This is a genomic window from Paraburkholderia sp. GW821-FHT02A12 (assembly GCF_059422005.1).
The window spans coordinates 858047-913641 of record NZ_JBWKWA010000002.1 but is presented as its reverse complement, the minus strand read 5'-3'; the positions used below and the strand labels follow the sequence as shown (position 1 = coordinate 913641).

Sequence of the window (55595 nt, the reverse complement as noted above, 5' to 3'; positions counted from 1 at the left end):
ATCACACCAACGTGATGATGAGCGTCGCGACCGAATTTGCACTGATCGGTCTCGACCTGATCCAGGATGAACGCCGCCGCGCTCAGGTGAAGGAACGCCTGCTGGAGAGCGGCCGCGCCGTCATCGCGCTGGACCGTTCGCAGATCGATAACTTCGCGGGCAATGCACTTGAACTGTCGGGCAAGGACGGCCGCGTTCTTGCGCTGTCCGAACGGGCGCTTGCATGCCTGACGGGACAGCAGCGCGCCCTTATCGAACGCTCCGCGCGGCTGCTGCCGTTGCGCGTCGGCACGATCGAACAGGCTGGCGGGTCCGTGCGTTGCATGCTCGCGGGAATTCATCTGTCGCGGCGCTAGCAGGTTTGCCGGGATGAATGCGATGAGGCCTCGCTCACGGCCCTGGATGGCACTGTATATTGCGGCGCGTTCGCCGCGTTTCGGCCTCGCCGGCTCTACCGGCTCATCCTTAAGGAACCCTTACACATCCCCCCGAGGGAGTACCTCTTCGCGCCCCTTGCTCCGCCGATATTGGCCGGTGAATGTCGCCTGAGTGACGACACACCCTTGGGGAGACGAACATGAGTTCGGTAAACGATGCAGGTCAGGAGCTTCAGCTTGCCGCACCAGTAGACGCGACAGGACTTCAGAGAAAGATCGGCTGGGCAGGCGCTTTCTGGGTAGCCAGCGGCGTACCGGCGCTGGTGCTGTTCTCGATCGGCTCGATTGCGGCGACGGTCGGCAAGCCGTCGTGGATCATCTGGGCGATTTCGATCTGTTTCGGCTTCATCCAGTCCTTTTCCTACGCCGAGATCGCCGGGCTGTTTCCGCACAAGTCCGGCGGCGCATCGGTGTATGGCGCGGTCGCCTGGGTGCGTTACAGCAAGCTGCTCGCGCCGCTCTCCGTGTGGTGCAACTGGTTCGCGTGGTCGCCGGTGCTGGCCATCGGTTCGGGCCTCGGTGCGGGCTACGTGCTGAACATGCTGTTCCCCGCAACCTCCGCGATCAACTCGTGGCAAATCACGCTGGTCGATCTGGGCTGGCTGTCGAGCGGGCTGAGTCTGCGGGTCAATGCGACCTTCGTGATCGGCGCCGCGATCCTGCTGACGACCTTCGCGATCCAGCATCGCGGCATTCTGCAAGCCGCGCGGCTCCAGATGATTCTCGCGATCTCCGCGCTGCTGCCGCTTCTGCTGGTCGGCGTCTATCCGTTGCTGACGGGCGATCTGCCGATGCAGCATCTGTTCCCGCTGTACCCGCTGGCAAAAGACGCGGGCGGCCGCGTGATCGACGGCACGTGGAATCTGAGCAGCATCGAACTGATGGCCGGTGGACTCTTTATCGCCGCATGGTCCACCTACGGATTCGAAACGGCGGTCTGCTACACGCGCGAATTCAAGGATCCACGCCGCGATACGGTCAAGGCGATCGTCTATTCCGGACTCCTGTGCCTCGTGTTCTTCACGCTCGTCCCGCTCGCGTTTCAGGGCGCCCTCGGACTCGGCCAACTCGTCTCACCCGAGGTCAAGGATGCCGCCGGCAATGTCACGCAGCCCGCTGTCTATGACGGCATTCTGTCGCCGGGCATCTACAGCGGCATGGGCGTTTCCGAAGCGATGGCGCAAATCGTGCACGCCGGCAACCTGGGCGCATTCATTCTGAAACCGATGCTGGTGTTCGCGCTCGTGCTCGCCATCATGACGTCGATGGCGGGCTCGTCGCGCACGCTCTATCAGGCTTCCGTCGACGGCTGGCTGCCCACATATCTGTCGCACGTCAACCACAACGGCGCACCGACCCGCGCGATGTGGACCGACCTCGTATTCAATCTCGTGCTGCTGCTGATGTCCGACTATGTCGTCGTCCTCGCGATGTCGAATGTGGGCTACATCATCTTCAACTTTCTGAATCTCAATGCCGCGTGGATCCACCGGCTCGACCGGTCGAGCTGGGAGCGCCCTTTCAAGGCGCCGAAATGGGTGCTCGGCGCCGGCGCCGTGTTGTCGTTCGTCAATCTCGCACTGATGGGACTGGGCGCGGATGTATGGGGCAAAGGCACCCTGATTTCGGGCATCGTCTTCTCGGCGCTGATCGTGCCGGTGTTCATCTGGCGTCACTACGTGACGGACAAAGGCCGTTTCCCTGATGCGATGCTGGACGACATGGACCTGTCGAACTCCAGCACCGAGCGGCGCGCGGGTTTTCTGCCGTATGCGGCGTTAGCGCTCGGCGTGGTGGTCGTCTTCGTGAGCCATTGGATCACGACCTGACTACGCACGCTTGCTGGAAACCGCACGCCCGTGTTGCGCGACCCTCCGCGCAACACGGGCGTTGTTCATCGCACGGCGAAGATCGCGCCTTCGATACCCAGCACCTCGCTGCTGGCCGAATAAATACCGACGCCGCGTTCCCAGACGTTTCTCAGCACGCCATTCGCCCCGCGAATGCGGTAGCGCAGTTCGAACGGCCTGCGATCCGCCAGTGCTTCCTGCACGCCGCGCCAGACGTAATCGACGTCTTCCGGCACGATCAACTGGCTGTAGCTATGTTCGTGACTATCGACAAACCAGGCGGCCGGATAGCCGGTCAACTCTTCGCAACCGTCGCTGACGAATTCCATCGACCACGATGGATTGTTGCGGCCGCGATAGATCAGGCCCGGCACGCCGTTCAGGAGACCCATCGCGCTGCGCAGCCTGGCTTCGATTGACGTCTCCTGACGTTTTTGCGCCGTGGTGTCGAATGCGGAGATAAAGAACGCGTCTTCGTGCCGACGGCATGCCACCTCCAGCCAGCGAAGCTGGCCGTGCGGATGAACGAAGCGGATTCGCTCGCGCATGCAGACTCCGCTGTCGTTGCGCAGCCGCTCCAGCATCGCTCGCCAGATCAGCCGATCTTCCGGATGCACGTACGCGGCTATCTCGACGCCCGCCGCGCTCGCTTCCATCAGTTCGCTCCATGCAGCGTTCGCGTGGCGAATGCAGCCTTCGGTATCCACTTGCAACAGCGCGACCGGATAGGCATCGAGGCCCAACGCACCGGTGGCCAATTCGCTTACAACAGCATTGTCTTGCATTCGTTTACGCCTTCATCATTGACGCGCCAGGGCATCGCGGTGAACCCACGCGGCCAGTTCAAGCCGGGAACGCAAATTCAGCTTGCGTAGCAGATTCTTGACGTAGACCTTGACGGTGCCGTCGCTGATGCCCAACTGCCGGGCGATCTGCTTGTTGCTCATGCCCTCCGAAATGAGCGCCAAAGTCTGCGCTTCACGCTCGGTCAGTTCGACCTGGCGAGTGCTTCTTTCGCCGTCGGGTGCGTCGTCGTCCTGCGCCAGGAGCGTGACCAGACAATCGTCGAGCACGATCACGCCCTGCACGCAGTTGCGAATGTATAAGCGCAGATCTTCGGGCTCGGTTTCCTTCAGCATATAGCCGTCGGCGCCCAGGCGCAGCGCGCTCAACAACTCGTTGCGATCGAGCGAAGCGGTCAGCACGACCTTGCGGCTCTCGATTTCGAGCTGGCCCAGTTCATCGAGCACATGCAAACCACCCAGTCCCGGCATGTGAAGATCGATCAGGATCAGGCCAGGCCTTAACTGCTCCGCGAGCGCAATACCCTGCCGGCCGCTGGACGCTTCGCCGACCACCTGAAACTCCCCGGTCGAGTTGAAGTACTCGGCGAGGCCACGCCGGAACAATGGATGGTCGTCAATCAGAAGCAACGTCGTCGGACCCATCAAAGGACTCCCTCCTGGAAGCGTCATTCGGGACAAGCAGGCGGACCCGCGTGCCGTTCGGCTGCACATTCTCGATGGCAACGCGGGCACCTATCGCACGCGCCCGCTCGCGCATGATCTCCAGCCCGTAGTGATTTTCGTCGACCGAAGCAGGCCGCAAACCTACGCCATCGTCGGTCACGGTCACACATAGGGCGTCCACGGGATCGTCCATCACTTCGATCCGCGCATGTCGCGCGTGGGCGTGGCGGACCACGTTCGACAACGCTTCGCGCACGATCTGCAATGCGTGCAGCGCGACATCCGGCGCGAGTTCGATTTCGGGCATGCGGTTATCCAGTTCGAAAACCACGTTGCAGCGGCGCGAAAATTCATCGACGGAATCCGCCAGCGCCTGGCGCCACGAACGCCCTTCGAGCGTCAGGCGCGCGCCGGTGATCAACTGGCGAACGTCGCGCTGCAACCGCGTCATCGTGGTACGCAACTCCGCGATCAGCGGTTCCGCGACCTCGGGCTTGCGCGACTGCTGCTGCACCCGGCTGACGAGAAACGACATGAAGCCAAGCTGCTGCGCAACCGAATCGTGAAGCTCGCGGATCAGCACCTGCGCGCCGCCGTCCGCGGTGTTCGCTTCCTCCTGCTGTTCCTGCTGTTCCTGCTGTTCCTGCTGTTCCTGGTGGATCAAGCCGATCGCGGCGCCGAGCGCCTGCACCGCATTGCTGACTTCGGCCGCCAACAGCTGACTCGCGGGTGACGCCAGTTCGAGCAGCAGCGCAGCGCCGTCGAACCTGGAAACCAACCGTATGCGGCCGTCGCGCGAACATGCCGGACACAGCTGGGTCGACGGTTCGGCATGGGATCTCTTCAACGCGCAATCGCGAGGCTCATCGCATGAGAGGACAACGCCGGACGCTCCCGCTAGCAATGTTTCGCCCGCGATCGCCAGCGTCGCGCGGCTGCCGGGACGGTCCGCCTCGAGCCAGCTGAGAAACCGCTGCAACGGCTGTGTGGACCTTTGGCCGCCCGCGATGTCAACAAAGACCCGCAACAGCGCATCCCGGAAACGCAGCGAAAGATCGACGCCATCGACCTCACCAGCCGCTTGCGAGGATGCGTGTCGCCGCATTGGGGTCCGGCTCAACGGCATGCAGGGCATCCCATGAGAAAAGCCTTTTTAAAGGCAAGAACCGTGCCGTTGTCCACACCATCCCGGCACTACTCCTTTGGATATACCTCGTTGTCAGGATTGAACGGCGTTTCCCTTTGAGAAACTATTTTGCTTGTGGGGAACGCATCCTTTTCGAGTGATGTATCCGTCGGACGGCATTGACCCGCACTGACCCGCACTGACTTGCACTTCGCAACGCACTCGAATGGAGCAGACGCCCTGTTTTAGTTCAGAGGCAAATGCACACGTTTGAAGCGAATCGTGGTCCACGTGCCTGGCCCGCATCGACAGAACCAGCGACTCAACATGACATCGGACATGACATCGACGCACGACAGAACACCTGGCTCTCCTCCGAGCCTTCCGCGCTATCAGCCGCTGCGGCTATGTGAGGATGCGCGGCGGCATATTGTGGTCGTTCAGGCCGGCGCACTCGCGAAGATCGCCGCTTTCATCGCGACGCTGCCGGCCGAGCCCGACCAGAGCACATTGCTCGTGCAAGGCGATCTGTCCGCAACGGCTCGCAGTGCCTCGTTCTTCCCGGCGCGCGACGCGCTCGAGCGCCACCTTCTCGCGACCCTGGATCGCGCGGCCATCGGCTTGCGGCTTTATGTATGCGGCGACGAAGCATTCATCTGGCGCATCCAGCGCCTCGCCTGCGAAGCGGGCCTGCTGTCGGAAGAAATCAGCGCCCAGCTCGATGCCGCACCGCGCGCCGTGTATTGCGTGCATTGCAGCGCATCGCACGTGTACGACGCACTGCCCGAAGTCGAATGCATCGGCTGTGGCATTAACCTCGGCGTGCGCCAGCATTTCTCGCAGCGCGTCGGCGCGTACCTCGGCGTGTGCGCCGATCCGGATCGTCCTTACCTGGAGCACCGCGCATGAACACGATCGAAGTTCGAGTCGAAGCGACACGGCTGCTGACGCCCGCGGTGCGCGAGTTCACGCTGACCGCCGTGCACGGCCGGTTGCCGAAGTTCTCTTCCGGCAGCCATATCCAGGTGCGGTTGCCGCTGGACGAGCGTCCATTGCGCAACGCCTATTCGCTGCTCGGCGATCCGGCGAACGCGTCCAGCTATCGCATCGCCGTGCGCAAGCAGGATGATTCGCGCGGCGGCTCGGTGTTCATGCATGAGCGGGTCCGTGAAGGGTCGGCGTTGAAAATCACGCCGCCGGCCAATCTGTTTGCACTGCATTCCGGCGCGCGCGCCCACATCCTGATTGCGGGTGGCATCGGCATCACGCCGTTTGTCGCGCATATCGCCGCGCTGGAGCGCGACGCCGCCGATTTCGAATTGCACTACGCCTACCGGCAAGGGCTCACCGACGCGTATCGCGCCGAGTTGAGCGAGCGCCTGGGCAGCCGTTTTCATGGTTACGACGGCGAGCGCGCGCGCCTCGATATCGAACGGGTGCTGCGTGGCCGCCCGTTGGGGACGCATGTCTATGTATGCGGTCCGCAAGCGCTTCTGAATGCCGTGCGCGAGACAGCCCGCGCGCTCGGCTGGCCTGGCGGCCGCGTGCACTGGGAAGCGTTCGCTGCGCCGCAGCCGGGCGCGCCGTTCGTCGTGACACTCATGCGCAGCGGCTCGAGGCTCGACGTGGCGGCAGACCAGAGCCTGCTGGAAGCGCTCGAAGCGAGCGGACTCGAGATTCCGAACCTGTGCCGCGGCGGGGTCTGCGGTCAGTGCGCGACCCGTCACGTTGCCGGTGAAGTCGACCACCGCGATCTGTTCCTGCACGAATCCGAGCGCGCCACGCATCTGATGCCGTGCGTCTCGCGTGCCCACAGCACCTCTCTTTTCCTTGACCTCTGAGGACCGCGCCATGAGCGTCATTCTGAAACCCGCCGAAAGCTACCGTGAGGCGTTTTCGTTTCGCAACAGCGAAGCCGCCATTGCGCGCTTCCCTTTTCCGTTTCCCGAAGACGCCTATATGTATTCGGTGAATATCGAGCCGGCCACGCCGCGCGATCCGGGCTCGGTCTTCGAGCACTGGTTCGATATCGACGAGCACTATCGCTCCGAAGTCGCCGAGCGCGCGATCGTGCTGCAAAACGATCCGCGCCGCTGCATGGTGATGCCGCACATGCAGAAAGCGTCGTGGGACGCGCTGGAAATGATCATGGAGCATCTCGCCCAGGATTATCCCGATCTGTTTTCGCTCAAGCGCAAGGGCGATCAGTGGTTATGGAGCAATCGCGCACTCGGTATCGAGCAGGCGTTCCGTTTCGGCGACGCGCAGACGTTGCCGTGCGAGCCGCTCGAATACGTCATGCGGCAGACGCAAGGCGATATCGCGCTGCTCGATCAACGCGATGGCGACCTCTTCATGGATGCCGGCATCATCACCGGACCTGCGGACTGGTCGCTAGCGTTCGACGCGGGAATGAGTTTCAGGCAATGGCATTCGCCGGTGCCGATGGCGCACGAGATGGGCATCTTCGATCGCGCGCTGAAGTATCTGCTGAACATTCAGGTGGACCGTCCGGTACGGCGTCTGAACTGGACGCTCACGATCAATCCGCGCCTCGACACCGCGCCCGAGAACTACCACCTGTGGGGTGCGGAGCGCGGCCAGGTGACGCCGGAAAACGTCGCGCAATGCGTGCATCTGCGCGTCGAATTGCAATTCATGGCGCGGCTGCCGCAGAGCAACGCGCTGATGTTCAGCATCCGCACGTATCTCGTCAGCATGGCCGAGCTCGTCACTCATCCTGCGTGGACGCGCCGTCTTCATCGGGTGCTGCGCGACCTGCCCGAACCGATTTCCGACTACAAGGGCATGACGCGCTATCGGAAGACTCTCGTCGACTGGTTGAGCCAATTCGACGACGGCGTCTAACACGTCGCGCAATTCACGCGCACACACACAGCCCCCTCACCTCTGGAGTAACAGACATGGCTAATTCATGGCGTATTTCCGCGCTCGCCGATCGACATCGCGCATTGGGATCGAACCTGGAAGACTGGAATGGCATGGGCACCGCATGGACCTATTCCGGCGACCTCGCTGACCAGCACGAGGCGATTCGCACCAAGGCCGGCTTGATGGACGTCTCGGGTCTAAAGAAAGTCCACTACGTGGGGCCCCACGCGGAAAGCCTGCTCAACTGGGCGACCACGCGCGACGTCAGCAAGCTCTACCCGGGCAAGTCTGTGTACACCACCATGCTCAACGAAGACGGCAAGTTTATCGACGACTGCATCGTCTACCGGACCGGGCCGAACGCATTCATGGTCGTGCACGGCTCGGGAACCGGCTATGAACGCCTCGTGCGCTCGGCGCAAGGCCGCCAGGTGGCTGTGCTGTTCGACGACGATCTGCATGATCTGTCTTTGCAGGGTCCCGCCGCCGTGGATTTTCTCGCGGAACACGTGCCGGGCATTCGCGACCTGCCGTATTTCCATCATCTGCAAACGCGGCTCTTCGGCAAGCCGGTGATGATCTCGCGCACCGGCTACACCGGCGAGCGCGGCTACGAAATCTTCTGCAAGGCCGCGGACGCCCCCGTTATCTGGGACATCGCCCTCGATAAGGGCGCGACGTTCGGCATCATCCCGTGCGCGTTCACCGCGCTCGACTGGCTACGCGTCGAAAGCTATCTGCTGTTTTTCCCCTACGACAATTCCGAGATGTATCCGTTTGCGAACGAAAAGGCGGGCGACACGCTGTGGGAACTCGGGCTCGATTTCACCGTATCGCCGGGGAAAACCGAATTCTGCGGCGCGGGCGAACACTTTCGTCTGCAAGGCAAGGAGCGCTTCAAGATCTTCGGCGTGCTGGTGGACTCCACCGAAGCGGCCAACGGCGGCGACGCCTTGTGGAACGACGGCAAGCAGGTCGGCGTCGTCACCTGCGGCATGGTCTCGCGGCTGACCGGCCGCTCGATGGCGATCGCCCGCCTCGACGTGGACTACGCACGCGCCGGCGCACCGCTCGAAGTGCGCGGCCGCATCAAGGCCCGCGCAAGCGCCGCCGAGCTGCCGTTCGACGATCCGGAAAAGAAGAAGCGTACCGCGATCGGCTAATCCCCGGACGGCCCCCTACGTCTCTTACGTCTCTCACGTAATTTCAGGAGTGTCGCAGTGACCCAGAACTACATACTGACGATCAGTTGCCCGGCCACCTCCGGCATCGTCGCGGCCGTCTCGTCCTACCTCGCGCAATCGGGTTGCTACATCGGCGAGCTGGCGCAATTCGACGACCAATCCAACGGCACGTTCTTCATGCGCGCGGTGTTCCGCTTCAACGAAGCGAAGACCGGCAGCATCGACAAGTTGCGCCACGACTTCAGCAGCATCGCGAACGACTTCGCGATGCAATGGAAGCTTTACAGCGCCGCGCAGCCGATGAAGGTGCTGCTGATGGTCAGCAAGTTCGATCATTGCCTCGCCGACCTGCTGTACCGGCATCACAAAGGCCAGTTGCACATGCAGATCACCGCCATCGTCTCCAACCATCTGGACCTTCGGCCGATGGCGGAGCGCGAGGGCATCCGTTTCGTCTATCTGCCGGTGACGCAGGAGACCCGCGACCAGCAGGAAGCCGAGTTGCTGAAAATCGTCGCCGAGACGGAGACGGAACTCGTGGTGCTCGCGCGCTACATGCAGATCCTCTCCAACAACCTCTGCAAGCAGCTCGCCGGCCGGGCCATCAACATCCATCACTCGTTTCTGCCGGGCTTCAAAGGCGCGAAGCCGTATCACCAGGCATTCGAACGCGGCGTCAAGCTGATCGGCGCCACCGCGCACTACGTGACGTCGGATCTCGACGAAGGACCGATCATCGAACAGGAAGTGCAGCGTGTCGATCACGTCCTGCAACCCGATGGTCTCGTGGCCATCGGGCGCGATACGGAAACGGTGGCGCTGTCGCGCGCGGTGAAATTCCATACCGAACATCGCGTCTTCCTCAACCGCGACCGCACCGTGATCTTCCGATGAACCAGGCCCAACTCATTGACGGCCAAGCCGCCGCTGCCGCATACCGGCGAATCCGCTTTCCTGACTGGCGTAACAGCATCGCTTTCCAGCGGGAAATCCTGTGTTGTCGTACCAGATATCGAGTGAGTTAAAGACCATGAAAAAGCGCGTCGCAATCATCGGTGCAGGCCCTTCCGGAATGGCGCAATTGCGCGCTTTCCAGTCCGCGAGAGAAAAAGGCGCGGAGATTCCCGAGATCGTCTGCTTCGAGAAGCAGCAAGACTGGGGCGGTATGTGGAACTACACGTGGCGCACCGGCACCGACGAAAATGGCGAGCCGGTGCACGGCAGCATGTATCGCTACCTGTGGTCCAACGGGCCGAAGGAATGTCTGGAGTTCGCGGACTACACCTTCGAGGAGCATTTCGGCAAACCGATCGCTTCGTATCCGCCGCGCGAGGTGCTGTGGGACTACATTCGCGGACGCGTCGAGAAAGCCGGCGTGCGGCCTTATATCCGCTTCAATACGGTTGTCCGTCAGGTGAGCTTCGAGCCGGCAACCCAAAAATTCACCGTCGCCGCGCAAGACTTTTCCGCCGGCACGACCGCGTCGGAGGAGTTCGACTACGTCGTCAACGCGTGCGGCCACTTCTCGACGCCGAATGCGCCGACCTTCCCCGGCTTCGAGAGCTTTGGCGGCCGCATCCTGCATGCGCACGATTTCCGCGACGCGCTGGAGTTCAAGGACAAGGATGTGCTGCTGATCGGCAGCAGCTATTCGGCGGAAGACATCGGCTCCCAGTGCTACAAGTACGGCGCGAAGAGCATCACGAGTTGCTATCGCACCGCGCCGATGGGCTATCACTGGCCCGGCAACTGGGAAGAGAAACCGCTCTTGCAGCGCGTGCGCGGCAACATCGCCTATTTCGCCGACGACACGCACAAGCGCATCGACGCGATCATCCTGTGCACCGGGTATCAGCATCACTTTCCGTTCCTGCCGGACGAACTGCGCCTGAAGACCGGCAATCGGCTGTGGCCTTTGAACCTCTACCAAGGCATTTTCTGGGAAGACAATCCCGGCCTGATCTACCTCGGCATGCAGGACCTCTGGTACTCGTTCAACATGTTCGACGCTCAGGCCTGGTATGCGCGCGATGTGATTCTCGGCCGCATCGCGCTGCCGCCCAAGGCGGACATGACCGCGCACAGCCTCGCATGGCGCGTGAAGGAAGAGAAGCTCGCCACCAACCAGCAGATGTTCGAGTTTCAGGGCAGCTATATCCAGGAGCTGCTCGGCGCCACCGACTACCCGAGCTTCGACATCGAAGGCGTGAACCGCACGTTCCTCGAATGGAAACACGACAAGCATCACGACATCATGGGCTATCGCAACAAGTCCTATCGCTCGCTGATGACCGGCACACAATCTCCGCCCCATCACACGCCGTGGCTGTCGGCGCTCGACGACTCGATGGAGGCGTATCTGGGCGAACCCGTCCCGGCGCTGAAAACCGCCAGCTAAGCGGCGCGTACCAGGGAAGAACATGCTGATACGTACCCCCATAAGCTCGCGCCCCGCGGAGCCTGCGTTGTTTGCGCGCGAGGCCGGGCGCGAACGATATCGTGTGGCGGGCGGCGGCCTCACGGTCGTCGCGCTCACGCCCGGCGATACCTTGCAGATCGGCGATATCGAAGGCCGGCAGCCCTGCGAACTAATGGCGTTCGACGCGCAAGGCAAAGCCGCGCTGGGCGCGCTCGAACTGCGAGCGTCGGCAGACGCATCGTTCATTGCGAGTCTTTTGCATAACGGCCCGTCCTCGCCTGTGCTGACCGGTCTGCTCAAGCGTGGCGTCGATGCGGGCGCACGGCAGCCCGCGGCGGCCATCTGGAGCGGCGATACGCCGGCGGGCTTTACCCGCAAACTCGTGGCCACCGAAGCGCTGCTCGTCATCGTCGCCGCGCCAGGCATCGCAAGCGCAATCGATTCGCAGAATCCGTCCACCGATTTGCGTCTCACGATCGATCGCGCCAATCCCGCGCTGCTCGCCGCGCCGCCGCTTCCCGCTCCGCTGGCCGACGCACTGAACGACTTCACGATCCGGCCCGGCACGGCCACCGCGTACACGGTGCGCGCGGGAGAATACATTCAGGTGCTGGACGTCGCGGGCCGGCAATGTTCGGATTTCGTCGCCTTCGATCTCGCCGTGCTGGATCGAAACGAAGAACTCGACCTCGACCAGACCGTGACGAGAACGCTGAACGGCAATGCGTATCCCGCACCCGGCCTGTTCTCGAAGTTCTTCAATCGACGCATGCAGCCCATGCTCGAAGTGGTGCGCGACACGGTGGGCCGTCACGATTCATTCGCGCTGGCGTGCGCGGCGCGCTATTACGAAAGCCAGGGCTACTTCGGCCATAGCAACTGCAGCGACAACATGAGCCGCGCCCTCGCCGCCTTCGACGTGGCGCCGCGCCCCGGCTGGCCCGCGATCAATTTCTTCTTCAACACCGGCATCAATGCCCATCAGCAGATGACGCTCGATGAACCGTGGTCGCGCCCCGGCGACTACGTGCTGATGCGGGTGCTGACCGATCTCGTCTGCGTGAGCTCGTCCTGCCCCGACGACATCGATCCCGCGAACGGCTGGAATCCGACCGATATCCAGATCCGCGTCTATCCGAACAAGGAACGTTTCTCCATTGCCATGGCTACCCGAACCACGCCCGATGCCGAACCGGTCCTGACCCGCGAGTCAGGCTTTCACGCGAAGACCTCTGCGCTCACCCGCCATTTCACCGACTACCGCGGCTGGTGGCTGCCCACGCACTACGAAGGTTTCGGCACGGTTGAAGAATATTTCGGCTGCCGGGAGCGCGTCGCCATGATGGATCTGTCGGCGCTTCGCAAGTTCGAGATCATCGGTCCCGACGCGGAAGCCCTGTTGCAATACTGCCTGACGCGCGACGTCCGGCGTCTCGCGGTCGGCCAGGTCGTGTATTCGGCGATGTGCTATCCGCACGGAGGCATGCTCGACGACGGCACGCTGTTGCGTCTCGGCCCGGACAATTTCCGCTGGATTTGCGGCGAAGACTACGCCGGAGTCTGGCTGCGCGAGCAGGCGGCGGCGCTCGGCATGAAAGTGTGGATCAAATCGGCCTCGGATCAGATTCACAATCTGTCGATTCAGGGACCGCTGAGCCGCGAGTTGTTGAAGCAGATCGTGTGGACGCCGCCCACCCAGCCGCCGCTCGAAAACCTCGGCTGGTTCCGCTTTCTGGTCGGCCGGCTCGACAATTACGAAGGCTGTCCGATCATGGTCTCGCGCACCGGCTATACCGGCGAACTCGGTTATGAAGTCTGGTGTCATCCGCAGGACGCCGAACGCGTGTGGGACCGCCTGTGGTCGGCTGGGCAACCGCTAGGCATGGTCCCGCTCGGACTGAACGCGCTCGATATGCTGCGCGTCGAAGCGGGCCTGATCTTCGCCGGCTACGAGTTCACCGACGAAACCGATCCGTTCGAAGCCGGCATCGGCTTCTCGGTGCCGCTGAAGAGCAAAGCCGACGACTTCATAGGCCGCGAAGCACTACTTGCCCGCAGTGTGCATCCGCGGCACAAGCTGGTCGGGCTGGAGCTCGACGGCAATGAGCCGGCGCATCACGGAGACTGCGTGCATGGGCAGCACAACGCGCGCGCGCAGATCGGGGCGGTCACGAGCGGCGTGCGCTCGCCGATACTCGGCAAGAACATTGCGTTGTGCCGGATCGACATCACCCATGCCGAACCGGGAACGCATGTGCAGATCGGCAAGATCGACGGACATCAGAAACGCATCGACGCTCGGGTCGTGGCTCCGATCTTCTACGATCCGGCAAAGACCCGCGTCCGCGCTTGAACGGCAGCAGCACGGGCCTCGGCGTGGGCAATGGCGCGCGGCTTGCGCCGAGTGGCGCGGCGGAGCCGCGTCACCCACCCCGCTCAATGCCGCATCAAGGACCACAACAGCAGCGCCAGTAACAGCACCGCGACCCACTGCCAGAACAGCACCGGATCGCTCTCGAGCAAGGGCTTGCGCCGAACCGGCGCCATCGCGTCTCGGCTGCTCGAAAAACGTTCGAGATCAGCGCAGACTTCGAGCACGTCCTGATACCTGCGCGCCGGATCGGGCTGCAGGGCTTTTTCCAGCACCAGGTCGAGCCATTGCGGCGCGTCGGGCCGGTACTGATAGAGCGGCACGCGGCCATTAAAGCCATAGGGCAGCTTGCCGCCGCTGAACAGCCGGTACAGGGTCACGCCATACGCGAACACCTCGGAGCGCGCATCGCCCTGTGCGCCCTTCATCAACTCAGGCGCCATATAAGCGGGCGAGCCCGGTGCGGTGTCGGGGCCCGGCACCTGCATGCCCGGCATATAGCCGAAACCGAGATCGAGCAGGCGCGTGCTATCGCCCTGCATCACCAGCACGTTCTCGGGTTTGATATCGCGATGGAAGATATTGCGGCGATTCAGCGCGTCGATCGAACGGCCCAGCTGCCGCGCGATCTCGAACGCACGCGGCAGCGCCATGGGCTGAGGCGCCGCCAGCAGTTTTTCGAGCGTGACGCCTGCGCCGAGCGGCATCACCACGTAGAGCCGGGTTTGCCGGTCGGCATCGACCGGCATCGGCGCGAGCACGCCATCGTCGCCGATCTTGCCTGCCAGCCAGCGCTCGCGCACGATCGACTGGCGCACGTTCTCGTCCTGATCGACACGCGGCTTGGGAAACTTGAGCGCCAGCGGCGTGTTCGGATCAGCCAGATCGTAGCCGGCGAAAATCCGCGAATAAAAGCCGTCGCTCAACACGCTCTTGAGCAGATATCCATCGACCACATGGCCGGCGTCCGGCACGGCCGGAATCGGCAAGGCGCCGACCACCCGCTCCAGGTAACCGACATCGAGCAAAGGCAGGCTGCCCACATCGAGCACCGCGCTCGTCACGTCGTCCTGCGAGCCGCGCGTCACCGCCAGTGCGCCGAGCCGGCGCGCCGTGTCGAGCGCACCGTTGCGCGCCGCCAGCACCGTCTGCAGCTCGCGCATCGGCACGCGGCGATAGAGCCCGTCGGAGCACATCAGCAGGCGGTCGCCCTCACGCAGCTCAAGGGTTTCGATCCGCGTCACCAGCGCCGGGTGCATGCCGACCGCATGCGCCACATAAGAACCGAAGGCGACCGGCACCACGTCGTCGTCGCCGAGCTGGGTCAGTTGGCCAGCGCGCAGCAGATAGAGCCGCACATCGCCGGCCGCCACCAGATACGCGGTAGCGCGGCGCACGATCAGCGCCGCAAAGGACGCGGCCATCTGCTTCAGTGCGGGATCGACGCGGCCGATCTGATGCAGCCAGCCGTGTATTGCCTCGAGCGCGCGCGCAGCGGCCACGCCGGGCTGCAAGGTGTCGGGAAGCCCGTAATAGGCGTCGATAAAGGTCCGCACCGAGAGTTCGGCCGCGACCCGCCCGCCCTTGCTGCCGCTCATGCCATCGGCGAGAGCGATCACGCTGCCACGCGCGGCGCGCGCCGCCAGATCGCCGAGCATCACGCCGACGTAGTCTTCGTTGATGTGATCCTGCCCGCGGGCTGGGCTGGAGACACAACCGATCTCGAGGGCGGCGCACTCGCCGCGCTCCGGCCGCAACTGCAGGTCGATTTCCTGGCCGCCCATTGCGCGACGGCTGGCGGGCCTTCTCTCTGGATCGTCTGGCATCCGGCCCGTGTTCGGTGCGGGCAAGCTATCCGGGGAGAAGGGTTCACTCATTTACTTTTTGCCGTGGGTCATCACGTCGCTTGTTTCCAGATCGTGCTCGATCTTCTCGAGCACCTGCGGCGCGCGCTTCTTGAGCATCATCAACCAGATTGCGCCGACCAGCATATACGCAACGAACAGATAGGGCAGGATGTTATACGGATAATCGGGCACCGGATACACGCTGCCGATCACCGCGCCGACCATCGCCAGTGCGCCGAGCACGCCCCACACGACGTTGCTCGTCTTGAGCTCGCCCTGCTTCTTCAGATAAACCGGCGCCGCGATTGCGACCAGGAAATACACGACCAGGAAGCCAAAGGTCGCAAACGTACTGGTATAGCCGAAGGTGTTGAGCGGACCCGTGCCGAGCATCGCAATGCACACCACGAAGGTCACGATCGAGGAAAACGCAACGGCCAGGTACGGTGTCTGGTGCGTGCGGTGCACCATCCCCATCGAGCGGTGCACGAACTGGTAGCGGCCCATCGAATACAGCAGGCGACTGGACGAGTTGATGCACGCAAGCACGCACGAGAACGCGCTGACCGAGGCGATCAGATAAAACACCGGGCCGAGCGGCGAGGCGCCGACGCTCGTGAGCAAGGTGCTGAGCACGGCCGAATCGCCGCCGAGCTTGGCGGTGTCGCCGTGGTAGGCGATCGTCATCGAATAGGCCACAAACATAAAGAACAGGCCCGACAGGATCACGCTCCAGATCACCGCGCGCGGAATCACGCGCAGCGGGTTCCTGGTTTCCTGGCCGAGCGAGGCCGCGCTTTCGAAACCCACGTACGAGAAGATGCCGAGCACCATGCCCTGCGCCATGCCCTTGCCGCTCACGCCCTGCAGCCCCAGCTGCGTATGGTCGATGATATGGTCCGGATGCAGTGCGAGCACATAGATCAGCACACCACCCACGATCACCACCGAAGCGGCTTCGATCGCCAGCGACAGGCGCGAGGAGAGCTTCACGTCACGTGCCGAGAAGAACCAGGCCAGGCCGACAAAGATCGTGTAGACCGCCCACGACGGGATATTGATGCCCCAGGCCGAAAAAGCGTTCTGCACGAACACCACGCCTGCGGCGCCAACCCCCATCGCCGTGCCCACGTAAGCCGCGATCAGGCCCCAGCCGGCAATGCCGCCCGCCATTGGCCCAAGCGCGCGCGAGATATAGATGAAGAACGAACCCGCCGTTGCGATCCGGCTCGAGAGCGCGATGATGCTCATGCTCACCAGCAGCAGCCCGAGCGTCGAAAGACCATAAATCAACCAGGTCCCCGCGCCGGCCAGCGCCGCGATCGCGGTCACGTTGATCGACGGCGTAAAGGTCGGCGAAAGGTTCGCGATGGATTGGCCGATCACCTCGGCAAAACCTAAAGTCCCGGCACGCAGGCCGCCGGATGATGTCGGCGCTGCCGGCGCTGCTTGCGTGCTGCTTTGCGGAGTGCTCATGTTGGGCTCCTGATAGATTGGTGAATCAAAGCTGAATGCACTCAACTTTTCCACAGCCAAAAATCTCGAAACAACTTAATTCATCTGGTCCATCCGGGAATCCACGAAGTACCCGCGAGCGGAATGCGCGCCATCGCCGCGGCTTCCACGGTCAGGGCGACGAGATCCTCGGGCTCCAGGTGATGCACGTTCTGCTTGCCGCACGCACGCGCGATCGTCGTCAGTTCCATGTTCAGCGTCTTCAGGTAGTTGCGCACGCGGCGCGAGCCTTCGTCCGGCTGCACACGTTGTTCGAGCACCGTGTCCTGCGTGGTCACGCCGACCGGGCACTTGCCCGTGTGGCAGTGATGGCAGAATCCCGGCGACGTGTTCAGCGCCGCGTAGTCCGCCGCCGCCGAATGCAGCGCGCCGTTCTGGAAGTACGTATCGCTGTTGCAGCCGAGCGCCATCAGCATGCCCTGCCCGATCGCCACCGCGTCCGCGCCGAGCGCCAATGCCTTCGCCACGTCGGCGCCGGTGCGGATGCCGCCCGAGACGATCAGCTGCACCTGGCCTTTCATATTCAGGTCTTCGAGCGCGTCCACCGCCTGGCGAACCGCGGCCAGCGTCGGAATGCCGACGTTCTCGATGAAGCAGGTCTGCGTCGCCGCCGTGCCGCCCTGCATCCCGTCGATCACTACCACGTCCGCGCCCGCATGCACCGCGAGCTTGACGTCGTTGAACGTGCGGGTTGCGCCGACCTTCACATAGATCGGTTTTTCCCAATCGGTGATTTCGCGCAGTTCCTGAATCTTGATCGCCAGATCGTCCGGGCCGGTCCAGTCCGGATGACGGCTCGCCGAACGCTGATCGACGCCGGCCGGCAACGTGCGCATCGAGGCGACGCGCGGATTGACCTTCTGCCCGAGCAGCATGCCGCCGCCGCCCGGTTTCGCGCCCTGGCCGATCACGATTTCGATCGCGTCGGCGCGGCGCACGTCGTCCGGGTTGAAGCCATAGCGCGACGGCAGGCACTGATAGACCAGCGTCTTCGACGAGCGGCGTTCTTCCTGCGTCATGCCGCCGTCGCCGGTGGTGGTCGAGGTGCCCATCGCGGTCGCGGCCTGGCCGAGCGCTTCTTTCACGTTCGCGGACAGCGCGCCGAAGCTCATGCCGGCAATCGTGATCGGAATGTCGAGCACCACCGGCTGTTTGGCGAAGCGCGTGCCGAGCACGGTCTGCGTCGCGCATTTCTCGCGATACCCTTCGAGCGGATAGCGCGACAGCGACGCGCCGAGAAACAGCAGATCGTCGAAATGCGGCACGCGGCGTTTCGCGCCCAGACCGCGGATTTCATAGAGGCCGCGCTGCGCGGCGGAGTGGATATAGTCGATCGTCTTGCGGTCGTAGCCTTGCGACTCTTCCTGCTGCAAGCGGGCGAAGTGAACGGGTTTGGCTTCCATGGGGACCTTCTTCGAGAGCGTGTGTTCAATATTCCTGGTTCGCGTCGGCGTTCCAGTGATAGAGCGTGCGAGCGGAGGCGATCCGTTTGAACGACGCCGGGTCGTGGTCCATGCCGGCGGCGGCGAGCAGTGCGCGTACGGCGTCGAGATCGGCTTGTGTCATCGGTTCGTATTGCGCGTCCGCGCCGAGCGATTTCACTTCGCCGCGCACATACAGCACCGCTTCGTAAAGCGAGTCACCGAGCGCGTCGCCCGCATCGCCGCAGATCACCATGCGCCCGGCCTGAGCCATGAACGCCGAGAAGCTGCCGACCGAACCGCCCACCACGATATCGCCGCCCTTCAGCGAAATACCGCAGCGCAGGCCCGCATCGCCGTCGATCACCAGCAGGCCGCCATGCGCCGAAGCGCCCGCGCCGTTCGACGCGAAACCCTTCACGTGCACCTTGCCGCTCATCATGTTTTCCGCGACGCCGGTGCCCGCGCTGCCGTCGATCTCGATCGTCGCGTGTTGGTTCATGCCGCCCGCGTAGTAGCCGGCGTGACCGGCAATCGTCACCCGCACCGGCGCATCCACACCGACTGCGAGGTTATGCGCTCCGTTCGGCGCGACGACCGTCACCGCCTGGCCTTCCAGTTCGCTCGCTGGTTTGTGCAAGAACTGGTTCAGCTCACGGACCGTCGTGCGCTCCAGATCGAAAGTCAGGCTTTCCATACATACATCTCCTCAGGTGCGGGTTCGAAGACCCTGGCGTTCTTGATATCGGGCAGATGCGCGAGCGAACGGAACTCGGAAGCGATCGCGACGTAGTCGTCGTTTTCCGCGACCACCGCCGGCTTGCACGCGAACGGGTCGCGAATCAGTGCGAGTTCGGTCGAGGTGCCCATCAGGAACGTGTAGAAGCCGTCGAGTTCTTCGAAACCCTTCTGCAATGCGACCGGCAGCGTGTCGCCTTCACGCAGCCGCCATTCGAGAAAGCGGCAGGCGGCTTCGGTGTCGTTGTCGGTATCGAAGTGAATGCCTTGCGGTTCGAGCTTGCGGCGCACGCCATGCGCGTTCGACAGCGAACCGTTGTGGACGAGGCAGAAGTCGTCGCCGGCCGTGAACGGATGGGCGCGGTCGGGCGTCACTGCCGATTCCGTCGCCATGCGCGTGTGGCCTACCAGATGCGAGCCCTTCAGATTCCCGAAGTCATAACGCCCGGCGACTTGCGCCGGCGAGCCGATATCCTTGTACAGATCGATCGAGCGCCCGCTCGAGAGCAGATACAGCTTCGGATAACGTTCGCGCAGCCAAGTCTTCACGCGCTCGACGTTGCCTTGCACCGTCAGCACCGCATGATTGCCCTTCGCACCTACGCGGGCGGTCACGTCCATCGCCGCGTTCAATGCATCCAGCAGCGCTTGCCACGCGAAATCCGCGCCTTCTTCGGTGAAGCCCGCATAGATGCTCAGCTTGCGCTGGCTCGCCTCGACCGGTTTGCCGAACACCGCGAGGCCCGCCGAGTCCGGTCCGCGCTCGGTCATGCCGATCAGCATCGGCACCATCAGTTCGCCGAGCCGCTCGCGCAGTGCCGGCGTCTTCACCAGCAAGCCTACAATTCCGCACATTGTGGTTCTCCTTAGAAAAATTCGAGGTAGGTCTTCAGTTCCCAGTCCGACACGTGGCGCATGTATTCGAGCCACTCCATCCGTTTGAGCTTGAGGAATTCGTCGGCAACCGGGCCGAGCGCGTCGCAGATCACGCGGTCGCTTTCGAGCGCGTCGAGCGCCTGTTCGAGGTTTTGCGGCAGCACGCCGATGCCGTGTTCCGAGAGCTGCGCGGGCGACCACTCGTACAGGTTTTCGTTAGCCGGTTCGCCCGGCGACATGCCACGGTCGATGCCGTCGAGTCCCGCCGCGATCACCGCCGCCGTGGCCAGATATGGGTTGCAGGCACCGTCCGGCAGCCGCAGTTCGATACGCTCGCCTGGCATGCGCACCATCGTCGAACGGTTGTTGTCGCCGTAGCTGATGTAGGCCGGCGCCCACGTTGCGCCTGTCAGCGAGCGGCCAACAACGAGGCGCTTGTACGAGTTCACCGTCGGATTGCACAGCGCGGTCAGCGCCGGTGCGTGCGCGAGCAGGCCGGCCGTGAACTGGTAGCCGAGCGACGAAAGCCCCATGCCGAGCTTGTCCGTCGGATCGGCGAACAGATTGCGTTCGCCGTCGCCGATCGACATATGCATATGCATGCCGTTGCCCGGACGGTTCGCGAACGGCTTCGGCATGAACGAGCAGATCATGCCGAGTTCATTGGCGATCTCGGAGGCCGCCATCTTGAAGAACACGTAGTGATCGCATGAGGTCAGGCAATCGGTGTACGTGTAGTTGATTTCGAACTGCCCGTTGGCGTCTTCGTGATCGATCTGATAGACGTCGATGCCGACCGCGCGCATCGATTCGGTGAGCTTTTCCAGGAAGACGCGCGTACGCGAGAGACCCTTGTAGTCGTAGCACGGCTTGGCGAGCGTATCGCTCGGATCGCACGGCTCCAGCGTGCCGGACGCCGAACGGCGCAGCAGCGAAAATTCCGGCTCCAGACCCGTGAAGAGGATCCAGTCGCGTTCGGTCATGCGCGCAACCTGCTTCTTCAGCGTCACACGCGCATCGTATTGCCACGCCTCACCATCCACGTGACCGTCGCAGACGATCCGTGCCAGACCCGGCTGCCATGGCACCGGCGTGAGCGTCGCCAGATCGCCGACGGCCATGTAGTCGGGACCGTTCGGCTCGATGCCGACACCCCAGATCGCAAACCCCGCGAAACCGGCGCCCGCTTTCAACACACTATTCAGATGACTGACCGGCACCGATTTCGCCTTGGCCACGCCGTGAATATCGACAAACTGCGCCAGCACGTACTTCACGCCCTGCTGCGTCAGATAAGCTTGCGCCTCTTCCGCCGAGCCGAAGCGGGGCACGCATCCGAGTTCGTTGACCGGCAGCTTGCTCGCATCGTTCAGGTTCATCGCCACTCCTTGCAACAACATTGTTCGTGGGTTGGAAAAGCCACACGCAACGCATGTGACCAGGCTATGCAACACGCTTTCGAACGCCGGTTGCGGCGCGCTTCAAGCTTGTCTTCAATCAGACGGGAAATTTATTGGCGAGCAACTAAGATTCCCGAAGTGAAACTCTTCGCGCGCGACCCGGCGCTGCAATCTGCTACGCTTTCCATTTCCGTGAGGCCTACATGCAAACCGGTGAAGACAACAAAACGCCGCTCGAACGCTACCTCGGTATCACCATCCGCGAGCTACGCCAGCGCCACGGCCTGACGATCGCCCAGGTCTCCGCGCAGGCCGGCATCAGCCGCGGCATGCTCTCGAAGATCGAAAACGCGCAGACCTCCGCGGGCCTCGAGGTGCTCAACCGCATCGCCCAGGCGCTCGGCGTTTCGCTCTCCACGCTGTTCCGCAATTTCGACGTGCCGCAAGGCGGTGCACAGCTCGTCAAAAAAGGCGCTGGCATGGAGGTGGTCCGCAAAGGCACCAAAAGCGGTCACACCTATCACCTGCTCGCTTACGACCAGGGTCCGCGCAAGCTCTTCGAACCCTTCCTGATCACGATGGAGGACGAAGCCGAACGCTTTCCCGTGTTCGAGCATCCGGGCACCGAATTCATCCACATGCTCAAGGGCGTGATCGAATACCGCCACGGACAGCAAACCTACATCCTGCATCCCGGCGACACCCTCACCTTCCAGGGTGAAATACCGCACGGTCCTGAACGCCTGATCAAGACGCCCATTCAATTCCTGTCGATCTTCGTGTACCCGCAATCGAGTGCTGACTGATCGCTCGCTGCGTCCGGTCACGACCGATGCGTAAACCAATGCAACGTTTGTGCCATGTTTATCCATGTGAATCAAAAATTCCCACCAATAAACGCCTGGCGCGCAATAAGGCTTCGTCGGCATTCAGGCTGAAGCGCTCGCTGGCTCGACTGCGGTGCACATCTTCGTTGCGGCTGGTGCGACTTTGCACAAGAACGAGGTGCGCGGTTAAGCAGCGTCCCCACTTCAGCGCAACGCGTCGTCCGGCAGATCGGGCAGCGCACGCGCCAGCGACGGCTGGATCGCGTTGTCCAGCACGCCGCGCGTCAGCATGACGATGTCGCCGGCGAACTGATCCCATTCGCCCTGCCGGTGCAGCAGGAAGAAATCGCGCCGCCCGAGGCGGCTCGGCGGCAACGGCATCACCGCGATATCGTCCAGGTAGTGACGGGCCTGCCACAAACACAAGGGCGTCGAAATCGCAAAACCCACGCGCGCCGCCACCAGACTCAGCAGCGGATCGGTCGCGTCGAACTCGTAACGCCGCGGACTGTTGATGCCCAGGTGCCGCGCGAAACGCTCGATCTGCTGGCCGATCACCGAGCGCGCCGTGTAGCGGATCAGCGGCATTTCCAGCGCGAGCGTGCGCCAGTCGATATTGCGGCGTCCGCTCAGATGGCTGCGCGCAACCACCACGACGAACGCTTCGGAAAACAATGGCACTTCGACGATCCGCGCGTCGTTCAGCGTGGTCTGCGTGCAGATCGCCATATCCAGTTCGCGGTCGTGCAACTGCTTGCTCAGGCCCGGCGTCAGGCCGGACCACATCGAAATCTGCCGCTCCGAATTCGACACCGCGCGAATCAGTTCGGGGCCGACGGTCGCCGCGAACGAATCGACACAACCCAGCCGCACCGGCATCTTGCCCGTATGCGACGCATCGCCGATGCGAGCGCTGACCATCTGCGCATGCTCGATCAACGGGCCCGCCAGTTCGAGCAGCGCGCGCCCCGCCACATTCGGCCGCGGCGGGCGGCTCTCGCGGTCGAACAGCGTCAGGCCCTGGTCGCGCTCCAACGCGGCAATCGACTGGCTGACCGCGCTCTGGCTCACGCCCAACTGCTTCGCCGCACCCGTCATCGAGCCGCTGTTGCAGACGGCGACGAAAGCCTGCAGCGCGCGCAGATCGATCGGGGTCGGGGTTCGTCTCATGGCATGCTCCGCTCGCGTTGGTGACTTGCCGGTCATCCTGTGCGGCACGAAAGCATGGTGCCGAGGTTTGCAGGACCGGTGTTCAGGATGAGGAATTGCATTGGCTCGCCATAAGTTTGCCTAATACAAAATTGGCGCGCCCGGCGTTTTCCTAGAATTCGCCTCATTGCCCCCACAGAGGTCCACATGAGCCACTACGATTTCATCGTGATCGGCGCTGGCGTCATCGGCGCGTCGGTCGCCCATCATCTCGCCGCACAAGGCGCGCAGAGCGTGCTGGTCATCGAGCAGGGCACGATCGGCGCGGGCACCACCTCGCAGTCGTCCGGCCTGCTGCGCACGCATTATTCGGTACGCCAGAATGTGGAGCTCGCGCGCTCGTCGTGGTGGGCGTTCAATAACTTCGCTGAATACGTCGGCGATGAAGAAGCGTCCTGCGGCCTCGTCAAATGCGGCTATCTGATCTGTTCGCCCGAGGGCGACAAGCTGGAGCCGCTGCGCGCTTCGCTCGCCGCGCAGCAGGACATGGGCATCGAAGTGCAGTTGCTCGATCAGGGCGAGGCGCACGAGCGCCTGCCGATCGCAAGCTTCGACGACGCCGCGCTGATCGGCTTCGAACCGGAAGCGGGTTTTGCCGACGCCTATCTGGTCGCCACCGGCTTTGCCCGTTCGGCGCGCCGGCGCGGCGTCAAGATCATGGAAGGCGTCACGGTGACGGGCCTCATCCGCGAAGGACGCCGGATCACCGGCGTCGAGACGAGCGCCGGCAACTTCGGCTGCGGCACCCTCATCAGCACGCAGAACATCTGGACGCCGGAACTCGCCGGCTGGATCGGTGTGCCGCTGCCGGTCAAGCCGGAGCGTCACACCGTGCTCGCACTCGAATGCGAAGGCGCCGCATACTCGTTCAAGATGCCGGCGTTCAAGGACCTGGGCTCGGCCGGCATGCTCTATTACCGCAGCTACGGCGGCAGCCAGATGCTCGTGTCCGAGGGCGTGGTCGGCGAAACGCTGAACTCGCCGGAAACGGAACAGGGCGAGATCTCGCTCGACTATGTCGCCGAAGTCGGCGCCCAGGTCGCCGAACGCTTCCCCGCTTATGAAGCCGCGGGGCTCGCTTCGTCGTGGACCGGCGTCTATGACGTGACGCCCGACTGGAATCCGGTGTTGGGCAAGGTCGCCGATATCGAGGGACTCGTGGTCGGCTTCGGCTTCTCGGGGCACGGCTTCAAGCTCTCGCCGGGCATCGGCAAGATTCTCGCCCAGCATGCGCTCGGTCAGCCCACCGACGTTTCTCTCGCGCCCTATGCGCTCGACCGGTTCGCCAGCGGCGCACTGCTGGTTGGCAAATACGGTTCCGGCGCGGTTTCCTGATTTCTGATCGATGGATGCTCCAGTCATGACAATCAACATTCTGGTTCCAGTCAAACGCGTGGTGGACGCCAACGTGCGCGTGCGGGTCGCCGCGAACGGTTCGATCGACACCACCGGCCTCAAGATGTCGCTCAATCCGTTCGACGAGTGTGCGGTCGAAAAGGCATTGCAACTCAGGGAAGCCGGCGCCGCATCGAAAGTGACGGTGATCACCTGCGGCACGCAAGCCAGCCAGGACGTCTTGCGCACGGCGCTGGCAATGGGCGCGGACGATGCCGTGCTGATCGATACCGCAATGGCGACGTCCACGCTCGATTCGCTGGCGGTGGCGCGTTTGCTGGACGCTCACATGGCAAGCCGGGAATACGGCCTCGTGCTGTGCGGCAAGCAGGCGATCGACGGCGACATCGGCGGTGTCGCCGCGATGCTCGCCGCCCTGCTCGACTGGCCGCAGGCGTTGAACGCCGGCGCACTCTCAGCGGATGGCACAGGCTGGTCCGTTACGTGCGGCGACGACACCGGCACGGCGACGTGGCTGCTCGAAGGTCCGGCTGTCATCAGCGCCGATCTGCGTCTCGCCGACCCGCGCCGTGTGACCTTGCCGAGCATCGTCAAGGCGAAGCAGAAGCCGCTCGCAATCGTCGACGCCGCCACGCTGGCAATCGACCTGACGCCCCGGAGCCAGATCGTCAAGCTCAGCGATCCGCCGGTTCGCCAGCCCGGTATCAAGGTCGCCGATAGCGCCGCGCTCATTGCAGCGCTCACGGATCGGCACGTGTTCGATCAAGCAGGAGTGCCAGCATGAGAAGCCTTGTCGTAGCTGAAAGCGAAAACGGCCGAGTGGCCGACGCGACGCTTCGCGTCATCACCGCGGTCATGCAGCGCGGCCTGCCGGTCGACGTGTTCTTGCCGGATGCCGCGCTGGCATCCACAGTCGAAAAGATCGCCGGGATTGAGCGCGTTCTCGTGATGGCAGGCGCTGCGAGCGAGTACGTCGTACCTGAAACGCTCGCCGCGCAACTGCACGCGCTTCATGAACCGTATTCGCTGATCGCCGCGAGTCATCGGACGCTCGGCCGCAGCGCCCTGCCGCGCGCGGCGGCGCTGGTGGGTGGCGCGTTCATTCCGGATGTGATCGCTGTAGAAGGTGAAGGCGCTTATGTCCGCAGCCTCTACGCGGGCAGCGTCGTCGCCAACTTGAACACGGCCAGCGCCGTGACGTTCGCGACGATTCGGGCTTCGTCATTCGCGCCCGCTGCCGACAGCGGCGGCAACGGCCTGCGCGTGACGCTCGAACCGGTCGCGGGCTTCAGCAGGACGAGGCTCGTCGAACGGCAGGCCTCGGCACAGACCGGCCGCGAGTTGCCGGATGCGCGGATCGTCGTCGCGGGCGGGCGCGGACTGGCGTCGAAGGAGAATATGGAGCGGCTCGGCGAACTGGCGGACAAGATGGGCGCGGCGCTCGGTGCATCGCGAGCCGCGGTGGATGCCGGCTATGCGCCGAATACCGCGCAGGTCGGGCAAACCGGCAAGATGGTCGCGCCCGAGGTCTACCTTGCGTTCGGCATCTCCGGCGCGATTCAGCATCTGGCCGGAATGAAGGACTCGAAGACCATCGTCGCAATCAATAAAGATCCGGACGCGCCGATTTTTTCTGTCGCGGACATCGGGCTCGTAGGCGATCTGTTCGAGGCGGTGGGCGAGATCGAAGCGCATGTCGGCGCGGAAAGCGCGAGGCGATGACACTTCATCTGTCGGGCGAGTCAAGCTCGTCGAACTCATCAGCCTCATCGACTTCCATGCGGTGGCCTCGTTCTGGAAGCCACCGCATCCCGGTCTCGAGTTGCCTACACACTCGCCACAAGCGACCTCACCGTCCCCGACTCGACATCCCCCACGTAGATCCCAAACGCGTCTTCCGTGCGCTCCTTCACATATCGCCGCAGCATCGACTGCACAGCTGGATCCCGGATCTCACCCCAGGGTATCTCGTTGAGCGGAACATAGCGGACAAGCCCGGCAGCCGGCGCCTCATCGACAATACGGCCGCGATAATAGATATGCGTGACGCCTTTCGCCTCGAAGACCGCGAACAGGAAGTCCAGATTCGCATTCAAGCGATAGCCGCCAAGCACGCCGCGCAGACTCCCACTATCGGAGGCAGGCTCGAGCCGCGTCCCGGTCGGCAACTGCAGCCCCGCCGTTGTTTCGACCAGCGCAAGTCCGCGTGGATGCTCGAGAATCGCGCCAACTTGGGCGCGCTGAGCAGTCGCGGCGAGCGCCTCCTGCGACAGCCTGAAATCGACATAGGCCCCGCGGCAATACCCCAGCGGCGTCGCGCTCGTATTCGTAAACTCCACCACGCGGCCAATCAGAATGATGTGATCGCCCGCATCCACCACCTGATGGGTCTCGCAATCGAAACTCGCCGCCGCACCGTCTATCAACGGGCTTCCAGTCTGACGCGCGTGCCAGGCAACCTGCGCGAACTTGTCCGCGCTCTTCGACGCGAACACGCCCGAGACAGGCCGCTGATCTTCGGCCAGCACGCTCACCGCGAAACGCTGCGTTTGCGAAAACACCGGATGGCTCGACGCGGTCCTGGCAATGCACACGAGGATCAACGCAGGGTCGAGCGAAACCGACGTGAACGAGTTCGCAGTAAAGCCGCGCGGCGAGCCGTCCGGCTGAATGGTCGTCACCACGGTCACACCGGTCACGAAGGCGCCCAGCGCCCGGCGGAACTCAGCAACATCGAAAACGGATTCGCCCATAGTCTTGCTCCTCAAGATAAACAGCTCCGGTCCGGGCCCGGATCACTTACTTCATTTCTCGCTTCGCTTCATTTGACTTCGCTGAAAAAACGCAGAAGCCGCTGATTCACCACCGCCGGTGCCGTCACGTTCATCATGTGCCGTTCATTCGCGACGATCTCGGCGCGCGCGTTGGGCGCGGCGGCCGCCATCGATTGCGACATCGCCGGGCTCGAGTTCGGATCGCATTCGCCGGTCATGAAAAGCGCCGGCATGCCGAGTTGCGGCAAACGGCCGACATGCGCCCGATCGGAACTGGCAAAGAGCCGGTAAGTCCGCGCATAGCCCTCCGGATTGACCGACTCCAGCAACGAACGTACCAGCTCCGCCACTTCGGCGAGATGCCCAGGCACCGGATCGTCGAACCAGCGCGCGATCGTCGCGTCGATGCTCGGCTGTTCGATACCGCCAGTTTCAAGCGACGCCGCACGCTGCATAACCGCAGCCCGCTGCGTCGGCGTGCGGTCGTAGACCGCATTGAGCGCGACGACACTCGCCACCCGCTCCGGATAACGCAACGCGAATTCCAGCGCGATCAGCGACCCCATCGAATGACCGACCACATGCGCTGACCCGATCTGCAAATGGTCGAGCAGAGCGGCCAGTTGCGCGGCGTATTCGGCGAGGGCCGGCTCGGCCGCCGGCAGACGGCTCGCTCCGTGTCCCAGCATGTCGTAAGACACCACCTGAAAGTGCGCCTGCAACTCGGCCACTTGCGGCGCCCACACGCTGCGGTTCATCCCCACGCCGTGGATCAGCACGAGTGCCGCGCCCTCGCCTGTCACGTTGTATGCCGTGCCGTCGAACGTACCGCTGGTCGACGCACGCTCGATGACGGTCTCAGGCTTCATTGGATCCCAGCTCCTTCAGATCCTGATAACGGTCGCCAATGCGATGATGCGGCCGGCCGCCGATCGACGCGCCCAGCGCGATCACGAGTTCGTCGGGCGCGGGCGCATCGACGATCGAGAACTGGATGGTCAGGTAATGCGAGCGCATGCCTTCGTCGCCCTTGTGCATCAGCGGGATCGTGACCGGGCAATTCGGGCCGCCGCGCAGATTCGTAAAGCTCAGATAGCTCTTCGCGCCAACCGCCTCGCGGAATTTGTTGCCGAAACGCAGCGTATGGATCAGCGCCGACGCATGTTCGACCTCGCCCGAGGTGCCGACGATCGCCGCTTTCCCATAGCCCTCGACAGCCGCGCCGGAGCCGGCAATGCGCAGGATTTCGGCTGTCAGGATTTCGCCCAGTTGCGGCGCGAGCCCGTGGATCTCCGGCTTCAGATCGTCGACGAAACCGCGCCCCGCCCAGGGATTGCGCAGCACGGCGGCAGCGGCGAAGAGCTTCAGCGGCTTCGAGGCCGCTTTACCACCCTCGATGAAGGTGTCTTCCACATAGGTGACCAGCTTGCGAATCTCGAGCTTCATAAGACTTTCTCCGTAGGCAAATGCGCCATGGCCTCATGCGACAGCGCCTTGAAGGTATTATGGTATTCCATATTATTGTACGCAAGAATTTTCAGGCGTCGGGCGGGTTTACGCGGGGGGGTTGGCGGGGTACGGGAACACGCTGCGATTCGCGGTCGAACACCGCGGGCGAACACCGCAGTCGAAAATCGCGGGCGAAAAAAAGCCGTCGGAATCGACGGCTCGATGGGCGGCTTCCTGCCTTGCTACCGGACTGCGGATCAGTCGCTGGTTGCGGCTTCCTTTTCGGCGAGCGCCGCCATGGCGATGCCGGCGGTGCGCCTCACGTGTTCAAGCGAGGCGGCAGCGGCCGCTTCACCATCTTTCTTGGCGATGGCCGCGAGCAGTTTGTTCATCTCGCGATTCGAATCCGTGCCGCGCCCAGGCGATGAAATCGTCACCGAGCGTAACTGGTTGATTCGCGCGTTCAGCGACTTGACCACCTGATGCATCATCAGCTTCTGGCCGCCGGTGAACATTGTTTCGTAGAAGTGTTCGGTGTTGAGCAACACGCGCTTGAAATCCGCCTTGTCGAAAGCGTCCTCGATCTCCTTGCGGATATCGCGCAGTTGCTTCACCAGCGCAGGCGTGGCGCGCTCGGCGCAGGCGCGCGCAGCTTCGGACTCCAGCAGCGCGCGGATTTCATAGATTTCCTCGACTTGCGCCGGATCGAGCCTTGCGACGATCGGACCGGAATGCGAGCCGGTTTCGACCAGACCTTCCGTTTCGAGGTGACGCAATACCTCGCGCACCACCGTGCGGCTCACGCCGAGTTGATCGCACAGCGTACGCTCGATCAAGCGGTCGCCGGGCCGATAGAAGCCCTGAGAAATGGCCTCGCGCAATTTCTCAAGAGTCAGTTCGCGCAGCGTCGGCGCACTGCGGTCGACACGCATTTGATCCATCATGGCTCTCTCTCGTCTCCGGGCGACGTCCGGATATAGTGGTTTTTGGAATCCCATAGTATCGCATAGGCGACACCCGGCAAATCCGAAGTGCGCGGCACTCAGACCGGAAAGACCCGGGCGCTCACGCTATCCCAGTCGAGCCATGCTTGCGCACCGACCGCCAGGTTCGCTTCACGCAAACCGGCCGGCGCGCGCACCGCGATTTCCTGCGCCCACGGCGTCGCCACCGAGTAATGCAGGGTGTCGCCCAGATAGGTGACGTCACGCACCGTCACCGGCAAATTGCCGTCGGCGCTTTGCACGGGTTGCGCGCGAATCCGTATCTGCTCGGGACGCAGCATCAAAGCACCGTCGCTGCCTGCACTCAACGCGCGATCGAAACTGCCCACCTGTACCGGCTTTCCGTTCGGGAACACCGCGTGCGATCCGCCATTGGCGCCCGCCAGCGTGACCGGCAAAAAATTCGAATTGCCAATGAAACTCGCGACGAAACGCGATGCCGGCTGTGCGTATAGATCCTCGCCGGTTCCGACCTGCTCGATACGCCCTTTGTTGAACACCGCGATCCGGTCGGACAGGCGCAAGGCCTCTTCCTGATCGTGGGTCACGTAGAGGATCGTCACGCCAGTTTGCTGATGAATGCGGCGCAACTCGGTCTGCAACTCCTCGCGCAGCTTCTTATCCAGCGCGGAAAGCGGCTCGTCCATCAACAGCACCGGCGGGTCGTAGGCCAACGCGCGCGCGATCGCCACGCGTTGCTGCATGCCGCCCGACAACTGCCCCGGCATGCGGTCGCGGCAATCGCCGAGATGCACGAGCTTGAGCATCTGTTCGACCTTCGACTTCACCTGGGCGTCAGGCACGCGCCGCACGCGCAGCGGAAACGCCACGTTTTCGCCGACGCTCAGATGCGGGAACAGCGTGTAGCGCTGAAACACCATGCCGATGTTGCGTCGATTCGGCGCGACCGACAGCAACGATTTGCCGTCGAGCAGCACGCGCCCTTCGGTGGGCGACTGGAAGCCCGCAACGATATAGAGCGTCGTACTCTTGCCCGAACCCGAGGGTCCGAGAAAAGTCATGAACTCGCCCTTCCTGATGTCGAGCGAGACTTGATCGATGGCCACGACCTGATCGTAGGTCTTGCGAAGCCGTTGAATCTGCAGAAACGGTGAGCTCACGATTTACCTCGCTTGAGTACTAGTCCCAGCAACATCAGCACGACAGTCAGTCCGACCAGCAGCGACGAAGCGGCGGCGATCACCGGCGTCAGGTCTTGCCGCAACGTGCTCCAGATTCGCACGGGCAATGTCTGGAGCGTCGGGCTTGCCATGAAAATGGACACCACCACTTCGTCCCATGAGGCGAGGAACGAGAAGATCGCCGCCGCGAACAGGCCGAGACGAATCGCGGGTAGCGTGACGCGCCACTTCACTTCGAACGGCCCCGCGCCGCAAATCAGCGCGGCATCTTCGAGCGTGGTGTCGAAGCTTTCCAGCGAGTTGCTGATCGCGATGATCGAAAACGGCAGCGCAATGATCAGATGCCCGATCACGAAGCCGACCAGCGTGCCGGTCAGGCCGATGCGCAGGAAGAATGCGTACAACGCGACCGCGAGCACGACGACCGGCAACACCATCGGCGTGAGAAAAAATGCCTTGAGCAGCGCCCGTCCGCGAAAATTTCCGCGCGTCAGCGCGAGCGAAGCGAACAGACCCAGCGTCACCGACAGCACCATCACGACGAGGCCCAGCTCGATGCTGGTCATCAGCGAATCGAGCCAGCCCGGATCGGAGAGCAGCAGGCGATACCACTGGAGGGTCCAGCCCGGCGGCGGAAACATCAGCCATTGCGAATTGCCGAACGACAACGCGACGATAAACAGCACCGGCAGCAACAGGAACAGCGAGACCGACGCGCCGACGCCCAATAGCAGCCAACGCAACGGTCCGAGGCGATCGAAATCGAGCAGCATGTCAGTGGACTCCTGAAGCACCGGCTGCACGCCCGGAAACGCGCAACTGCAGGGCATAGAGCGACAGCGTGACGAGCAGCAGCACAAAGGCCGCGGCGCCCGCGAGCCCCCAGTTGAGCAATTGCTGCACGAGCTGCGCGATCAGTTCGGCGAGCATCATGTATTCCGGGCCGCCCAGCAGTGCGGGCGTCACGAAGTAGCCGAGCGCCATCACGAACACCATCAGGGCGCCGCTCGCAATGCCCGGCGTCGCAAGCGGCACCAGCACGCGCCAGAAAGCCTGCCAACGGCTCGCCCCGCAGATGGCGGCGGCCCGCAGCGTGGTGGGATCGATGGCGCGCAGGGTGGCGTGCAGCGGCATCACGAGAAACGGCAGCATGATGTAGGTCATGCCGATCGTGACGCCGGTCAGATTGTTGACGAGCGTAAGCGGCGCGTCGATCACCCCGAGCCCCATCAGCAGACGGTTGATCGGTCCGGTTTGCTGCAGCAGCACCATCCACGCGAACGTGCGCGCCAGCAGGTTGGTCCACATCGAAAGCAGCAGGATGGCGAACACCAGCCTGCCGATCCAGCGCGGCGCGATGGCCAGCAGCCACGCGGTCGGAAAACCGATCACCAGGGTCACCGCCGTCACCACCGTCGCCACGAAGAACGTGTTGCCGAATACTCTCAGGTAGGTCGTCGAGCCGAACAGCTGCGCATAGTTCTGCAATCCGGGGCTCGGTTCCAGCACGCTATGCAGCAGCAGCGACAGCACCGGCAACAGAAAGAACACCATCAGCAGCAGCACGGCCGGCAACACCAGCCGTGCGGTCCTGAATCCGGCGCCCAGTTGCAGCTTACCCACGGCAGGCTCGGCGACCGTACTCAATGCATTCGACATGACGACTCCCTCGATGTGTTCGGCCTGCAACCGCCTTATTTCGACTGCCACGCATACCAGCGTTTGGCAATCTCGTCGCGGTGGTCGGCCCAGTACTTCATGTCGAGATTGATCTGCGTCGCCTTGTACTGATCGGGCTGAGTTTTGGCGACATCGGCAGACAGCAGCGCCGCCGATTTCAGATTGACCGGCGCGTATCCTGTTTCAGCAGCGAAATTTGCCTGCGCCTGCGGACCGGTTGCGCTCGCGAGGAACTTCATCGCCTCGGCCTTGTGCTTCGCGCCTTTCGGCACCACCAGCATATCGGCGGCCGTCAGGTTCTGATTCCACGACACGCCGACATCCACGCCGGTCTGCTGCAACGCATGCAGACGGCCGTTCCAGAACACGCCGATCGGTGCTTCACCCGAAGCCATCAGTTGCTGCGACTGCGCGCCGCCGCTCCACCAGACGATCTGGCTTTTGATCGTGTCGAGTTTCCTGAACGCGCGATCGAGGTCGAGCGGATAGAGCTTGTTCGGCGGGACGCCGTCGGCCAGCAAGGCGACTTCGAGCACGCCCGGCGCCGACCACTTGTAGAAGGTCCGCTTGCCGGGGAAACGTTTGGTATCGAACAGGTCCGCATAGTTGGCGGGACCGCCGCTCTTGAACGCCGCCTTGTTGTAGCCGAGCACGAACGAATAGTAGAAGCTGCCCACCGCTCCCGCCGACGTGAAGCGCGGATCCAGGTCGCTCTTGTTCACCACGGAATAGTCGATCGGTTCGACGAGTCCGTCACGCAGCGCCGCATAGGCGAAGTCGCCCTCCACGTCGACCACGTCCCATTGCACGTTGCCGCTATCGACCATCGCCTTGAGCTTGCCGTAGTCGGTGGGGCCGTCCATCAGCACCTGCACGCCGGACGCCTGGGTAAAAGGCTGGGCCCAATTCTTCTGCTGCGCGGATTGAGTCGTGCCGCCCCAACTGGCGAACACGATCGGCGCGTCGGCGGCAAAAACAGGCGCGGCAGCCGCGACGATCGCCGTCACCGCCACTGCGCGGGCAAGGCCAGGAACCCGCCAACGTAGTACTTCTTTCATGAGGAATACTCCTTAAAATGAAAACGTAGCGATCCGGACAGGATCGGCAGTGAACGGCTTTTTATTTGAGCGGTGAGAACGGCGCAGGCTTCATGATCTTGCTCTCCATCGTTTCCAGCAGCGCCTGGATCTTCGGCGAGAACGCCTGCCACGCCGGATCTTCAGCGAGACGCTGACGGCGCGCCTCGCGTTCGTCGAGGCTCGGGTAGGCCCACATATGAACGATCTGGTTCAGCGGCCCGATCTCCGAAAAGAAATAACCCACCAGTTCGCCGAGATGGCGTTTCTGCAACGCGATGCCCTCTTCCTCGACGAGTTTCAGATAGGCTGGAACGGCGCCGGTCCTGATCTTGTACGTGCGGATTTCGTAATACATCGTGCCCTCTTCAGCGCATGACGAAAGGATCGGCGATCGGCTCGTCCGAGGTTCGGATCCAGACGGATTTGGTGCGGGTGTAGTCGAGTACCGCGTCGAGCCCGCCTTCGCGGCCCAGCCCGCTCAGCCCATAGCCGCCGAACGGAACGATCGGCGAAACAGCGCGGTAAGTATTCACCCAGACAATGCCAGCGCGCAGCCGGCGCGTGAGCCGATGGGCGCGCGTGAGATCGCGCGTGAACACGCCCGAGGCTAGCCCGTACTTTGTGTCGTTGGCGAGCGCGACAGCGTCGGCTTCGGTGTCGAAGCTCATCACGCTCAGCACCGGCCCGAACAGCTCCTGCACCACGCTCGGCACCGTGGCGTCGGCACAGTCGACAATCGTCGGCTCGAAGAAAAAGCCTTTCTCGTGCGCCGCCGGACGAGCACCGCCGGTCAGCAGCGTGGCGCCCGCGGCAAGGCTGGCGGCGAGCACCGCCTCGATATGGTCGCGCTGTCTGAGCGTGGCAAGCGGCCCCATCTCGGTCGCCACATCTTGCGGATCGCCGATCTTGATGGCTCGAGCTTTCTCGACGAGGCGAGCCACCAGGCGATCGCGAATGCCGCGTTGAACCAGCAGCCGCGAGCCCGCGACACAACTCTGCCCCGTCGCCGCGAAAATCCCGGCGATCACGGCGTTGCTGACGCTTTCCACACTGGCGTCGTCGAACACCAGCACCGGCGACTTGCCGCCGAGTTCGAGCGAAGTCGCGGCGAGGTTTTCCGCCGAATTGCGCACGATATAGCGCGCCGTTTCCGGCCCACCCGTGAACGCGATCTTCGCCACCAGCGGATGACTCGTCAGCGCACGGCCGCAATCCGCACCGAAGCCCGTCAGGATGTTCACCACGCCCGCCGGAAAGCCGGCTTCATGCACGAGCCGCGCAAACGCGAGAAGCGGCGCAGGCCCCTCTTCGGACGCCTTGATCACGATCGTGCAACCGGCCGCGAGCGCCGGACCGATCTTCACCGCCGAGAGAAACAGCTGCGAATTCCACGGCACGATCCCTGCGACCACGCCGACCGGCTCGCGGCGCAGAAACACGTCCATGTCGGGTTTGTCGACCGGCAAGGAGGCGCCGTGGATCTTGTCGGCGATACCTGCGTAATAACGGTAGTACTCGGCGACATAACCGATCTGGCTGCACGTCTCGCGGATGATCTTGCCGGTATCGGTCGTCTCGAGTTCCGCGAGTTCCTGCGCGTTTGCCGCGACGAGGTCGGCAAGCCGGTATAGCAGCTTGCCGCGCTGGCTCGCGCTCAGGCCTGCCCATTCGGGCGCGAACAGCGCGCGGTCGGCGGCCCGCACGGCGCGATCGACGTCGGCGGCGCTCGCCGCGGGCATCGTGGCCCACGCTTCGCCGGTCGCCGGGTTGATGCTCTCGAAGGTTTCGGCAGCGTCGCTGAACTCGCCGTCGATGTAATGCTGGAAAGACTTCAACATGGAATCCGCTCCTCGTGGCTGGATGTCGTAGCGAAAGACATCCGGCTTCAGGCGCGGGACTCGAACGCGGGCATCACGTCCGAGATGAACAGTTCGAGCGACTTGCGCTTGCGCTCGAAACTCATGTTGCTGTCGAGCCAGAAACTGTATTGATCGAAGCCGAGTTCTTCATACTGTTTCAGCCGCTCGATCACCGCCGCCGGCTGACCGATCACGAGATTCTTGCGAATCTGTTCCGGCGCGTATTGCGGGAACGACGCGATGTCCTCTGCCGTCAGTGGCTCGATGAAACCTTGCTGGACCGGCCGCTCGTTCTTGAACCACTTGCTGAAATAGCAATAGAAGCGGCTCAGATCTTCCACGGCGGCGTCCACTTCGGCCGGATCCGCGCCCACGAAGGTGTGCATCAGCATCATGATCTGCGGCCGCGGTACGTCGGGATTCGCCTTGCAGGCCGCGTTGAAGCGCTCCATCAGGCTGACTACTTCGCCATCGCCCGCGGCCAGCGACGTGACCTGCACGTTGCAGCCGTTGCGCACCGCGAACTCGTGCGAATTCGGATCGCGGGCCGCGAGCCACATCGGCGGAACGGGTTGCTGGACCGGGCGCGGCACCGGCGTAGTGGAAGGCCAGGACCAGAATTCGCCATGATGCGCGTAGTCGCCCTTGAACAGTTGCCGCAACGCGGGCACCAGTTCACGCATCCGGGCGCCTGCGCCGAATGCGTCGAGGCCCGGCAGCAGCCGTTCGTATTCGAAGGAATAGGCGCCGCGCGCGATACCCAGGTCGAGCCGCCCATTGCTCGCGACGTCGACCATGCCGGCCTCCCCGGCGAGGCGAATCGGATGCCAGAAGGGGGCGATGACCGTGCCGGTGCCGAGCCGGATTGTTTCGGTGCGCGCCGCGAGATACGAGAGATTGATGAAGGGATTGGGCGCGATCGTGAATTCCATCGCGTGATGCTCGCCTATCCAGGCGGTCTCGAATCCGCCTTTCTCCGCGATCTGGACCAGCTGGGTGAGCTCGTCGAAGAGTTGCCGGTGCGGCGTCGCCGTGTCGTACCGCTCCATGTGCAGAAACAACGAGAATTTCATGATCGACCCTGTATGCAGGAAAACGACGAATCAGTCGTGCTGCGGGCGTGGTGGAGCTGGACGCACCGCTTCGTGTCGACCGCAGGAATGTCGCGGTTGGTATTACGGTATTCCATCAAATGACCCGGCGCAAGCGTTTCAATATTATGGTATTCCATAATATTGAAGGCGGCTGCCTGCTGATCTGGCGCGGTTGGAGCGGGGGTCCCGGCCGAATTCGCAACCTTCAGGTCACGCGAACAAGATTTGCACTCCGGATCATCGAGCGGTGCGAACGGATCAACCCGGACCGAACTCGCCGGCAAGTTCTGCGAACAGCGCTTCCTGCGGCGACAGTTCGCCGGCGCGCAGCACCAGCCACATCGCGGAGCGCGCGCCTTTCTCGCGCAGCGGCCGGTACGCTACGCCATTGACGTTGATGCTGCACAGGGAGGCCGGCACGAACGCAACGCCAAGCCCGGCCGCCACCAACCCGACGATAGTGGGCGCCTCGCGCGCCTCCTGCGCCACCTGCGGCGCAAACCCGGACTGCCGGCACAGGGCGACGATCTGGTCATACACCCCGGTTCCGCTCTCGCGTGGATACATGACGAACGCTTCATGCTTCAGCGCGCCCACGGAAAGCGCCGCCCGGCTCGCGGCCAGCGGATGTTGGGGCGGCAGCACCGCCACCAGGGAGTCTTCGAAAAGACGCGTGGCCTGCAGCGTCGGCGGCAGGCCCGGGAGTGTCACGCCGCGCACGAACGCGACCTCCAGCCGCCGTTCGAGCATCGCCGTCAATTGCTGCTGGGTGGTCAGCTCCTCCAGCCGCAAGTGCATGCCCGGCAAACGACGCCGGTATTCGAAGATCAGTTGCGGAATGACAGTGCTGAATGCGGCCGAGCCGGTGAACCCGACCCGCAGTTCGCCGAGTTCGCCGCGCTGGGCCCGCTGCGCGACGATGCCCGCATGTTCGGCCTGCGCGACCAGCGCGCGAGCTTCAGGCAACAGAGCCTTGCCCGCCGCCGTCAGCGCCACGTGCCGGTTGCTGCGCTCGAAAAGCCGCGCGCCCAACTCTTCCTCGAGCACACGAATCTGCTGGCTGAGCGGGGGCTGCGCCATGTTCAGACGCACGGCAGCCCGGCCGAAATGCAGCTCCTCGGACAGCACGATGAAATAGCGGATGCGGCGTAGATCCATGATATGAATTATGTATCAATTTCTACGAAATCGATATTGGACGCCGACATGACGAAGTTCGATCATTCACGCTCGCAAGCCATTTTTCAGTTGGAGTGATCGAGTCATGCAAGAACAGAGCGTCGATGCGGTGGAGGCCGTGATCAAGGCCCCCAGGTCTATACCGCGCGAGGTGGTCGAGAAAATCGAACACGGCACGCCCGCATTCCGGCGCACCAATTTCTCCCTGTTTGCCGCCGGCTTCGCGACCTTCGCCCTGCTCTACTGCGTGCAGCCGTTGATGCCGCTTTTCTCCGCGGACTTCGGCGTGAGTGCCGCGGGCGCCAGCCTGGCCCTGTCGCTGACTACCGGCTTTCTGGCGGTGTCGATGCTGGCCGCCGGCGTGCTGTCGGAAGCGTGGGGCCGAAAACCGGTCATGGTGGTGTCGTTGCTGCTTTCGGGTGTTCTCACGGTGGTCTGCGCCGTGTTGCCGCACTGGCCGACGCTGCTCGCCGTCCGCGCGCTGATGGGCGTGGCGCTCAGTGGATTGCCGGCGGTTGCGATGGCTTATGTCGGCGAAGAAATGCACCCGCGTTCGCTGGGGCTGGCGATGGGACTGTACGTCGGCGGCACAGGCCTTGGCGGAATGGCAGGCCGTCTGCTGACGGGCGTGATCACCGATATCTGGGGCTGGCGAACCGCCGTGGCGGTGATCGGCTTGCTCGGGATCATGTGCGCCGCGATCCTCTGGCGCTATCTGCCGGCATCGCGTCACTTCACGCGGCGCGAGCTTCGCATCGCGCCGCTGTCGCGGTCATTCGGCACGCACTTGCGCGACGGCATCCTGCCATGGCTGTTCGCGGAGGGCTTCCTGCTGATGGGCGCTTTCGTCACGGTGTACAACTACGTCGGCTACCGGTTGATCGCGCCACCGTTCTCGCTCAGCCAGACGGAAATTGGCCTGATTTTCGCGGTCTATGTGTGCGGTATCGTCAGTTCGGCGTGGATGGGCAGCCTGTCGGGATGGTTCGGCCGCCGGGCCGTGTTGCCGGTCACCTTGACGCTGATGCTGGCCGGAACGCTGATCACCTTGTCCGGCGAACTCTGGTTGATCGTCATCGGCATCGCCGTGCTGACCATCGGATTCTTCGGCACGCATTCGGTCGCGAGCGCGTGGGTCGGAGCCCGCGCGCAGACGGGCAAGGCACAGGCGTCGTCACTCTATCTGTTTGCCTACTACCTCGGATCGAGCGTGGTCGGCTCGCTCGGCGGCGTGTTCTGGAACCTGTGCGGCTGGCATGGCGTGATCGCTATGACAGGCGCGCTGCTGCTGGCGGCACTCGCCATTGCGCTATGGCTGCGCGTGCGGTCGGCGTGAGGCGCCCCGGACTGTGAATCCTGCGGATATGCCGGATGAGGTGGAAGGACCACAATTCAGACACTCGGCGACCTTGGCGAATAGGCGAATTGCGACAAGTTGGTTCATCAGTCCGCAGCGGAATCACTGGAAGTCCGCGGCGCGCTCGCCGACGCAGAAGCGGTGCCACCGCTCTCCTGATGCCGGATAGCGTAGATTTCCCGATTGTGCGCGACGGTCTGGGCGCTCGGCGGATAGTCGTTTCTGGGTGCAGGCAGCAATCCGTCCGCTTCGGCCTCGACAAGCTGCGCGTGAACTTCGGCGCGCGTGAGACCGGGTGTCGAGGTTTGCGCAAATGCATTGGCGCCGAACGGCAGACTGAGTGCCGCAAGGGCAACGGCGGTAAGCAATTTCATGATGCTCTCCTGGGAATCGTGGCTAAACACTCTTGCTACGGTTCCCATTGTTGGACAGGCATCTTGACCCGACTCTTACCCCAGGATTACGGTTTCGTTATCTTGGCGACGAACCGCTACTGCGCGTCGCATCGATCGCGGAAATCATCGACGATGGCTCTTCCCCGTTCGCGGGGGTTCGCAACAACCGCTGCTTCGAGGTTAGTGTAGCCATCGGACTGCGTTCCGAAGTCGTCGCCGGATGACGCGTTTCTAAACCCCTTTGCAACTAAAAACAATGACCATCAGTAATATAGATAAAGGGAGTGCTTTTTCTCGAGTGCTTGCTTCCGAAGCATTGAACACGACCGCCAGCTCAATGCTGTTGGTCGCGACGCCACTCATCGCCATGACTTCTCTTGATGCGAGCCCGGTAGAGGTAGGCATCCTTGCGGCTGCCGGTACGGCTGCCCCGTTGATGCTTGGTTTATCGGCTGGCGCTCTGGCAGAACGCTGGGAGCGTACAAGGACTCTCTTCTGGTGCGGCATAGCCCGCTTGCTTCTGGTTGGAGTCGTGCCGCTTCTGTTTCTGTTAGATCAGTTGAGCATCGCAGCTCTATGTCTGGTTAGTTTTGGACTATCGGCGGTGAAGCTTCTTTTCGACAGCGTGGTTGCAGCGGTGATTCCCACGATCGTCCGCCGAGACAGACTAACGAAGGCAAACAGCTGGTTTGAGGCCTTAAACTCGACAGCGTTCGCAATCGGGCCTGCGATCGCGGGATGGCTCCTGCAGACGCTTTCGGCCAGTGCCGCATTTCTCGCAAACGCTGCCTTATATCTCGCCAGTACGCTAAGTCTTAAAGGCGCTTCTCTACCTGCCGCGAAGCAGGAGACGAACGAGAAGCACTCCCACATTTCCGACATCGCGGATGGTATTAAACTGCTTTGGCGAAGCGACATCCAGAAGGCGATTGCGATAGCCGCCGGCGCCTTCAATCTCTTCCACACCGCGTTTTTCACTGTATTCGCTTTTTTTGCAATAAAGGAACTAGGTTTCTCAGCAGTCTCGTTCGGCAGTCTCATTTCAGTCGTCGGCTTGTTCGGCCTGCTTGCCGCGCTCTGTGCGCCGAGGCTGATTGAGATGCTTGGGCCGCGCACCGCGCTAGTGGGTTCTCTGCTGATTATTGGCCCGCTAGGAGCGCCTGTTTTGCTCGCCGACCGACTCGCATTTCCTGAGCGGGCAACCGTCATCGCGTGCAGCCTGGCCGCGTGGGACTTCCTGATTGTCGTTCATCTGATTGTCGAACAGACAGTTCGCCAGGTCACAGTAGACAACCAGCACCTGTCTCGAATCACCGCCACTACCCGCTTTGTCAGCTGGGGCGTTGATCCGGTTGGAGCGCTGCTCGGAGGACTGGCGGCGAATTCGAGCATCGGGCCGCGAGGGACACTGTTTGTTTGTCTGCTGGGTCTGAGCTTGTCTGGCTCACTACTGTTGCTGTCGAAAGGAATTCGACAGCTGAACGGCAAACTGCTCGAAGCTGATGCAATTCATGCAGACGCGACACGATGAATGAGCAGAGAGGTGGTCCATGATTTGGCAGCTTGGCAGCAGGAGCCGGTCGAGACGGCGGCGGGGCCGCGCGTATCGCGGCCCCGTTGGTGGCCCACTTAGAGCGCTTTTAGACCCGCCCGCAAGAACAAGAGCATGTCGTCGAACTGGGTAATCAGTTCAAAACACAAAAGAAACGCCAACGTGTAACCAGGCCCGGGCGACCTGTGCATCCATCGCAGGATCGGCGCCGCATAGCGCGCTCTGACAAAGTCCCGGGTCGCGATATAGGTGATAGCGATGCCGAGCGCCGCTCCCGCGAGTACATCGGTCGGATAGTGCAACCCGAGATAAACGCGCGGCATGCAGACGAACACGACTGTGTACAGCAGCGCGAGCGCACCGACCCGGCGACTGATGAGAAAGATGCCCATCGCAATCGACATCCACAGCAGCGCATGGTCGCTCGGAAAGGAGCTCCATGTGCGCACTGCGGCCTCTTGCAGACCGACCGAGGGAAAATCCAGCTGCAACGCGGGGTTATAGAGCGGCCGCAAGCGAAACGGCAAGCAGTACGCAAGAAGTCTGCCGATCGTGAGCGATAGAAGGCCACTCGCAATCGTCGCGATGACCATCTCGCGCTCCCATCCGGCACGCTGACTGGGCCGGAACCATAGCCAGCACAAGATGGGGATGAGCACGAGGCCCTTGAATATGGCCTGGCCCGCGATCACTCTTATCGCGTGATTCATCGCCACCGAGTGAAAAGCGTTGTGCGTCAGGAAAACCTGGATCCAGGTATCGAAACTGTTCATTTCAACACTTCCGTTTCGATTCGTCTCACCGTGCTCCGGAATCAGGCCATGCAGGACAGAGCCGGCGGTGTCGGATCGGCCGGCTCGCGTATGGAACAGGCCGGCCGGCACCGCAAGCGGCCATGCCGGCATGCAGGCCTATCAGGAACGCTCCAACCGGTTGCCGTCAATCCGCACGCGGTCGCCCGGACGGAGATCGCCAGGATTAGCCACGTCGAAGGAGCGTGACGATCCGTCATTGAGTTGGACAACGATTCGGTACGCGCTCACGTTTGGACTGCTGTACTGTTGCGCGATCTGATTGCCGGCCACTGCGCCGCCAAGCGCACCCACTACGGTCGCCACGTCGCGGCCACGTCCGCCCCCAAACTGATTGCCGACCACGCCACCGACGACAGCACCGACCACGGTCCCCATTACGTTGCCCGGGCTCATTGCGTTGGCTGTCGCGACAGGTTGAATTGCGGAGATCACCCCATACTGAAGTCCGTAACCGGAGCTTGCGGGAGGCGCATTTCCATAGCCGCCCGCGCTCTCGACTGGCTGTGAATAGGCGGGTTGCACATAAGCCGGCTGGGAGTACGCGGGTTGCGCATAGGCTGGCTGCGCTGGATTCGAACCGTACGGCATGCCTGCGCCGGGCATCACGCACCCGCTCAGAGGCAAGGCCGCGCACAGCGCGATGAAGAAGATGGGTTTGGTAAATTGAGTGTTGTACATGATGCTCTCGACATCGTGGCGCCGCATGTCACTTGGCGAAGTTGAGGTTCGGCATGGAGTATAAGGAACCATTTTCGAAAAATTTCACCGTGCCGCGTAACAGTGTGTAAGTTGTTCCACTGCAAACGCTCAACCTGCCTGGTGTTGCGGCAAATGTTGCCGCCAACGCGACATCTCGAACCGTTGCCGCCATCACCGCAGGAGGCGATTCCCGGTTCGGCGACGACCTTCAGCGGGAAGAAGCGTGGTTAGCGCAGCGCCGTGTAGCAGCAGCATGCACGACATCGAGGGGGCGCCGCCGCCGTCTCCTTTGTCGGGAATCTGGCGCCTGAGCCCGGCCCTTGCACCCGTACCTAGCGCAAGAACCGGGAGCAGAAACGCATCACATCCACAGTCGATCTTTCATACCTTCGGTTAGCACTCGCCCTTTTTCGCGTGCCCCGGCGGACAGTGATAGTCCCCATGCCCGTGATGGTGATGATGTTCTTCCCATTCGTCACGATCCCAGTAGCGGCGTCCGTCCCAGTAACGGTCGCCCTGCCAACCCGGCGATACGACGACTACCGGCGCCGGCGCGACCACGACAGGCGCCGGAACACCAATATTGATGCCAACCCCGACGTCGACAGCATTCGCCAGTCCTGACGCACCGATTCCAATACTCGCGAACGCTGCGGCTATGAAAATACGTTTCATGTTATCCCCCGAAAAAAGCAGCAATAAGCGCTGCCTGCTGGCCACGCCACGCGTAGCCGTCGTTTGTTGAGCGCAGGAAGTGTGGATCCTTGCCGTGCCAACTTCAACGCGAACTTGTAACGGATTGTTCTGCGGATCGCAAGCCGGCCGGCAAAGACCAGCGTCGTACGGAAACAACGCGTCCAATCACTCGATCGCTTTGACCGCCAGTGGATCAGCCATCGCTTTGCACCGCATTACGTAAGCGTTACTGCCAGTTACAAAGCTTTCGCGCAACCGTATCGGCCTAACCCAAGGTCCGAATCGAATTGCTGATCCCACGGGCGCAATCGATCACTGCCGGCGCCAGACGTTGCTCCGCATCGGCGAGCGTCCAGCGGCTGGTCGGCGCGACCACATGCACGGAGGCGACCGGCCTTCTCTCGCCGTCCAGCACCGGCGCCGCGATCGTCATGTCGCCGATGAACAGTTCCTCGCGATTCGACGTATAGCCATTGCGCCGTCCCTGCGCAAGAAGCGCCTCGATTTCCCCAATGTCCGTCACCGTGTACTGCGTGTGCACCACGCGGGCACTCGCTTCGAGCAGTGCACGCGCTTCGTCGTCGGGAAGCGCGCCGAGATAGGCGCGGCCTGAAGCGGTGCAGTACATGGGAATGCGGCTGCCGATGGGCATGTGGATCGGCACGAATTTCGTACAGACGAAGCGCGCGACATACAGCATCTCGACGCCGTCCGGTTCAGTGAGACTCGTGGTCTCGCCAGTCAGGTTCGTGAGTTCCGATAGAAACGGATTGGCGACGTCGATCAGCGTATCCGCGGCGACATAGTTAAAGCCGATCTGCATCACACGGGGCGTAAGTTGATAGCGCTTCGTGCGCGGGTGCTTGCGCACGTAACCCAGCTTTTCGAGCGTGTAGATCATCCGCTGCGCCGAGCTCTTCGTGATCGAGGTCGCCTCGGCCACTTCCGGCAAGCTCATGGTTCGGCGTTGCGCGCTGAAAGCGCGCAGCACCGCAATGCCCTTCTCCAGCGACTGGTTGAAAAGCGCGTCCGGCGCATCCGGCGCTTCGATCTCGTTCGCCTGTTCCGTGCCTTTGCCGCTCATGGAAATACCCGATTGTGAATAGCCATGCCCGACATTAGCATATCGAATATCGATACGCAAATAATGTTATTCGATATTTTTGACTCGAATATTATTCAGAAACGCTGTCTACCGATATCTCAATCGCTGTCTTTTACCGTCGTGGAGAGTCTCATGATCCAGTTTGTGAAGCGTATTGCCGGCGCCGCCATGGCCGGATTGGTCCTTGCGGCAACGCCGGCTCTGGTGCACGCCGCGCCGTCGTACACGGTCGGCGCTACCGCCACCGGCGTGCCGTTCACCTTCCTCGACGTGAAGAGCAATTCGATCCAGGGGCTGCTCGTCGATGCGATCACGGCTACCGGCAAGGCCGCCGGTTTCGACGTGAAGGTGGAACAGACGACGTTCGCCGCGCTCATCCCATCGCTCACCACGAAGAAAATCGACGTGATCTCCGCCGCGATGCTGAAGACGCCGGCCCGCCAGCAGGTCGTCGACTTCTCGGACACGGTCTATTCGTATGGCGAAGGTCTTATCGTGCGGGCCGACGACAAGAGCAACTACACGTCGATGGACGATCTCAAGGGCGAGGTTGTCGGCGCGCAAGTGGGCACGGCCTTCGTCGATGCGCTGAACAAGAAAGGCATCTTCAAGGAAGTGCGCACCTACGATTCGGTCGCCGACATCATGCGCGACGTCGCGCTCGGGCGCATCAAGGCGGGCTTCGGCGACCATCCGATCATCGCGTACCAGTTGCAGAAGAACCCGAACTCGCAGTTGCGTCTCGTCGAGGGCTATCAGCCGTCCGTGAAAGGCCAATTGTGCTTCGTCGTGAGAAAGGGCGACAACGAGACACTCGAAAAGCTGAACGCCGGCATCCGAAAGATCAAATCGGACGGCACGCTCACGCAGATCATCAAGAAATGGCAAGTGGAATGACACGGCCACCGGTTTGAGAGGGACACGCCATGTTCATCCAGAACGCGCTCGACTTCCTGCCGATCCTGCTCAAGGGCGCGGTCGTCACGGTCGAGATCACCTTCTGCTCCTTTGTTCTGAGCACGATGCTCGGCCTCGCGCTCGCGCTGATGCGCGTGTCGGCGAACAAGGTGCTCTCGAATGCCGCGGCCACTATCATCAACGTGATCCGCGGCCTGCCGATCATCGTGCAGCTGTTCTACATCTACTTCGTGCTGCCCGATCTCGGCGTGCAACTGAGCGCGTTTCAGGCGGGTTTCATCGGACTCGGCATTGCGTATTCGGCGTATCAGGCGGAGAACTTCCGCGCCGGGATCGAGGCGATCGATCACGGGCAGATCGAAGCCGCGCAGTCCATCGGCATGCGCGGCGCGTTGATCATGCGCCGCGTGGTCCTCCCGCAGGCGTTTCGCATCGCGTTGCCGCCCTATGGCAACACGCTCGTGATGATGCTGAAGGACTCGTCGCTCGCGTCGACGATCACCGTCGCGGAAATGACGCGCGCCGGCCAGTTGATTGCTTCGTCGACGTTTCAGAACATGACGGTGTTCACGCTCGTCGCCCTGCTCTATCTCGCGCTCAGTCTGCCGCTCGTCTACGGCTTGCGGCGGCTCGAACGCCGCCTCGGCCTCAAGGGAAAACGATGATCGATGTTCAATCCATTCACAAGCGCTTTCACGATCAGGAAGTGCTCAAGGGCGTGAGCCTCCGTGTCGGCGCGGGCCAGGTGGTGTGTCTGATCGGGCCGTCGGGGTCGGGCAAATCGACACTCCTGCGCTGCATCAACGGCCTCGAAACCTACGACGCGGGCACGATCACCGTCGAAGGCGAGCGCGTCGATGCGAAGTCGAAGCAGATTCACGAACTGCGCGCGCACGTCGGCATGGTCTTTCAGCGCTTTAATCTGTTTCCGCATCGCACGGCGCTCGAAAATGTCTGCGAAGGACCGCTCTACGTGAAGAGAGAGGCGCGCGACGCGGCGCGCGAAAAAGCGCGGCGCCTGCTCGACAAGGTCGGTCTCTCGCATCGAATCGATGCTTATCCGGCGGAACTGTCGGGCGGCCAGCAGCAGCGCGTCGCCATTGCGCGAGCGCTCGCCATGGAGCCGAAGGCGATTCTGTTCGACGAACCCACGTCGGCGCTCGACCCTGAACTCGTCGGCGAAGTGCTGAGCGTGATGCGGCGACTGGCGGACGACGGCATGACGATGATCGTCGTTACGCACGAGATGGGATTCGCCCGCGAAGTCGCGGACCACGTGTGCTTTCTCCACGACGGCACGATCTGCGAGCAGGGCCCGGCTGCCGAGCTGCTCGAGCGCCCAGGCCACCCGCGCACGCGAGAATTTCTGCGCCGCATGCTCACCCCTGACAACGCAGCCGCGTAGAACTGAACAGCACGATGAAGATAGTCGAAGCAAGCCAGCCGTTGCCGCCCTCGCTGTGGGCCGCGACCGCCGAACCTGCCGTGCAGACGCCGCCGCTCGAGGCCTCGATGCGTGTCGATGTGGCGATCGTCGGCGCGGGTTATACGGGCCTATCCACGGCGCTGCATCTGAGCGAACTCGGGATCGACGTATGCGTGATCGACGCGAACGAGCCCGGCTGGGGCGCATCCGGCCGCAACGGCGGACAGGTGATTCCCGGCCTGAAATACGATCCCGCCGAACTGGTGCGGCGCTTCGGTCCGCGTGACGGCGAGACGATCGTGGACATGGCGGGCGGCGCCGCCGACACGGTGTTCGGTCTGATCGAGCGCCACGGTATCGCGTGCGATGCCAGGCGTGCTGGCTGGATCCAGCCCACCCACTCGACGAAGCTGCTGGACACGCTGCATGCGCGGGCGCGCCAGTGGGAAGCGCGGGGCGCGCAGGTCGAATTGCTCGACCGCGCGCAGATCACGCAGCGGCTCGGCACGGAGGCCTTCGTCGGCGGATGGGTGGACCGGCGCGCGGGCAGCGTGCAGCCGCTCAGTTATGCCCGCGGTCTCGCGCGCGCAGCCATGGCGCGCGGCGTGTCGATCCATCGCGCGACGCGCGCGCAAAAGCTCGAACAACGCGCCGGCGGATGGCGCATTCACACCGCAAACGGACCGGCCATCGACGCGCGGCAAGTACTCGTCGCGACCAATGGCTACAGCGATTCGCTCTGGCCCGGCCTCGCGCAGTCGATGATCGCGGCGAACAGTTTCATCGTGGCAACCCGGCCCCTGCCCGCCGATATCGGCGCGAGCATTCTGCCGGGGCGCGAAGTGGCGTCCGATTCGCGGCGTCTCCTGCTGTACTTCCGGCGTGACGCCGAAGGACGTCTGTTGATGGGCGGCCGCGGCCCGTTTCGCGAGCCGCGCGGCGCGTCGGACTGGGCGCATCTCGAGCGCGCGGCACAACTTCTCTACCCGCAACTGAAAGAGGTCGAGTACGAGTATCGATGGGCGGGGCGCATCGGCATCACGCGCGATTTCCTGCCACACGTGCATCTCCCGGCGCCGGGACTGACGATCGCGCTCGGCTACAACGGCCGCGGCATCGCCACGGCGACGACGCTCGGCAAACATCTCGCCGCGCATCTGGCGGGCACGGCGCAGGGATTGCCGCTGCCGCCGACGTCCATCAAGCCGATTCCGCTTCACGCGCTGCAGCGTTTTTACATCAGCGCCGGTGTCGCGTGGTACGGACTGCTCGACGCACTCTCCTGACGCGGATCGCGCAGAGCGCGCTTATATGGCGCCGCGCGGCCGGTTATCTTCCGTGTCCACGCAGCACACCAATACTTCGGCATCCTCCTTACTCAGGCTCAGATACACATGCCCGATCGAGCTGTCGAAATAGAGACTGTCGCCTGGCATCAGCTTGAACGCCTTGCCGTTCTCAAAACGCAGCTCCAGTTTTCCACTTAGGAGAAAAACAAATTCCTCGCCTGAATGCCGGATAAATTCGGGGAAATCGGCTACCGCGCGTGCGCGGATGTGAGCCCGCATCGGCACCATCCGCTTGCCGGTCAGATTGTTCGCCAGCATGCCGTACTCGTAGTTCGGCGTGTCGTAGATCACCTGCTTGCCGGACGCCGTGAACGATGGCTTCATCGGTCCAGCGGCCGCTTTCCGGCGCCGGCCGAAAATCGCATCGAAGTCGAGTTCCAGTGAATGCGCGAGCGCCGCGAACTTGTCGTAGGTCAGCGCGATATCGCCGCGCTCCGCCTTCGATATGGTCGACACAGCAATCCCCGAGCGCTCCGACAACTCCATCAGCGTCAGTCCGCGCAGCTTGCGCGCCTGGCGAATATGCGCGCCGACCGTTTTGTGATCGAGCGCCGGCGGCGCATCCTGTGTGCCCTCCGCCACTTCCGCCACCGCTGCTTTTGCCATCACGCCTGCTTCCAAAGTTCGATTTTTGTCGGATACGAGAATTTTATTTTTTCTCGTATATGATAACTCACACCGATTCCACCCTTTTCGACGAGGGCATATTGTGTCTACGCTCGTACTCAGCAAGTCTGGCCTGACGAAGAAACACGTTATCGCCGCCACGACCATCGGCACGGCCCTCGAATTCTACGACTTCACTATCTACAGCTTCTTTGCGATTCAGATCGGACAGCTGTTCTTTCCGGGCGCGTCGCCAGTCAATCAGTTCCTGCTGTCCATCGGCGTATTTGGCGTGGGGTTTGTCGTGAGACCGATCGGCGGCATCGTAATCGGTGCCTATGCGGACCGCGCCGGACGCAAGAAGGCGATGGTGCTCACCATCATGCTGATGGCGCTCAGTTGCGCGATGATCGCCTGCGCGCCGACCTATGCCGTCGCCGGCCTTGCGGCGCCGTTCATCGTCCTGGCCGCGCGGCTGATCCAGGGATTCGCGGCGGGCGGCGAGTTCGGTCCGGGCACGACGCTATTGATCGAATACGCGTCGAACCACACCCGTGCCTTTTTCGCCAGCTGGAACTTCGCGGCCACAGCCGCGGGTCTCGCACTCGGCGCGGCCGTCGCGACTGTCGTCAACGTGCTCCTGCCCAAACAGGCTGTGCTCGAATGGGGCTGGCGCATTCCATTCCTGCTCGGCATTGTCGCAGCGCCGGCCGGCATGCTGATCCGCAAGCGGCTGGAGGAAACGCTTGTCGCTCATTCCACCGATGCAGCGCGGCCACAAGGCGCGCTGAAAGCCGCGCTGACCACTCACTTCAAGCTCACGATTCTCGGCACTTTCGCCGAGCTGGGCGGCTCCGTCTCGGTGTACATCGTCGCGTTCTTCCTGCCGAGCCATGCAGTCCGCGCGCTGCATCTATCGCCGACGACGGCCGTGACCTCCGGTATCGTCAGCTCGCTCGCGTTGTTCGTCGCGGCGCCGTTCGCGGGCATCCTTGCCGACCGGTTCAGCCGCAAGCGCGTGCTGGTCGCGTCGCGGATAGCGATGCTGCTGCTCGTCTATCCCGCGTTCGCGTTCGTCGGCGCGTATCCGTCGGCCATGTCGCTATGCGTCGTTTCCGGCATACTCGCAGTGCTCGTGGCGGGGCAGATCGTACCGGTGCTCGTCATGATCCCCGAGCTGTTCCCCAAGCACGTTCGCGCGACAGGGATCGCGCTGACTTATGTGGTCAGCGCATCCTTTTTCGGCGGCTTCTCGCCGTTTATCGCAAGCTGGCTGGTCGCGCAGACGGGCAATCCGCTGGCCCCGGCGTGGTACGTCGCCGCCGCCTGCCTTGTGTCGCTCGTCCCGGTGATCTGGCTCAAGGACCGCACCGGCGAAGCGCTCGCCTGATACGGAGATGATGCAATGAGTCATAACGACGAGCTGGTCGGCCTGAGCGCCGTGGAATTGCGGCGGATGATCGGAGCCAAAGAGATCTCGCCGGTCGAGCTGCTGGATGCGTGCATCGAACGGATCGAGGCGCTCAATCCCGCCGTGAACGCCGTGACGGCAACGGCTTACCCGGCGGCCAGGAAAGCCGCCCGGGAAGCGGAAAAGCAGGTCCTCGACGGTGCGCCGCTCGGCTTGTTGCACGGCTTGCCGCTCGGCGTGAAGGACCTCGAGGATACTGCCGGCCTGCTCACCACTTACGGCTCGCCGATGTCGCGAGGCAACGTGCCCACGCGCGACGTCGTGCTGGTCGAGCGCCTGCGCGCAGCGGGCGCGATCCTGACCGCCAAGACCAATGTTCCCGAACTGGGTGCCGGTGCGAACACGCGCAATCCGGTGTGGGGCGCGACCGGCAATCCGTTCAATCCGGATCTGAACGCGGGCGGTTCGTCGGGTGGTTCAGCGGCGGCGCTGGCGTGCGATATGCTGCCCGTCTGCACCGGCTCCGACACAGGCGGCTCGCTGCGGATACCCGCATCGAAGTGCGGCGTGGTCGGGTTCCGGCCATCGCCTGGACTGGTGCCGAATTCACGCCGCTTGCTGGGATGGACGCCGATCTCGGTCGTGGGCCCGATGGGCCGCACCGTCGCCGAGGCCTGCTTGCAGCTTGCCGCGACAGCCGGTGTTTCCGCGGGCGATCCGCTGACCTGGCCGCTCGATCCGTTGAGCTTCGCGTTGCCCGCCGCCGTCGATCTGGGCACGCTGCGGGTTGGCTGGACCGAAGACTTCAACTGTTGCGACGTCGATCAGGACATCAGGCAAGTCTTTCGCGAGCGCATGGCGGCACTCGCGCCGATGTTCCATACCTGCGAGGAAGTGAGCTTCGATCTGGGCGACGTGCACCGCTGCTTCGACGTCATTCGCGCCGAGAGCTTTGTCGCGGGATTGCGCGATGCCTACGCGCGCGATCCGGGCCAGCTCGGACCGAATACACGCTCCAACTATGAACTCGGCGCGAGCATGAGCCTTGCCGATAGCGCGTGGGCGCAGGTCGAGCAGACGCGCATCTTCAAAAAATTCCAGCGTGCATTTGAACACTACGATGTGATTCTTTCGCCGACCACGCCGGTCTCGCCATTTCCGTGGCAGCAACTCTACGCCGCGCGGATCGACGGACGCGAGCAGGAAAATTACTATCGATGGCTCGCGCTGACTTATGTGGTCACCTTGACCACGCATCCGGCGATTTCATTGCCGTGCGGCGTCGATCGCGCCGGCATGCCGTTCGGATTACAGATCATCGGACCGTTTCAAGGCGACCGAAAAACACTCGCCGTCGCGCATGCACTGGAACAGGCCTTCGAGCCCTCTCCCATGTTGCGCCGGCCACGGCCGGATGTGTCGAAGCTCGCTCACGCGAATCCTTCACTGACTTCGATCGTTACCGCGCCTCCTCTCTTCAATCAAACTGGCGACAGCCATAGCGGCATTTCAGCGGTCTAGGAACGTGACCGGGAGCACAATGAAATTCGATACTGTCGTACTCGGCGCGGGCATTGTGGGCGTGTCGGTCGCCGTTCATCTTCAGAAGCGCGGCCGCAAGGTGGCGCTCGTGGACCGCAAGCTGCCGGGCAATGAAACATCGTTTGGCAACGCCGGGCTGATCCAGCGCGAAGGCGTTTATCCCTACGCGTTTCCACGCGACCTCGGCACATTGCTCCGGTATGCGCGCAACGAATCGCTCGACGTTCGCTATCACGCCGATGCCATGCTCAAGGTCGCGCCATTCCTGTGGCAATACTGGCGCAATTCGCATCCGGAGAAGCATGCGGCTATTGCGCGTTCTTACTCGACGTTGATCGAGCATTGTGTGAGCGAACACCGGGCGCTGGCGGCCGACGCGGGCGCCAGCGCGTTGCTGCGCCCCATCGGATGGATGAAGGTCTTTCGCACGGCCGGGAAACAGGACGCTGAAACAAGGCTTGCGGAGCAATGGCGCCAGGAATATGGCGTGGCGTTCGAATCGCTCGACGCAACCCGCTTGCGGCAGGCCGAACCCGATCTCGACACCGCTTTGCAGGGCGGATTACTCTATCCCGAGTCGGATTCCGTCAGCGATCCCAATGCGCTCGTCACGGCCTACTCGAACTATTTCGAGCGGCTTGGCGGACGCTTTTTTATCGGCGATGCCGACTCGCTTCGTCCTCAATGGGAGGTCGATACGAACGAGGGGACGATCAATGCGTCGACGGCGGTGATCGCGTTGGGGCCGTGGTCGGATCACGCGAGTGCGCGGCTCGGGTATCGCCTGCCGCTGGCCGTCAAACGCGGCTATCACATGCACTACGCCGCGCGCGCTGAGGCGCGCCTGAATCATCCCGTGCTGGATGTCGAAAACGGTTACCTGCTCGCACCCATGGCGCGAGGAATCCGGTTGACCACGGGCGCGGAGATCGCCAGCCGCGATGCACCCAGGACACCCACGCAACTCGCCGCTGTCGAGCCGATCGCGCGCAAGCTGTTTCCATTGGGCGAGCGTCTCGACGATGAACCGTGGATGGGCCGCCGCCCCTGCACGCCCGACATGATGCCGATTATCGGACCGGCGGGGAATCACAAGAATCTGTGGTTTGCTTTCGGGCACGCCCATCACGGACTGACGCTCGGACCCGTGACCGGCCGGCTGATTGCTGAAATGATAACCGGCGAACCAACGTTCGTTGACGCTCATCCGTTCAGGGTGGAGCGGTTTTAGCGGCTGTTTCTGGCGACTTTCCGCTTTCTGCAATCCAGGCGACGTACTGGCCGGCGCGTGTAAGGCCGGCACTTCCGCCTATCCCGCCGACTTGCCGAAGAGGGAAAAATGTCTGGACGCCTGGCTCGGCACGTCATCGCCGATCTGACCGAACTCGACCGGAAAACGCACGTAGAAAACGTGCACGTTTTCCGCACGTACAAGGTCCAGTAGCCGCTCGGCCTCCTCGTCGGTCACTGCGAGAATGATCTGCTGCGGTTGGTCGGCAAGCTTGAGCATATGTGCCGCGTGATGCGCGCCCGCGTGACCGATGCCTTCGGCGCAGTTGATGACGGTCGCGCCATGAATGCCCAACTCGCGAACCTGGTGCAACAGCCATTCGCAGACGGTCTGATGGCCGTGCCTCCGGTTCTGCTCGGTATAGAACGTCAGTTGATAGCCTTGCATTGCTCACCTCTGTCGCGCGCAATCGCCGCTTCCGCGTTCGGGCGTCTTGCAACGCCGTCATCGCCGACCACCTTTTAAATTCTAGTTCATGGAGAATCGCGAAGCGCGATGGTGCGGCGCAATACGTGCTATCGACGCAAGTGCTTTGGCGCGGACGGGCACTGTACTACCCCGCTGCCCGGGGCTTGCCATTGAGGTCCGCTATTGCGCTCCCTCTGCTCCAAGCATTTCGTACTCGACGGGACAGCGCGTATAGAAGAGGGGAACGCCCCCGCGCTTGAGGCTTTCGAGCAGCGCATCGATGTGAGCGTCGTCCGCGGCGACGGCGACTGCCACCGGCTGGTCGACCAGTTCAAAGAAGCGGGCCGCGTGATACTTGCCGCGTGCGTCGATGGCTTCCGCCGCTTCAATGACCGTGGCCCCCAGAATGCCGGCCTTCTTCACCTCGTCCACGATCCAGTCGACCACCGGCATATGGTTTTTCCGGCGACTCTGGTTGGCCGCGAACACCGTCAGATGACTGCCTTTCATGGGGACCTCCGATCGGCCCGGAAGAGGCGCCGATTACCGCTGTGCACTCTGTCCGGGATATCCGCGCCGACGTTGCGCTCCGACAACGTCTCGCGCCGGGCGGTACGCTACTCCGTCCCCCGGCAGGACCTCGATACTTCGCGGCCAGCGGACTGTTCTTCTTCATAGTAGCAGTCCGGTTGTCGGCTCGCGCATGCTTGCCATGACTCCCCATGTGTATCAAGATCAAGTCACCTCGTCAGCAATCCGCTATCCCATGACGGACGATCCCGACCCCGATAAATTGAAAGGCCCAGGCGGCATGACGTTGCGCCAGATCCACGAACAGGTGCAGAAAAGCGTCGAGCGCGACCGGGAAGCACAGGCTGCGCACAAGTCGCCCGCTCCGCCACAGAGCCGGTGGCAGCGTTGGGTGCGCTACGTGTGGGGCCGCAGCGGACGTCGGTAGTGTCGTGAGTCATCAATTCGTCGCATTGACGGTTCGCGCGGTTCGGGACGGCGCAATGCAGCCTGTCCTGCCCGGGGGCGGAAGCCGACGGATGCCGTGTTTGCTGGCTGACGCGTCAACGTGAGGTTAAACATGGATCAAACGAAATTGACTGCTCACCTGCCGACGGTCGATGTAGAGATCTCGCGGCGCACGGTCCCGGAGCAACATGCCGAGGCCATCACCATTCACATCACCGCGACACCCTCATTCGACGCGGCAGCGCGATGGCTCGTCGCCGCGAGTCTGTTTCCAATCGCGCCACCGTTCTCACTATGGGCAGACCTCATGCGCGCCTGGCAGCCATGGTTGCCGCCCGGCTCCCGATCGCCGCGATCTCTGCCGGAACCGGAATAGGCGCAGCCGCCTACCCGTTCGGGTGGTGTACTCCCATCGTCGTTCTGTCATTCTGAGTTCGTTCGCCGCCATTCGCGCGCACGGGATTTGCGCGCAACAGGCGGGATGAGGCACGCGTGAATCGCGTCGCAAATGACAGGCGAAGGCAGGAGAAATCACATGGAAACCTCAACATCCAGCGGTAACCCGTTGCAGGATCTGTCCGACAATCTGGCGCGAATCGTCGAACGAGTCGGACAAGGCGTCGTCGCGGTGCACGGCCGGCATCGCGTTGCATCAAGCGGGGTAATCTGGCGGCATGGCGTCGTCGTCACGGCTGCACACACGCTCAGACGCACGGAGGGGATCGAGGTTACGCTGCCCGACGGCCGAACTGTCGCAGCCGTCCTCGCGGGCCGGGATACCGGCACCGACGTAGCCGTGCTGAAACTGGACGGCGTAGATCTGGACCCGGTCGAATCCGGCGATGCCCGC

55 protein-coding genes (2 of these 55 running past the window's edge) are annotated in these 55595 nt (G+C 62.9%); 25 read left to right on the top strand and 30 right to left on the bottom strand.

The window, feature by feature from the left end:
• Positions 1-356, top strand: the end of a protein-coding gene (gene ctlX / locus AC07WT_RS25485; RefSeq protein WP_494949063.1) for a citrulline utilization hydrolase CtlX. Its footprint begins 583 nt before the window's first position; only the last 356 of its 939 coding nucleotides appear in the window; its start codon lies off the left edge, out of view; it ends in the stop codon at positions 354-356.
• Positions 357-577: 221 nt separating this feature from the next.
• Positions 578-2266 (top strand): APC family permease, encoded by a 1689-nt coding sequence (locus tag AC07WT_RS25480; protein WP_494949062.1) that lies wholly within the window; start codon positions 578-580, stop codon positions 2264-2266.
• A gap of 65 nt (positions 2267-2331) precedes the next feature.
• Here AC07WT_RS25480 and AC07WT_RS25475 read toward each other — a convergent pair whose 3' ends face one another.
• Genes AC07WT_RS25475 through AC07WT_RS25465 form a run of 3 tightly spaced genes read right to left on the bottom strand, consistent with a single transcriptional unit; the run spans position 2332 to position 4861 of the window.
• Entirely contained in the window at positions 2332-3072 is a 741-nt protein-coding gene (locus AC07WT_RS25475) for a PAS domain-containing protein (protein ID WP_494949061.1), read from the bottom strand.
• Between the two features lie 15 nt (positions 3073-3087).
• Entirely contained in the window at positions 3088-3735 is a 648-nt protein-coding gene (locus tag AC07WT_RS25470; protein WP_494949060.1) for a response regulator, read from the bottom strand.
• Positions 3707-4861, bottom strand: a complete 1155-nt coding sequence (locus AC07WT_RS25465; RefSeq protein ID WP_494949059.1) for a sensor histidine kinase — start codon at positions 4859-4861, stop codon at positions 3707-3709. The genes AC07WT_RS25470 and AC07WT_RS25465 overlap by 29 nt, the downstream gene beginning before the upstream one ends.
• A 360-nt stretch (positions 4862-5221) precedes the next feature.
• Between AC07WT_RS25465 and AC07WT_RS25460 the strand changes: the two genes are divergently transcribed.
• From AC07WT_RS25460 to AC07WT_RS25430, 7 genes are all read left to right on the top strand, one after another.
• Positions 5222-5791: a dimethylamine monooxygenase subunit DmmA family protein gene (locus AC07WT_RS25460; RefSeq protein ID WP_494949058.1), complete on the top strand. Its 570-nt coding sequence runs from the start codon at positions 5222-5224 to the stop codon at positions 5789-5791.
• On the top strand, positions 5788-6723 hold the full coding sequence (locus AC07WT_RS25455; protein ID WP_494949057.1) for a PDR/VanB family oxidoreductase: 936 nt from the start codon (positions 5788-5790) through the stop codon (positions 6721-6723). The genes AC07WT_RS25460 and AC07WT_RS25455 overlap by 4 nt, the downstream gene beginning before the upstream one ends.
• A 10-nt stretch (positions 6724-6733) precedes the next feature.
• Positions 6734-7750 carry a heme-dependent oxidative N-demethylase family protein gene (locus AC07WT_RS25450; RefSeq protein WP_494949056.1) on the top strand — a complete coding sequence of 339 codons (1017 nt, stop codon included), beginning with the start codon at positions 6734-6736 and terminating at the stop codon, positions 7748-7750.
• 56 nt (positions 7751-7806) lie between these two features.
• Positions 7807-8937: an aminomethyl transferase family protein gene (locus AC07WT_RS25445; protein ID WP_494949055.1), complete on the top strand. Its 1131-nt coding sequence runs from the start codon at positions 7807-7809 to the stop codon at positions 8935-8937.
• Between the two features lie 57 nt (positions 8938-8994).
• Positions 8995-9852, top strand: a complete 858-nt coding sequence (gene purU / locus AC07WT_RS25440) for a formyltetrahydrofolate deformylase (RefSeq protein ID WP_494949054.1) — start codon at positions 8995-8997, stop codon at positions 9850-9852.
• A 136-nt stretch (positions 9853-9988) separates the two neighbouring features.
• Positions 9989-11356: a trimethylamine monooxygenase gene (locus AC07WT_RS25435; RefSeq protein ID WP_494949053.1), complete on the top strand. Its 1368-nt coding sequence runs from the start codon at positions 9989-9991 to the stop codon at positions 11354-11356.
• Positions 11357-11378: 22 nt separating this feature from the next.
• Entirely contained in the window at positions 11379-13730 is a 2352-nt protein-coding gene (locus AC07WT_RS25430; protein WP_494949052.1) for a trimethylamine N-oxide demethylase, read from the top strand.
• Positions 13731-13813: 83 nt separating this feature from the next.
• Here the strand turns inward: AC07WT_RS25430 and AC07WT_RS25425 are convergent, their stop codons facing one another.
• From AC07WT_RS25425 to glnT, 6 genes are all read right to left on the bottom strand, one after another.
• Positions 13814-15625, bottom strand: a complete 1812-nt coding sequence (locus tag AC07WT_RS25425) for a bifunctional protein-serine/threonine kinase/phosphatase (protein WP_494949051.1) — start codon at positions 15623-15625, stop codon at positions 13814-13816.
• Positions 15626-17071, bottom strand: coding sequence for an APC family permease (locus tag AC07WT_RS25420; protein ID WP_492592969.1), 1446 nt, complete (start codon positions 17069-17071; stop codon positions 15626-15628). It abuts the gene before it with no gap.
• 80 nt (positions 17072-17151) lie between these two features.
• Complete coding sequence (locus AC07WT_RS25415; protein ID WP_492592968.1) at positions 17152-18513, bottom strand: FMN-binding glutamate synthase family protein; 1362 nt, start codon at positions 18511-18513, stop codon at positions 17152-17154.
• A gap of 25 nt (positions 18514-18538) precedes the next feature.
• On the bottom strand, positions 18539-19228 hold the full coding sequence (locus AC07WT_RS25410) for a protein glxC (RefSeq protein WP_492592967.1): 690 nt from the start codon (positions 19226-19228) through the stop codon (positions 18539-18541).
• Positions 19216-20124 (bottom strand): class II glutamine amidotransferase, encoded by a 909-nt coding sequence (locus AC07WT_RS25405; protein ID WP_494949050.1) that lies wholly within the window; start codon positions 20122-20124, stop codon positions 19216-19218. Before AC07WT_RS25405 ends, AC07WT_RS25410 begins: the two co-directional genes overlap by 13 nt.
• An 11-nt stretch (positions 20125-20135) precedes the next feature.
• A complete protein-coding gene (gene glnT / locus AC07WT_RS25400; protein ID WP_494949049.1) occupies positions 20136-21524 on the bottom strand; it encodes a type III glutamate--ammonia ligase in 1389 nt (462 codons plus the stop codon).
• A 224-nt stretch (positions 21525-21748) separates the two neighbouring features.
• Here glnT and AC07WT_RS25395 point away from each other — a divergent pair, with 224 nt between their 5' ends.
• Positions 21749-22351 carry a helix-turn-helix domain-containing protein gene (locus AC07WT_RS25395; RefSeq protein ID WP_492592964.1) on the top strand — a complete coding sequence of 201 codons (603 nt, stop codon included), beginning with the start codon at positions 21749-21751 and terminating at the stop codon, positions 22349-22351.
• Between the two features lie 225 nt (positions 22352-22576).
• Here AC07WT_RS25395 and AC07WT_RS25390 read toward each other — a convergent pair whose 3' ends face one another.
• Positions 22577-23542 (bottom strand): LysR family transcriptional regulator, encoded by a 966-nt coding sequence (locus AC07WT_RS25390; RefSeq protein WP_494949048.1) that lies wholly within the window; start codon positions 23540-23542, stop codon positions 22577-22579.
• 186 nt (positions 23543-23728) lie between these two features.
• Here AC07WT_RS25390 and AC07WT_RS25385 point away from each other — a divergent pair, with 186 nt between their 5' ends.
• The 3 genes from AC07WT_RS25385 to AC07WT_RS25375 are packed head-to-tail and all read left to right on the top strand — an operon-like array spanning position 23729 to position 26659.
• Positions 23729-24916: an NAD(P)/FAD-dependent oxidoreductase gene (locus tag AC07WT_RS25385; protein ID WP_492592962.1), complete on the top strand. Its 1188-nt coding sequence runs from the start codon at positions 23729-23731 to the stop codon at positions 24914-24916.
• Between the two features lie 31 nt (positions 24917-24947).
• Entirely contained in the window at positions 24948-25721 is a 774-nt protein-coding gene (locus tag AC07WT_RS25380; RefSeq protein WP_494951040.1) for an electron transfer flavoprotein subunit beta/FixA family protein, read from the top strand.
• Positions 25718-26659, top strand: a complete 942-nt coding sequence (locus AC07WT_RS25375) for an electron transfer flavoprotein subunit alpha/FixB family protein (protein ID WP_494949047.1) — start codon at positions 25718-25720, stop codon at positions 26657-26659. The genes AC07WT_RS25380 and AC07WT_RS25375 overlap by 4 nt, the downstream gene beginning before the upstream one ends.
• Before the next feature lie 104 nt (positions 26660-26763).
• Here the strand turns inward: AC07WT_RS25375 and AC07WT_RS25370 are convergent, their stop codons facing one another.
• The 12 genes from AC07WT_RS25370 to AC07WT_RS25315 all read right to left on the bottom strand — a co-directional run bounded on the left by AC07WT_RS25370 (position 26764) and on the right by AC07WT_RS25315 (position 38176).
• Positions 26764-27690: a flavin reductase gene (locus AC07WT_RS25370; protein ID WP_494949046.1), complete on the bottom strand. Its 927-nt coding sequence runs from the start codon at positions 27688-27690 to the stop codon at positions 26764-26766.
• A gap of 68 nt (positions 27691-27758) precedes the next feature.
• Positions 27759-28580: an alpha/beta fold hydrolase gene (locus tag AC07WT_RS25365; RefSeq protein WP_494949045.1), complete on the bottom strand. Its 822-nt coding sequence runs from the start codon at positions 28578-28580 to the stop codon at positions 27759-27761.
• The gene (locus tag AC07WT_RS25360) at positions 28570-29157 is read right to left on the bottom strand and encodes an amino acid synthesis family protein (protein ID WP_494949044.1); all 588 of its coding nucleotides are present in this window, start codon (positions 29155-29157) and stop codon (positions 28570-28572) included. Before AC07WT_RS25360 ends, AC07WT_RS25365 begins: the two co-directional genes overlap by 11 nt.
• A gap of 260 nt (positions 29158-29417) precedes the next feature.
• The gene (locus AC07WT_RS25355; protein WP_115103648.1) at positions 29418-30101 is read right to left on the bottom strand and encodes a GntR family transcriptional regulator; all 684 of its coding nucleotides are present in this window, start codon (positions 30099-30101) and stop codon (positions 29418-29420) included.
• Positions 30102-30202: 101 nt separating this feature from the next.
• On the bottom strand, positions 30203-31285 hold the full coding sequence (locus AC07WT_RS25350) for an ABC transporter ATP-binding protein (RefSeq protein ID WP_494949043.1): 1083 nt from the start codon (positions 31283-31285) through the stop codon (positions 30203-30205).
• Complete coding sequence (locus tag AC07WT_RS25345) at positions 31282-32079, bottom strand: ABC transporter permease (protein ID WP_492595829.1); 798 nt, start codon at positions 32077-32079, stop codon at positions 31282-31284. The genes AC07WT_RS25350 and AC07WT_RS25345 overlap by 4 nt, the downstream gene beginning before the upstream one ends.
• Position 32080: 1 nt before the next feature.
• Complete coding sequence (locus AC07WT_RS25340) at positions 32081-32965, bottom strand: ABC transporter permease (RefSeq protein WP_492595828.1); 885 nt, start codon at positions 32963-32965, stop codon at positions 32081-32083.
• Positions 32966-33000: 35 nt separating this feature from the next.
• Positions 33001-34044: an ABC transporter substrate-binding protein gene (locus tag AC07WT_RS25335; RefSeq protein WP_492595827.1), complete on the bottom strand. Its 1044-nt coding sequence runs from the start codon at positions 34042-34044 to the stop codon at positions 33001-33003.
• A 61-nt stretch (positions 34045-34105) separates the two neighbouring features.
• Positions 34106-34420 carry an NIPSNAP family protein gene (locus AC07WT_RS25330; RefSeq protein ID WP_492595826.1) on the bottom strand — a complete coding sequence of 105 codons (315 nt, stop codon included), beginning with the start codon at positions 34418-34420 and terminating at the stop codon, positions 34106-34108.
• Positions 34421-34430: 10 nt separating this feature from the next.
• A complete protein-coding gene (locus AC07WT_RS25325; RefSeq protein ID WP_494949042.1) occupies positions 34431-35903 on the bottom strand; it encodes an aldehyde dehydrogenase in 1473 nt (490 codons plus the stop codon).
• Positions 35904-35950: 47 nt separating this feature from the next.
• The gene (locus AC07WT_RS25320) at positions 35951-36997 is read right to left on the bottom strand and encodes an LLM class flavin-dependent oxidoreductase (protein ID WP_492595824.1); all 1047 of its coding nucleotides are present in this window, start codon (positions 36995-36997) and stop codon (positions 35951-35953) included.
• Between the two features lie 279 nt (positions 36998-37276).
• Positions 37277-38176 carry a LysR substrate-binding domain-containing protein gene (locus AC07WT_RS25315; RefSeq protein WP_494949041.1) on the bottom strand — a complete coding sequence of 300 codons (900 nt, stop codon included), beginning with the start codon at positions 38174-38176 and terminating at the stop codon, positions 37277-37279.
• 106 nt (positions 38177-38282) lie between these two features.
• Between AC07WT_RS25315 and AC07WT_RS25310 the strand changes: the two genes are divergently transcribed.
• A complete protein-coding gene (locus AC07WT_RS25310) occupies positions 38283-39533 on the top strand; it encodes an MFS transporter (RefSeq protein ID WP_494949040.1) in 1251 nt (416 codons plus the stop codon).
• A 107-nt stretch (positions 39534-39640) separates the two neighbouring features.
• On the opposite strand, the gene AC07WT_RS25305 is transcribed toward AC07WT_RS25310, so the two are convergent.
• The gene (locus AC07WT_RS25305; protein ID WP_494949039.1) at positions 39641-39928 is read right to left on the bottom strand and encodes a DUF4148 domain-containing protein; all 288 of its coding nucleotides are present in this window, start codon (positions 39926-39928) and stop codon (positions 39641-39643) included.
• A gap of 277 nt (positions 39929-40205) precedes the next feature.
• Here AC07WT_RS25305 and AC07WT_RS25300 point away from each other — a divergent pair, with 277 nt between their 5' ends.
• Entirely contained in the window at positions 40206-41480 is a 1275-nt protein-coding gene (locus tag AC07WT_RS25300) for an MFS transporter (protein ID WP_494949038.1), read from the top strand.
• A 98-nt stretch (positions 41481-41578) separates the two neighbouring features.
• Here AC07WT_RS25300 and AC07WT_RS25295 read toward each other — a convergent pair whose 3' ends face one another.
• From AC07WT_RS25295 to AC07WT_RS25280, 4 genes are all read right to left on the bottom strand, one after another.
• A complete protein-coding gene (locus tag AC07WT_RS25295; protein WP_494949037.1) occupies positions 41579-42274 on the bottom strand; it encodes a phosphatase PAP2 family protein in 696 nt (231 codons plus the stop codon).
• Positions 42275-42415: 141 nt separating this feature from the next.
• Positions 42416-42994 (bottom strand): glycine zipper 2TM domain-containing protein, encoded by a 579-nt coding sequence (locus tag AC07WT_RS25290; RefSeq protein WP_494949036.1) that lies wholly within the window; start codon positions 42992-42994, stop codon positions 42416-42418.
• 414 nt (positions 42995-43408) lie between these two features.
• A complete protein-coding gene (locus AC07WT_RS25285; RefSeq protein ID WP_494949035.1) occupies positions 43409-43690 on the bottom strand; it encodes a hypothetical protein in 282 nt (93 codons plus the stop codon).
• 286 nt (positions 43691-43976) lie between these two features.
• Positions 43977-44795: an IclR family transcriptional regulator gene (locus AC07WT_RS25280; protein ID WP_494949034.1), complete on the bottom strand. Its 819-nt coding sequence runs from the start codon at positions 44793-44795 to the stop codon at positions 43977-43979.
• Between the two features lie 153 nt (positions 44796-44948).
• Here AC07WT_RS25280 and AC07WT_RS25275 point away from each other — a divergent pair, with 153 nt between their 5' ends.
• The 4 genes from AC07WT_RS25275 to AC07WT_RS25260 are packed head-to-tail and all read left to right on the top strand — an operon-like array spanning position 44949 to position 48446.
• Positions 44949-45713: a substrate-binding periplasmic protein gene (locus tag AC07WT_RS25275; protein WP_494949033.1), complete on the top strand. Its 765-nt coding sequence runs from the start codon at positions 44949-44951 to the stop codon at positions 45711-45713.
• A gap of 29 nt (positions 45714-45742) precedes the next feature.
• A complete protein-coding gene (locus tag AC07WT_RS25270; protein WP_494949032.1) occupies positions 45743-46399 on the top strand; it encodes an amino acid ABC transporter permease in 657 nt (218 codons plus the stop codon).
• Positions 46396-47139, top strand: a complete 744-nt coding sequence (locus tag AC07WT_RS25265) for an amino acid ABC transporter ATP-binding protein (protein ID WP_494949031.1) — start codon at positions 46396-46398, stop codon at positions 47137-47139. The genes AC07WT_RS25270 and AC07WT_RS25265 overlap by 4 nt, the downstream gene beginning before the upstream one ends.
• 14 nt (positions 47140-47153) lie before the next feature.
• Complete coding sequence (locus tag AC07WT_RS25260; protein WP_494949030.1) at positions 47154-48446, top strand: NAD(P)/FAD-dependent oxidoreductase; 1293 nt, start codon at positions 47154-47156, stop codon at positions 48444-48446.
• A 21-nt stretch (positions 48447-48467) separates the two neighbouring features.
• Here the strand turns inward: AC07WT_RS25260 and AC07WT_RS25255 are convergent, their stop codons facing one another.
• A complete protein-coding gene (locus AC07WT_RS25255) occupies positions 48468-49115 on the bottom strand; it encodes a helix-turn-helix domain-containing protein (RefSeq protein ID WP_492595809.1) in 648 nt (215 codons plus the stop codon).
• Positions 49116-49218: 103 nt separating this feature from the next.
• On the opposite strand from AC07WT_RS25255, the gene AC07WT_RS25250 reads away from it, so the two are divergent.
• The 3 genes from AC07WT_RS25250 to AC07WT_RS25240 are packed head-to-tail and all read left to right on the top strand — an operon-like array spanning position 49219 to position 53299.
• On the top strand, positions 49219-50505 hold the full coding sequence (locus AC07WT_RS25250; protein WP_494949029.1) for an MFS transporter: 1287 nt from the start codon (positions 49219-49221) through the stop codon (positions 50503-50505).
• Positions 50506-50520: 15 nt separating this feature from the next.
• On the top strand, positions 50521-52047 hold the full coding sequence (locus AC07WT_RS25245; protein WP_494949028.1) for an amidase: 1527 nt from the start codon (positions 50521-50523) through the stop codon (positions 52045-52047).
• 19 nt (positions 52048-52066) lie between these two features.
• Entirely contained in the window at positions 52067-53299 is a 1233-nt protein-coding gene (locus tag AC07WT_RS25240) for an NAD(P)/FAD-dependent oxidoreductase (protein WP_494949027.1), read from the top strand.
• Between the two features lie 78 nt (positions 53300-53377).
• Here the strand turns inward: AC07WT_RS25240 and AC07WT_RS25235 are convergent, their stop codons facing one another.
• Together AC07WT_RS25235 and AC07WT_RS25230 are read right to left on the bottom strand one after the other, a co-directional pair.
• Positions 53378-53746 (bottom strand): DUF190 domain-containing protein, encoded by a 369-nt coding sequence (locus AC07WT_RS25235; protein WP_492595805.1) that lies wholly within the window; start codon positions 53744-53746, stop codon positions 53378-53380.
• Between the two features lie 201 nt (positions 53747-53947).
• Positions 53948-54277 (bottom strand): DUF190 domain-containing protein, encoded by a 330-nt coding sequence (locus AC07WT_RS25230; protein ID WP_492595804.1) that lies wholly within the window; start codon positions 54275-54277, stop codon positions 53948-53950.
• 193 nt (positions 54278-54470) lie between these two features.
• On the opposite strand from AC07WT_RS25230, the gene AC07WT_RS25225 reads away from it, so the two are divergent.
• The 3 genes from AC07WT_RS25225 to AC07WT_RS25215 all read left to right on the top strand — a co-directional run.
• Positions 54471-54725, top strand: a complete 255-nt coding sequence (locus AC07WT_RS25225; RefSeq protein WP_494949026.1) for a hypothetical protein — start codon at positions 54471-54473, stop codon at positions 54723-54725.
• Positions 54726-54857: 132 nt separating this feature from the next.
• Positions 54858-55121 (top strand): hypothetical protein, encoded by a 264-nt coding sequence (locus tag AC07WT_RS25220; RefSeq protein ID WP_494949025.1) that lies wholly within the window; start codon positions 54858-54860, stop codon positions 55119-55121.
• 159 nt (positions 55122-55280) lie between these two features.
• Positions 55281-55595, top strand: partial view of a S1C family serine protease gene (locus AC07WT_RS25215; protein WP_494949024.1) — the beginning only. 624 nt of this gene lie beyond the right edge of the window; 315 of the gene's 939 nt are visible here — the first part of the coding sequence; it begins with the start codon at positions 55281-55283; its stop codon lies beyond the right edge, outside the window.

What these genes read in the sequence shown, in the direction of transcription:
- AC07WT_RS25480 (WP_494949062.1), top strand. Translation starts at nt 578, where the DNA reads ATGAGTTCGGTAAACGATGCAGGTCAGGAGCTTCAGCTTGCCGCACCA.
- AC07WT_RS25475 (WP_494949061.1), bottom strand. Translation starts at nt 3,072, where the DNA reads ATGCAAGACAATGCTGTTGTAAGCGAATTGGCCACCGGTGCGTTGGGC.
- AC07WT_RS25470 (WP_494949060.1), bottom strand. Translation starts at nt 3,735, where the DNA reads ATGGGTCCGACGACGTTGCTTCTGATTGACGACCATCCATTGTTCCGG.
- AC07WT_RS25465 (WP_494949059.1), bottom strand. Translation starts at nt 4,861, where the DNA reads ATGCGGCGACACGCATCCTCGCAAGCGGCTGGTGAGGTCGATGGCGTC.
- AC07WT_RS25460 (WP_494949058.1), top strand. Translation starts at nt 5,222, where the DNA reads ATGACATCGACGCACGACAGAACACCTGGCTCTCCTCCGAGCCTTCCG.
- AC07WT_RS25455 (WP_494949057.1), top strand. Translation starts at nt 5,788, where the DNA reads ATGAACACGATCGAAGTTCGAGTCGAAGCGACACGGCTGCTGACGCCC.
- AC07WT_RS25450 (WP_494949056.1), top strand. Translation starts at nt 6,734, where the DNA reads ATGAGCGTCATTCTGAAACCCGCCGAAAGCTACCGTGAGGCGTTTTCG.
- AC07WT_RS25445 (WP_494949055.1), top strand. Translation starts at nt 7,807, where the DNA reads ATGGCTAATTCATGGCGTATTTCCGCGCTCGCCGATCGACATCGCGCA.
- AC07WT_RS25435 (WP_494949053.1), top strand. Translation starts at nt 9,989, where the DNA reads ATGAAAAAGCGCGTCGCAATCATCGGTGCAGGCCCTTCCGGAATGGCG.
- AC07WT_RS25430 (WP_494949052.1), top strand. Translation starts at nt 11,379, where the DNA reads ATGCTGATACGTACCCCCATAAGCTCGCGCCCCGCGGAGCCTGCGTTG.
- AC07WT_RS25425 (WP_494949051.1), bottom strand. Translation starts at nt 15,625, where the DNA reads ATGAGTGAACCCTTCTCCCCGGATAGCTTGCCCGCACCGAACACGGGC.
- AC07WT_RS25420 (WP_492592969.1), bottom strand. Translation starts at nt 17,071, where the DNA reads ATGAGCACTCCGCAAAGCAGCACGCAAGCAGCGCCGGCAGCGCCGACA.
- AC07WT_RS25415 (WP_492592968.1), bottom strand. Translation starts at nt 18,513, where the DNA reads ATGGAAGCCAAACCCGTTCACTTCGCCCGCTTGCAGCAGGAAGAGTCG.
- AC07WT_RS25410 (WP_492592967.1), bottom strand. Translation starts at nt 19,228, where the DNA reads ATGGAAAGCCTGACTTTCGATCTGGAGCGCACGACGGTCCGTGAGCTG.
- AC07WT_RS25405 (WP_494949050.1), bottom strand. Translation starts at nt 20,124, where the DNA reads ATGTGCGGAATTGTAGGCTTGCTGGTGAAGACGCCGGCACTGCGCGAG.
- glnT (WP_494949049.1), bottom strand. Translation starts at nt 21,524, where the DNA reads ATGAACCTGAACGATGCGAGCAAGCTGCCGGTCAACGAACTCGGATGC.
- AC07WT_RS25395 (WP_492592964.1), top strand. Translation starts at nt 21,749, where the DNA reads ATGCAAACCGGTGAAGACAACAAAACGCCGCTCGAACGCTACCTCGGT.
- AC07WT_RS25390 (WP_494949048.1), bottom strand. Translation starts at nt 23,542, where the DNA reads ATGAGACGAACCCCGACCCCGATCGATCTGCGCGCGCTGCAGGCTTTC.
- AC07WT_RS25385 (WP_492592962.1), top strand. Translation starts at nt 23,729, where the DNA reads ATGAGCCACTACGATTTCATCGTGATCGGCGCTGGCGTCATCGGCGCG.
- AC07WT_RS25375 (WP_494949047.1), top strand. Translation starts at nt 25,718, where the DNA reads ATGAGAAGCCTTGTCGTAGCTGAAAGCGAAAACGGCCGAGTGGCCGAC.
- AC07WT_RS25370 (WP_494949046.1), bottom strand. Translation starts at nt 27,690, where the DNA reads ATGGGCGAATCCGTTTTCGATGTTGCTGAGTTCCGCCGGGCGCTGGGC.
- AC07WT_RS25365 (WP_494949045.1), bottom strand. Translation starts at nt 28,580, where the DNA reads ATGAAGCCTGAGACCGTCATCGAGCGTGCGTCGACCAGCGGTACGTTC.
- AC07WT_RS25360 (WP_494949044.1), bottom strand. Translation starts at nt 29,157, where the DNA reads ATGAAGCTCGAGATTCGCAAGCTGGTCACCTATGTGGAAGACACCTTC.
- AC07WT_RS25355 (WP_115103648.1), bottom strand. Translation starts at nt 30,101, where the DNA reads ATGGATCAAATGCGTGTCGACCGCAGTGCGCCGACGCTGCGCGAACTG.
- AC07WT_RS25345 (WP_492595829.1), bottom strand. Translation starts at nt 32,079, where the DNA reads ATGCTGCTCGATTTCGATCGCCTCGGACCGTTGCGTTGGCTGCTATTG.
- AC07WT_RS25340 (WP_492595828.1), bottom strand. Translation starts at nt 32,965, where the DNA reads ATGTCGAATGCATTGAGTACGGTCGCCGAGCCTGCCGTGGGTAAGCTG.
- AC07WT_RS25335 (WP_492595827.1), bottom strand. Translation starts at nt 34,044, where the DNA reads ATGAAAGAAGTACTACGTTGGCGGGTTCCTGGCCTTGCCCGCGCAGTG.
- AC07WT_RS25330 (WP_492595826.1), bottom strand. Translation starts at nt 34,420, where the DNA reads ATGTATTACGAAATCCGCACGTACAAGATCAGGACCGGCGCCGTTCCA.
- AC07WT_RS25325 (WP_494949042.1), bottom strand. Translation starts at nt 35,903, where the DNA reads ATGTTGAAGTCTTTCCAGCATTACATCGACGGCGAGTTCAGCGACGCT.
- AC07WT_RS25320 (WP_492595824.1), bottom strand. Translation starts at nt 36,997, where the DNA reads ATGAAATTCTCGTTGTTTCTGCACATGGAGCGGTACGACACGGCGACG.
- AC07WT_RS25315 (WP_494949041.1), bottom strand. Translation starts at nt 38,176, where the DNA reads ATGGATCTACGCCGCATCCGCTATTTCATCGTGCTGTCCGAGGAGCTG.
- AC07WT_RS25310 (WP_494949040.1), top strand. Translation starts at nt 38,283, where the DNA reads ATGCAAGAACAGAGCGTCGATGCGGTGGAGGCCGTGATCAAGGCCCCC.
- AC07WT_RS25305 (WP_494949039.1), bottom strand. Translation starts at nt 39,928, where the DNA reads ATGAAATTGCTTACCGCCGTTGCCCTTGCGGCACTCAGTCTGCCGTTC.
- AC07WT_RS25300 (WP_494949038.1), top strand. Translation starts at nt 40,206, where the DNA reads ATGACCATCAGTAATATAGATAAAGGGAGTGCTTTTTCTCGAGTGCTT.
- AC07WT_RS25295 (WP_494949037.1), bottom strand. Translation starts at nt 42,274, where the DNA reads ATGAACAGTTTCGATACCTGGATCCAGGTTTTCCTGACGCACAACGCT.
- AC07WT_RS25290 (WP_494949036.1), bottom strand. Translation starts at nt 42,994, where the DNA reads ATGTACAACACTCAATTTACCAAACCCATCTTCTTCATCGCGCTGTGC.
- AC07WT_RS25285 (WP_494949035.1), bottom strand. Translation starts at nt 43,690, where the DNA reads ATGAAACGTATTTTCATAGCCGCAGCGTTCGCGAGTATTGGAATCGGT.
- AC07WT_RS25280 (WP_494949034.1), bottom strand. Translation starts at nt 44,795, where the DNA reads ATGAGCGGCAAAGGCACGGAACAGGCGAACGAGATCGAAGCGCCGGAT.
- AC07WT_RS25275 (WP_494949033.1), top strand. Translation starts at nt 44,949, where the DNA reads ATGATCCAGTTTGTGAAGCGTATTGCCGGCGCCGCCATGGCCGGATTG.
- AC07WT_RS25270 (WP_494949032.1), top strand. Translation starts at nt 45,743, where the DNA reads ATGTTCATCCAGAACGCGCTCGACTTCCTGCCGATCCTGCTCAAGGGC.
- AC07WT_RS25265 (WP_494949031.1), top strand. Translation starts at nt 46,396, where the DNA reads ATGATCGATGTTCAATCCATTCACAAGCGCTTTCACGATCAGGAAGTG.
- AC07WT_RS25260 (WP_494949030.1), top strand. Translation starts at nt 47,154, where the DNA reads ATGAAGATAGTCGAAGCAAGCCAGCCGTTGCCGCCCTCGCTGTGGGCC.
- AC07WT_RS25255 (WP_492595809.1), bottom strand. Translation starts at nt 49,115, where the DNA reads ATGGCAAAAGCAGCGGTGGCGGAAGTGGCGGAGGGCACACAGGATGCG.
- AC07WT_RS25245 (WP_494949028.1), top strand. Translation starts at nt 50,521, where the DNA reads ATGAGTCATAACGACGAGCTGGTCGGCCTGAGCGCCGTGGAATTGCGG.
- AC07WT_RS25240 (WP_494949027.1), top strand. Translation starts at nt 52,067, where the DNA reads ATGAAATTCGATACTGTCGTACTCGGCGCGGGCATTGTGGGCGTGTCG.
- AC07WT_RS25235 (WP_492595805.1), bottom strand. Translation starts at nt 53,746, where the DNA reads ATGCAAGGCTATCAACTGACGTTCTATACCGAGCAGAACCGGAGGCAC.
- AC07WT_RS25230 (WP_492595804.1), bottom strand. Translation starts at nt 54,277, where the DNA reads ATGAAAGGCAGTCATCTGACGGTGTTCGCGGCCAACCAGAGTCGCCGG.
- AC07WT_RS25225 (WP_494949026.1), top strand. Translation starts at nt 54,471, where the DNA reads ATGCTTGCCATGACTCCCCATGTGTATCAAGATCAAGTCACCTCGTCA.
- AC07WT_RS25220 (WP_494949025.1), top strand. Translation starts at nt 54,858, where the DNA reads ATGGATCAAACGAAATTGACTGCTCACCTGCCGACGGTCGATGTAGAG.